This window comes from Candidatus Neomarinimicrobiota bacterium (genome assembly GCA_016784545.1).
Lineage (GTDB): Bacteria > Fidelibacterota > UBA8477 > UBA8477 > JABMPR01 > JABMPR01.
Window position 1 is genome coordinate 1 of record JADHUM010000015.1, and the last position, 57,671, is coordinate 57,671.

Sequence of the window (57,671 nt, forward strand, 5' to 3'; positions counted from 1 at the left end):
TTGGACCAAGGGATTTGGCAACCGTAATGGTTATGATTGGCCCAAACAGATTGATCGTTGGAAAACTAAAAAATGGAATAAGAAGCATAACGCATAAACAACTCTAACCATCACCAACAGTTCCTTCCTATAGCCCTCACTCGTTGAGGGCTTTTTTATGACATAAGCCTACCCTAGCTCTACCCTCCAACCACCCGTTTCCAAGCTTTTCTAACACCCTTCCAGGGCGTGCATACGTGCCATTCTGCTACTGGGCGAAACTGCTTATACATTATCATAGTTTCGTATAATAAATATCATGAATATCACCTTATAGTATTGTATATATTATATTTATAATAGTCATATATATATTCGTCTCTAATTACACACAAATAATAGTCTGCTATACATGACACTCAAATAATGTATATTCATATTATGTCGTTATATTATTACTTTATATCAATATGAATATATATATGACTATGTTAAGTTACTATTAATACTGGAATTATATTTCTCATTAGCTTTTGGCACAGCATTTGAACATATATAAGGCATGTTAGTAGCCGTCCTCATGTTATTCGTAGTCTTTTCCTTCACAGGTGTTGCCGTGCTGAACGTTGCCTATGTCTCCACAGCCAGCTCTCACGAGACTGTTAACAACATCAAAGTGCAATATGCCCTGGAGTCCTCATTGAATGAAAGCTTATGGCGCCTGAACAGCGGAGCCGACACTTTGGTTAACACCAGTGTTGATGGCATCACTACTATCTTTAATCTTGAATTGAATATTTTAAGCGTTGATGTTGATAAGTTCCAGATGGAAACTGAGATCCTTATAGACCTCTCTGATGATACGCATTTTGATCGTGGTATTGCAGCTGAAGCAGAGGTTTCCTTAGACGGGTATGATCCAGGTTTATCAGATGATAATCAAGTACGTGGTGGATTCAATTTCTTACCTGAAGCTGACCTTCAATATTTTCTCGATAATGCCACACAAATCCATACGTCCTCATATAAGCATTGGACCAACAATACTTTTCCTGATGGAATCCATGTTTTTACTGGAAATTTCATATCCCTACAAGATGTTAGAATCACCTCTGGCACTCTCATCTTCACCGGTCACCATATTAATTTTTGGGGCGACAACGAGATCACAGCACCTGCCGGTGATACTACCAGCACTTCAGCCGCCCTGATATTCACAAACCCAAGCCAGGATTTTGAAATGTTCAGCCTTGGCGGAAATGAATCAATCATCGGAGCCATCTACTGCAAGGGTGATATAGAACTTCATAATGGATATGTTTCAGGTCCCGTCATTGGTCGCAATGTGAGCCTCGGAAGCAACATCGATGTTATGGATGAAGAGCACAGTGATCGTTATCGTTGGACCAAAGGTTTTGGCAACAGAGACAATTATGATTGGCCCAAACAGATTGGTCGCTGGAAAACCAAGAAATGGAATAAGAAACACAACGCCTAAACAGAACTGCAAAACAACCCACATATAGCCCCCTAGAGCCCTCCTAACACGAGGGCTTTTTTATTGCTGCAAAGGACTGCATATCATTTATGTTATTGTTTATAATGTGATTATCTGAGTCATATATATATTCATTATTATTTTATTGTCTTTAAGAGTCTTATTATTACTACACTCCCGTTTGTTACTATTGCTTATTGTCGTACATTTAATACCATTATAAAATGTGAATAAATTTAGGACATATCTAAACAACTGTTAAATAAGTACTTATAGAGCATTAATAATTTTGGCATGCGATTTGAATGTATATATGGCAGTATGCGAAACACAACACAACATAATAGTTCTAATCATCACCAGACCATGGCAGTGGTTGCCATAATCGGAGTCTCATCATGTTAGTAGCCGTCCTTATGCTCTTCCTCGTTTTTAGTTTTACTGGTGTGGCCGTACTTAATGTAGCATACGTTTCAACTGCCAGCTCAGCTGAGACCGTTAATAATATCAAACTACAGTATGCCATGGAATCTTCAGTGAACGAATCCTTATGGCTCTTAAACAACGGTCCTGACAGTCTTATTAATGTTTCAGCTGATGGCATCACCACAATCTTTGATCCAGTCTTGAATACCCTGAGTGTTAATGTTGACAGATTTCAGATGGAAACAGAAATCCTCCTGGACCTTTCTGACGATACTCATTTCGATAGAGGTATTGCTGCTGAAGGATCTGTCAGTCTAGATGGCTATGATCCTGGTTTGGAAGATGAAAATCAGGCACGTGGTGGCTTTAACTTTCTTCCTGAAGCAGATCTTCAATATTTTCTTGATAATGCTACTTCAGTACACACTAACTCCTGGAAGGTCTGGTCCAACAACACCTTTCCTAATGGTATCCACGTATTTACTGGTAACTACATTGCCCTTGATGATATTAGAATTACTTCCGGAACATTAGTTTTCACTGGACACCATGTAAGTTTTTGGGGCGACAATGAAATTACTGCTCCCGCAGGCGATACTACCGGTACCTATCCAGCAGTAATCTTCACCAACCCCAATCAAGATTTTGATATCTATAGCATAAATGGATCTGAAACTATAGTCGGAGCGATCTACTGCAAGGGCAATATCAACATACAAAATGGCAACATTTCAGGACCCGTCATCGGACGCAATGTCTCACTGAATAACCACTTCAATCTGTTGGATGCTGAGCATAGTGACCGTTATCGCTGGACAAAAGGTTTTGGAAACCGAAGTGACTACGATTGGCCAAAGCAGATCGGTCGCTGGAAAACCAAGTCATGGAAGAAAAAACATCATCAGGCATAACCCATGTCACCCGGTTTAACTATCACCAAACACACCCTGCATAAGGAGAATAGAAAATGACAACAACAACCGAACGGATTTTCAGCGGTATGCCAAAACCAAATAGTTCAAGAATGGTACGTGGGTTTTCTATGGTGGAACTGGCCATTGTCATTGGCATGATAGCACTTTTGACTGCCATTGCCATTCCCATCTATGCATCTAATGTTAATAAGGCTAAATTGAGTGAGGCTGATGCCAACCTGGGTAGCATCCGGACTCAGCTTCGCATTTATTACGGCCAGAATAGTGAATATCCCAAGGCTCCCACCGGGGCTATGGTGGTTGGTGCTCACTGGAATGACATTAACACCGGTGGACTAACGGGTAAGTACTTTGAAGATTCTGCATATAGATATGTAAGTGCAGAAGGAATTCAGTTCACAATAACCTGCCAAGCAGAATCTCAACTCAATTCAGATCGAACCATTGACGAATCCGGAAATCTAGCTGGCGGAAATTAGGAAGTCTCATGAACGCTATCATGGTACAGCAATCAAAACATGTTGAGCTAGATCCCATTGGCAGCTATTCTAAAATCGAATCCCTGCCCGCTCAGGATTCAAATCCGCAACAAATAGCTCTATCATTCCCCTTAGTATGTATTGAAAACTACCATCAGTATGCTGAATCAGATCAGACCGCGTTCATCGATATTAAACATCTTAAAGCTTGTCCTCGACTAGCAGGTTCCCAAGATCAGGCTGATCCTGACCTTGTGATGAAGGGTGGTCGTTGAAAACCAATTGATGGGATTATTTGTTTTCCCGCAGAACACCTCCAGCCCACCAATCAACCCAAAAAGTCCTCCGTAATCTGGGGGATTTTTTTATTATCGAAATACCTGGTTTGTAGCCTTTTTGAATAGAATCTAGAGCAGGCATTTCTATATTCATTAGATGTGTGTGACCTGAAATGAATTACGAATTGCTTATAAAATAAAACCAAGCATTTAGGGATCGTGGCTAGAGCAAAAAAAATAAGAATCGGTATAGATATTGGGACCAATGCTATCAAGGTGGCCGCATACTATACTAAAAAAAGTAGCCGTAAACATGCCAAGCTATTAAAGTACGACTATCTTGAAGAGGATGTTGTTAAAGATGTGCGTGAGATAAATGAAACTCACGTCATGAATGGTGTCAAAACCCTCTTGTCTGAATTGCCCTATAAACGAGCCGATATCAACGTGGGTCTCAGTGCAAAATATCAGAACCTGTTTTTCCTGCAACTTCCCCAGATCGCTACACACGAATTGAAGCAGGCTCTTTTTTGGGAATTGTCTCCCCTACTGGCTGATCCTGCCGATAACTATGACTATGACTTTACCGTCCTGCCACAATCGCAGAAGAAAAAACTGAATGTCTTACTCGCTGTTATAAAGAAGAATCGAATTGAGTGGCTAACCAAAGTTTTCAAGTCGCTTTCTACCAATATTAGAGTGTTGGAAACCAGTACCTTGCCCACCGTTCAACTATTTCATAAAATGAATCCTAAAATCACTGAAGCGGTTGGTATTTTGCAATTGGGTGGTACAAATTCACACTATACGATTATTGATTCTGCCCAGCATCCTGAATTTCTCTATCTTCCTTTTGGTGGCAACAATCTCAACTCCATTATTGCCAAGTCTGCAGATATTTCATTTATCGAAGTGGAATACTTGCGCAGGGGAGTCCTTGAGGTCAGCTCAAATGACCAGCCGATTACAGCATTGTACATGGAAAACAAAATCGTCGGGCAGAAGCTCAAAGAATTATCCCTGACCATTCGCAAATTAAACTTCAGACACTTTTATAATACCGGCCAGAAGGTTGAGAAACTTTATGTTACAGGTGGCTTGCTAAATGATTCATTCATCAAATCCTTTTTTACCTTATCTGAAGAGATTATGGAAATCCCTGCTGAGATATGGGATCCTATGTCGGAATTCTTTCCAGATATAGAAGTTACCACCGGTAATCAATATCAATTTTCCACGGCAATTGGGTTGGCTCTGAGATAGTAATGGAATATCAACTAAATTTTCTAAGCTCCACTGCCGATGAACGCGTAAGGCGACATCTCAAGCGATTTAGTTTTCTATTGTATGTCATCATATTTGGTGCAACCATCTTTATTCTGGTGAGGACTCATGAAAGTCAAGCCTACATGGCTCAGGTATTTGAAGGTTTGAACTCTGATATTGAAGGGAAAATCTCAAGCGTTGAACCACGTATGTTATTTCTTGAACGCAAAATCGGGGTTCGTAATCGATTAAGAAAAGAATCTGATGTCTTCCTGCAGCCCAGTGCCCGGCCGTCCGTCTGGCGCAAAATATTGATCGATATTACCAAAGCCTTACCACCGGATCTGGTGATTACAAAAATTTTCTCCAAGGCCGAAGTAAAGACCAACAAAAAAAAGGATACTGGCCCTGATTTAACCATTGAAGGCTATACCTACATCGAGGGTGGGAACCGGGATATTCTTTCTGTGGATAATTTCCGCGGGAATCTTCTCTTTAGCTTACCGCTATCTACACTCTACTCTGATATCAAGGTAGAAAACAACCGAATTTACAAAGAAGAAGACCGACTTAAGTTGGTATTCTCACTGGGATTGTACCGATGAAAAAACAATTCCAATTCTGGTTAGAAGCAGTACAGATGAAATGGTTGGTAACAGCCATTGTAATCTATTTCGCTATTACAGGTTCTTCCCTGCAAGTTCTGATCCTGCCTGAGAGTCAACGCTACGATGAGGCCGTGCTAAGACAGAACCAACTCGCAGAGACCTATATCGACCTGGTGAGCCTTGATATAGAGATGGCTATTGAAAACCTTAATACTCAGTTGGCCGTCCTGGACTCTTTGGAAGCAATCTTCAAGTCGCGCCTGTTGGGGAGTACTCGAGTTAATGCTATTTTCCCGGTTCTCGATAGGTTCTGTACCAATGCTTTGCTAAAAGTTGTCACCCTGGAGCCCATGAATAAATTTAATAATATTGGCAAAAACTATCAGGCTCATCTAATTAGATTGAGTATGATTGGGAGATTTCAGGACTTTCTGAAGTTCCTGGATATGATCGAGAAGCATAGTGAATGGATTCTTATTGATGAAATGGGCATAAAGCCTCTTGAACGAAATGACTATGCCCGATATGATTTAACACTCTCAGTTTTAGTCTCAAAAGGGGGAAAAAGTGAAGAATAAAAACACCACCCTCCTGATTTTTCTGCTGGCTTTCATTGTTCTACTTTCTGGTGGTCTGTATTTCACAGGAACCTTTGATAAAATATTTTCTGCCGAAGTGGCTGGGACAGTTGGCAACACACTTGCGTTGGATCTGGAGACGCTTCAGACCACGATAAGAACCGTATCTTCTAAAAGCATTGAGAATCTTGCATTCGTCGAAGCCATAGATACTCTCAGTTCAAATGCTGACCTGACGAAAATGCGTAATCCCTTTGTAAGAGTCTATGTGGCACCACCTCCCAAGCCAAAAGAGGATAAACCAGAACCTAAAGCCACCAAGAAGACCACTAAGAAGCCGGTCACGCGCAAAAAACGTATTGTACGACCCAAAATTACCATCAATGGTATTATCTGGGATAGATCAGCTCCATACGCTATTTTAAACAATGATATTTATGGCGAAGGTGACCAGATACAAGGGTACACTGTCCAAACCATACAGGACACAATGATCGTATTAGGAAATAGTGATGATATTTTTTCCATTGTTATCGAGAGAGAGTGATATGAGATCAAGCAATAATTTCAATCAGTTAGTCCGCACTACTATAATTCTGTTAATTGCGCTGATGCCACTGTTTGCACTTGCTCAAGCCAGTGGAGATAAAATCTCCATTTCTGTGAAAGAAGTCAAATTAGAGAACGTTCTTCGTATTCTCAGTGAGAAAAGTGGAATGATTTTCATCTCTGATCCCGAAATCCGTACCAAAAAAATTACTCTGGATTTGAAAGAGATTGCACCATTGGAAGCACTTTCTATAATGACCGAGCTATATGATTTGGGATTTCAACAGCTCGGTACTTCAGGTAAATACCTAGTCACCAACAAGGACGATATAGCCATCCCAACTCGGATAGAATCATATGAATGCCAGTTTGCTGTGTCAACCGACCTTGCCGGTGCCCTTTCTCCTTTTGTAACAGCTGAGATTGGAAGGGTTTTTGGTGATGTCAGGACCAATACCTTGATTATTCAAGACACGCCGGGTCAGGTTGCTGAGCTTCTAAAACTTATGGCGACTCTGGATGTCCATACAGACCAGGTACACATCAAAAGTGCCATTGTGGAAGTATCTCTCACCAATGATCATGACAGAGGGGTCCAGTGGTTTACCAAGCAAGATGCTGGCAATGGCGACGTTCGCAGTGTCTTTCAAACAAACTTTGGATTACGTGATCTGTTTACTGAGCCCCTTACAGATCCAACACCTGCTGCAATATCAGGTGGTTTTAGTTTGGGTATTATTGCTGCAGATATTGATGTCGTTCTGGGTATGCTGTCTACCACAAATGATTTAAATCTCCTCTCCACCCCTCATCTTATGGTACTAGATAATAAGCAGGCCGAGATAGAGGTTGGAGATCAAATTCCATATCCCAAGCTGAATGAATTTGGAATGACCTCATATGAATTTAAAAATGCAACGGTTAAGCTCTCTATTTTTGTTCATGTCAATAATGATTCGACCGTCACCATTCGACTATCACCCCAGGCTAATTTCCAACAGGGTGCAACTCCTGATGGTATCCCAATCATCTCTACCAGACGTGCCGTTACAGAAGTTATTGTAAAAAATGGCCAGACGGTGGTACTGGGAGGACTTATGCAAGAATCTGACGTGACCTCAATTTCGAAGATACCCATTCTTGGGTCCATCCCTATCATTGGTGAGCTTTTTAAATCTACTCAAACCAACAAGAAAAAAACTGAACTTTTGGTTATGATTACTCCTGAGATTGTCGACATTTATAAGAACGGGATTAAAAGGAAAGATCTTGAAAAAATTCCCCGTGAGTTTATTCGATCGATCAAATAAATCAGGGATTGCTTACCCCTAAAGACATAGTTGCTCTCGCTTTTCGATCAATAAATTTCAGTCTATAAAGGTCTCGGAACCTGTGGCTGTATTTCCAGTGAGTAAATTCACACTTCTCGTTAATCGTAATATCTCCTTTCTGTGGGTGGGGCAACTCGTTTCCCAAGCCGGTGACAGTATTACACATATGGCTGTTATCTGGTTGATGCTGGACATCACGGGATCGCCTTCCATGACAGGTTTTATTGCCTTCGCTGCCACTGCTCCCGCGCTAATTTTTGGATTGTTTTCAGGTGTACTGGCTGATCATTATCGGCGTAGAACGCTCATGCTCATTAGCGATATCGCTCGATTTTTTCTCATCCTGCTCATCCCCCTATTCTACTCTTTGGATATGCTAAGCCCCCTGCTTCTGGCTACAATTGTTTTTGCTGCTGCATCCTTTGGAACCCTTTTTAATCCTGCCAGGGACGCCATCATCCCTGAGTTGGTTCATAAATCTCAGCTGCTGAAGATCAATGCTCTAATCCAGTCGACTGGCTACCTTGCCTATTTTGTCGGTTTATTTGGTGCTGGTATGCTTCTCTCCGCCCTGGGTATAGTGAATCTCTTTTTTCTAGATTCAGGAACCTTTTTAATATCATTTCTCATGATTATGCTGATTTCATATAAACGTGGTGAGAAACGAGCAACTACTTATGAAAACCGGCATCTTTCCGAGCTCAAAAAGGGCTTAAGATATGTCATTTATGAAGACCGCCGACTTTTCTGGATCATTCTAATAACAGCATTGAATAATCTTTTTATCATGGGTCCTGCCGTGGTGGGTACGCCATTGCTAATCAAAGAGGTCTGGGATGGAAGTGGTAGAGATTTTGCCTTCATTGAGTCCAGTTACGGAGTAGGCATGCTCATTGCCACAATCTTTGTATATCGTTATGCCAGCAGATACAAAAAGGGGACCTGGCTCATGCTGGGATTGATTTATGATGGACTAACCTTCATCCCTCTCTATTGGGTGGGACGTCTTGGTTTTGATCCGTTTTGGTTGACCCTATCAATCATATTTATCCATTCTCTGGGTATCCCGTTTATACAGGTTACCAGAACCACTCTGATCCACTCCCTGGTTCCTGGACATATGCAGGGACGTGTTTTTTCTATGGTTAATCTTGCCGTCATTGGTGTGATGTCAATTTCAGTCGCCTTGACGGGTGTTCTGGCGGAATGGATTTCACCTCGCACCATTTTCCTTTTAATTGGAGTGGGCGCGGCCATGAGCGGTTTGATGGGATTATCAATGAAAACAATACGAGATGCGGATTAATGGATCATTTTATCCCTAATCTGAGCAAACTCCTAAAACAGCCCCTACCTGGCTGGACGGCTCAAAAGCACCTCATGCCAGAGGGACGTGAATTAGAAATCCTTGGTCATAATCTACATCCTGCAGCCGTGCTGATCTCCCTTTACCATCAAGATGGAGAGTGGCTTTTTCCGTTGATTCGACGAACGGTGGATGGTTTTGCTCACAGCGGGCAAATTGCTCTCCCAGGCGGCCGACGGGATGGTGCTGAGAGCGATATCCAAACTGCTTTGCGGGAAGCCCATGAAGAGGTAAATATTTTACCCGAAAATGTTGAGGTGATTGGAAAGACCAGTGTGCTGCCCATCCCTGTGAGTAATCATATCGTTCAACCTGTGGTGGGATATACTCAGCATAAACCAGACTTCATCCCAGAGCCCAAAGAGGTTGCAGAGATATTTAGTGTTTCGATTACGTCACTCTGTGAAAGGGAAATTCAATACGAATTGCGACACTTTAAAAAGCAAGACTGGGAAATCCCATTTTTTGAAATAAATGGACACAAAGTTTGGGGAGCCACAGCCATGATCTTAAGTGAGTTTCGGACCCTGGTGACTAAAGTGGTCTAATTGGAGTCTGCCTTTAAACTTTTCTTTCACAACGAAACAAACGAAATCCACAAAAATATTTAATACTATTTCGTAATATCCGTCAAATTCGCCTGCCTTGCCGTAGCTGTATAGCGCAGGCAGGTTGTAAAAAACTGTAGTAGCGTCTGTTTAGAACTAACATTATAGACAGACACTAATTATTCTAGCGCTGTACCGGCCAGACCCACTTCCTGGGCAACACCTGTCAAAGCATCAATCACAAATTGGAAATGTTCATTCTCATCAAGCTCAAGTTCCAGAATTCCCTGGACGATATCATCTCTATTGACGCTGGCAGCGAAGGACTTTTGTTTCAACTTTTTCCTGATTGATCTTGACACCACATCACGAACGGCTTTACTTGGCCGAACATAGGTCACTGCAAAAACAAATCCCACCAACTCATCGACGGCAAACAAAGATTTGGCCATCACTGTTTTTCTTTCCACACCTGTATATTCAGCATGTCCCATAATAGCATCTAGGATTTCCTGGGGATATCCCAGTCCTTTGAGAATTTCGACGCCCTTATAGGGATGCTCTTCAGCAGTTGGATATTTTTCATAATCAAAATCGTGAAGCAAGCCTGTGATACCCCAGACCTCAGGGTCACCCCCATATTTGCCTGCCATGGCGCGCATGGTGGCTTCTACCCCAAGGGCATGTTTTCTCAAAGAATCACTCACTGTGTATTCACACAGCAAATCCCAGGCTGATTGGCGATCGAGCACCATGATTGACCTCCCTAATTGTTAAATGTACCGAATATATTAGGAGACAGGGTTAACCTGTCTATCCATTAGAACAAGTCAAACTCTCCAATATTGAGGCCCACTCCCACTCTGTGCGTTTGACCGGCAACAGTGGTTAGTTCTGAAAATCCAGTGCCATAATGAAGATCTATATATTTTGTCCGGATGCGTGCTCCAACCTGAAACTGATCTAAAGCATTGCGACCCAATTGAATAAATAGTTGATTCTGAAACCCGATTTCCAGACCCGTGGCATATCCCCAGGTTTCCTTATTCAGCTCAGCTTGTTTCCCGGTAAGCGAGACCTCAGCCTGGACAATGGGATGGATGATGAAGGGGATATTTTCAAAGTTTATATAATAGTCAGCGCCCAGAAATAGTTGAGGTGCATATACTTCAGTGAGACCAGAGCTCCAGAACAGGGTTGTACTCAGAACATCTGTCACTTCAATACCCAGACGCATTTTCTCAATGGGCTGGTATAACAAACCGCCATGAAATCCCACTCCAAAACCGCTTTCAGAATACAAATCGTGATACAGCAGGCGTGCGGTTCCGTGTACAGCAAGCTTTGGGTTAAGCAGATGAGAATAACCTAATTCGGCTAAAAATTGCTGTGTGCTAAAATAACTGATGGAGTTTATGTTCAGGCGTTCCCCTGGATCCAGCTCACCATTATCCTCGGTTCCATCTGAATCGTTGGTACCTGAAACCCCATCCGTCCCGTAATCCAGTAAGGACTTGCGAGTATCTGCAATACCACTTACGCCACCGCGAAATATTAGCAGCGACCAATTATCTTTGATACCGCTGAGGACATCTGTCTGGTAGACACCTCCAAAACCTTCTGTATGTTGAAAACCAAGTTTTTGATCCCGTCCAGAGAGATAGGCCACATTGGATCCAGGACTTGGGTTGGCCATGGGCAGGGCCTTGATATTTCCAAGCGCATAGGCATCGATAGACATACCCAGGACGAATGGATCTTCTCCATAGGAAACAGATTCAGCCAGTAAAACGGCAGGAAGGAAGATAAGAAGTGATAAATATTTCATAGAAAGCTTACGCCTTTGAGGTATCCATGGTTCCTGACTAGTTATCTTCGCCGATGCTCTTGGCCATCTCATCTAAAAGCACCATTGCTTCAAGAGGTGTCATCTGGTCCAGCTTTAACCCCTTAAGCTTGTCACGGAGCACCCGCTCCTGCTTATCAAAAAGGGACATCTGGTGGGTATCAAAGGTTGGAGTGGACTCACTAATTTCATCGGAGCGTACACTAATTTCGCCAGAATCAAGATCAGACAGGATTTCATTGGCACGCTGGATCACCGGCAGGGGCACTCCTGCCATCTGAGCTACATGGATACCATAAGACTTGCTGGCACCACCAGGAACTATCTTCCTCAGGAAGATGACCTTCTCATCGTATTCACGGACAGCCACATTGTAATTCTTCAAACGGGGCAGAATGCCTTCCAGCTTGGTTAATTCATGATAATGTGTGGCAAAAAGAGTGCGGGCGGCCTGTTCGGTTTTTCCATGGAGATATTCAATAAGGGCCCAGGCAATGGCCAGGCCATCGTAGGTGGAAGTTCCACGGCCGATCTCATCCAGGAGGATCAGGCTGCGTTGAGTGGCATTGTTGAGAATGTTGGCAGTTTCATTCATTTCAACCAGAAAAGTTGATTCTCCACCAGCCAGGTTATCTGAGGCACCAACGCGAGTAAAGATTCTATCCACCATACCGATTTTAGCCTTATCGGCTGGAATAAAGCAACCAATCTGTGCCAGAAGCACCAACAGCCCTACCTGTCGCAGATAAGTGGACTTCCCTGCCATATTTGGACCGGTAATTAACAATATCTGATCTGCTGAAGCGTCGATAAGCAGATCATTGGGAATGAAGGCCTCATCTACAGGGAGCAACTGTTCTATAACAGGATGCCGCCCATTGCTGATCTCAATTTGGAGACTTTGGTTCAGTTCAGGACGACAGTAGTTTCGGTCATAGGATATTTTTGCAAAGGTACTTACCACATCCAGCCTGGCGATAAAATCAGCAATCGCCTGGATATTGACAGCTTCTGTCAGCACCTGGATTCTGAGATCATCAAATATTTCGTACTCCCGGGCTGTATAGCGCTCTTCAGCATGAAGAACCTTTTCTTCATATTCTTTGAGCTCTTCAGTAATAAAGCGCTCAGAATTCACCAGGGTCTGTTTGCGGATATAATCTTCAGGAACCAGATCTTTGTGGGTGTTGGTAATATCTATATAGTAGCCAAATACGCGGTTGTAGCCAATTTTCAGGGATGAAATTCCCAGACGCTGTCTTTCAGTAGCTTGAAATTCCACCAGCCAGGCCTTGGCATTGCGGGCAATACCGCGAATCTCATCCAACTCAGGGTCAATGCCATCACGGATTAACCCCCCATTCTTTACGGAAACGGGTGGTTCATCTACAATAAGACGTTCCAGCTCGGCAAGGAGTGGACTGACATCAGGTAAGGCTTCGACGTGGAGACCAATTTTATGAATATGCTTGTCGTCAAGAAGCTTCGCAAGTTCGGGTAATAGCTGGATGGAACTTCTAAGACCTGCCAAATCACGGCCTGAGCCACGGGTTGAACTCAATTTTGAAAGCAATCGTTCCAGATCGGCGATTTGCTTTAATATTTCGCGCAGCTTCTGACGTAATTCTGAATGTTCAAAAAAGACCTGCACCTGATCCAGGCGATTCTCGATGCGCTCTTTGTCTAAAAGGGGCTTGTGGAGCCAATCACGGAGAAGTCGACCACCACCAGAGGTTACAGATTCATCCAGGGCAGAAATCAGGGTCCCCTCATCACCACCCCTGAGGGATCGGAACAATTCAAGGTTTCGGAGTGAATCATCATCAATGGTCATCCAGTCATCGGCACTGAGACTCTGAATTCCGGTCACGTGTTTCAAATCCCGACCCTGGTAACTCTGCAAATAATACAATATGGCACCGGCTGCCGAAGTCCCGGCTTTCATCCCGCTCATCCCAAAACCCTTGAGTCCCTGGGTTTTGAATTGTTTGGTAAGCTCACTCTGTGCAAAATCTATATTGAAAACCCAGCTCTCTACTCTGGTTATTAACCATTTTCCATGGCCAAGATAGGATTCCGATTCAGAATCATCCTCAGACAACAATATTTCACGGGGGGACAAACCAGCGAGAAACGCCCTCAATTGATTAGGGAGAAGCTCCAAAACACTGAATTTCCCAGTTGATACATCCAGGAAGGATAAGCCAATTCGTTTATTCCCGGCAAAAACACAAACCAGATAATTGGACTCCTTGGCAGTCAGGAAATGTTCGCTCATGGCGGAGCCTGGGGTGGCAACTTCCACGACCTGTCTTTTTACAATACCCTTGGCTTGTTTGGGATCCTCCACCTGTTCGCAAATGGCCACACGCAGACCCGCCTGCATATATTTATAAAGGTATGCATCCAGGGCATGATAGGGAAATCCCGCCAGAGGAACCTTGGCAGCCTTGCCGTTGGAACGACTTGTAAGGGTTATACCCAGGACTTTTGAAGTAACTTTGGCATCATCGCCAAAGGTTTCATAGAAATCGCCCATACGATATAAAAGCAATACATCGGGATACTTGGCCTTGATCTCCAGATATTGTTTCATGAGTGGCGTCGTGCCATCATCGGTCTTTTTTTGCTTTGCTGACATCTAATTAATATAGACTATAATTACATATTACGAATTAGGAATGTGGACTAGAGTTCCTCACCGACCCAGCGTCTGACATCTCCATCGCGAAGGAGTAAGCCTTTGCGCTCGGCATAGTTCAGCATGGGTAGGATGTACTTCCTGGTGGTAGGGATGAACTCTCGCAACTGTGCCACAGTCAATTCAGGATTACTTCTGAACCATTTTTTCAGAGCCTCTATGAAGTAATCAACCTGAACGTTGAGCAAGTGGAAATCCTTATCGATGCGCACCAGCTCCTTATGCTGAATCATCCACTGGAGGACTGAATACTCCTGAGCATTCAAAGATCCTTTCAACTCATCCATGGAGGGTGATGAAAAATTGGAATGATTGAAAATATCCACGATTTTTTGTTTTGCCTGTTCATCTCCTTTGTCCAGAGTGCCCTGATGCCCGGATAGCTGCCAGAGATCACCTTGATTCTTAAGGATGCCCTCTCCCAGAGCAGAGGCCAGGACAAATTCACGATTGGCTTGGCCCAGATCGGTCAGTTTCTCTCTGGGTAAACCCTTGCCAAGCGGTTCTTTCTCATGGTAATTCTCTAGAACCTGTTGGATTTGAGCAAGGCTCCTGGCATATAGTGAGCGTTTGATGAACTTATCCTGGTGACTTTTAAAATCCTCTGATTTCTGGAGCAAGGTGTGAACCTTGGACTCTGCCACACTGAGATAGCGGGCAATTTCTCGTCTATTTAAGGGCCGATTAAAGAAATCCATTGTGGCGTTTATCAAAACAGATAGATCATCTGTTATTAGGGATTTAAGAATCGGAAGATGCTTATCCTGCTTCTTCAATCGATGGTCCATGGCCCAGAGTAATTCGGCGCCACCAAGAGTCTCCTCAGGGGATAGATATCGGATGACCATTTTTTCCTTAAAGCCTGCTGAAATCGATTCTTCAAAGAAGAATTGTGCCATCATGGTTTGACCTGGATCGCATTGGTTGGCTTCCAGGAGATGGACTCGGGCCTCACGTTTTCCTGTTCCAACATGGACATGGATACGATCTGCTTCTTTGACCGGCTTTTTCCAGTGCGGCAAGACACTCAACTCTGCTACCCAGGTGGTCCCCGTCTGAAACATGCCAGGACTGCCCAGAAAGGCACCCCTACCCAGTTCTTCGACGCTGGCACCACCGAGATTGATAGCTCCCCGATCACCAAATTTGATTTTATCCACTTCAAGATGATGGGACTGGAGTCCACGCACGGGAAAGGTACTTTCCTGTGGAAAAAGCTCCACACTTTGACCTTTTCTCAACTCATGGGAGAGCACGGTTCCAGTTACAACTGTACCGAAACCTTTGACTGAGAAAACCCGATCAATGGGAAGACGAAAGACACCCTGCCTATCCTGACTTTTTATTTCAGAAATGGTTTGATCGAGAGCTCCTCGCAAATCTTCAATTCCCTGCCCCGTTGTGGCTGACACAGGGATAATTTTGGTGTCAGGATAGCCCCTGTCAGTGAGATAGGTGGCCACTTCTTCAGCAACCAATTCAAGCCAGTCAGGATCAACGAGATCTGATTTGTTCAGAGCCACCAGAATTTTTCTAATGCCAAGAATGTGCAAAATATCCAGGTGTTCACGGGTCTGGGGCATAACCCCATCATCAGCAGCAATCACCAGCATGGCGGCATCCACAGTGCTGACTCCAGTGACCATGTTCTTAATGAACTTTTCGTGGCCGGGGACATCGATAAAGGTGACATCTTCACTATAAAAGGCGATACCAATATCTATGGTCACACCCCGTCGTTTTTCTTCCTCGAGACGATCTGTATCCACACCGGTGAGTGCTTTGACCAGAGCTGTTTTTCCGTGGTCAATATGACCGGCTAATCCGATTACTTTTTGCATACTGACCTGGAAATTTGAAACTTGAAACTTGGAGGGGTAGGTCTCCATTTAATTCCATCATCATTAGCAAAGTAATTCATTGTATCAAGTTTATCCCAATTTCTAGTTTCAAATTTCAATTCAGAATGAAGTGCCAGATTAGAAAGAAGAGTGCAAAGCCAGCCAGGAAAGCCATGCTAACCCAGTTAAATAGCAAAAGTTTTGGACCAGGTCTTCCCTCCTCTGGCATCCATGGGCCAGTCACTGCCCGATAATTGATATAGGCCAGGATGGGGGCTGTCAGAAATGCCAGGGTTGTGGCCAGATCGACAAGTAGGGTCATGCCGCTCATAAAGAGACCAATAATAACCAGGCTTCCTCCCAGCACGATCACCATCCAGATCCAGTAGAGTGACCTATTATCTTTTCCATCATATCTGTGGGGAAATACTATTTCTGTGGACCGTTTTAATACTCTGGGAAAGGCATCTGTCACAGTAAGGGTCGTACTAAACATGGTGGTAAGCGCCGCAACGGCCACTACTGGATAACTCCAGCTTCCCAGGGTTGAGGTATACAGGGTTATGAATTGACCAGCAAACTTGCTCCCCGAGGGTGAGAATGATTCACCGGTGCCATACATGATAAGACCGCCTAAACTCAGAAAACCAAGGGCTAGAATAGCTGTCCCAAAATATCCCAACCTGAAATCAAACAGTGAATCTGCCAGGCTTGGCGCTGACCCAGTTTCTTTGCGTCTTTCAATAGTCCAGAGTGAATGCCATACAGAAATATCAATGGCAGAAGGCATCCAGCCAATGAGGGCTACCATAAAGGAGACCCCTGCAACATTCCAAAGTTGTGGTCGAATAAAATCCACTTTTGCTGATGAACCATGCCCGAGGGCCGTCAAAACAGCCACAATGGTTGAAATGCTCAAAATCACGATGATCAGCTTAATCAACTTGTCAAGAACCCGATATTTCCCAATGGTTAATACTCCTGCGCAAACGGCAAGAATCACAGCGCTCCAGGCCAGGGGGCTCATACTGGTACCAAAAATTTTTGATGCCAATCCTGCAGTTACAATGGTAACCGCTGCCTGAAGGACAAACATGGTCCCAAAGGTTGGAATCAGGAAGGCTACCAGCGCCCATTTACCCACCCGTTGATAGCCATCGAGGAGACTTTCACCCATGGCGGCTGCATACCGGGGACCGAATTCAAAGGCAGTATATTTGAAAATATTTGCTACTACCACAACCCAGAGTAAGGCAAAACCATAATTCGCACCAGCCCGGGTACTCTGGACCAGATGGGAAACACCGACTGCAGCTCCAGCCCATAATAGACCAGGACCTAAGGCTTTGAGACGTGATTGCCACTTGATAGAGCTATTCATATGCCTAGTTCCTTTACTAGTCTTCGCGAGTCCGTCTGGACGCGGCGATCTCGGTCCGATCATTAACCAAGAGGTCGGAGATTGCCACGCTCATTTCATTCGCTCGCAATGACTTAAAACGAAAATTTTAATGATCAAATAATACTTTATAATAATCTCAAAGCAGCAACGATTATTGAATCTTCACTTTCACGCACAGCTTTCAGGTCAATTATAAAAAGATCATCGGTGATGCGACCCATGATGGCAGGATCATGGGCTCGCAAGCAACTTGAAATACGAGCTGCTTTCATTTTTGAATGCTTGATTCCAATTCCTATTGAGGGCATTTTCTCTGAAGGGGAAGCTCCTGATCCTACCTGGGATTCTGTCTCAAGAATTGATAAACTTATGTTAGCATTCTCTATTTCCTGGAGGAGCATCTCTGCTCTCTTTTTGAGGGTCGCCACAGGTATGAGCAGGTCACGATAAACAGGAATGCGAATGAGCCCTTCTTGTCCATTAGAAAAGGCTTTCAAAGCCTGTAAGGTGAGTAGAATCTGCGTCTTATCAGGCCGTAATGCCCTCAAGAGGTTATTCTTTTCTATCTTTTGCATGAGGACCTGCCTACCAGCAATAATGCCCCCCTGTGGTCCACCAAGTAGTTTGTCAGCTGAGAAGGTTACAATGTCAACGCCAGTCCCGATGACCTCTGAAACCAGGGGCTCTCTCTGGAGGCCAAATTCATCAATAGGTACCAGGGCTCCACTTCCCAGATCGGCCATGACTGGAATAGAATGTTTCTTTCCCACAGCCACCAGATCCTGCAGAGAGACTTCCTTTGTGAATCCTGAAATCTTATAGTTTGATGTATGCACCCAGAGCAAAAGTTTGGTTCGAGGAGTAATCGCTTCCTCATAATCCTTGAGATGTGTCCGATTGGTGGTGCCCACTTCCACCAGTTTTGAGCCTGCCTTCCGAAGAATTTCGGGAATTCTAAACGATCCACCGATTTCAACGAGTTGACCTCTGCTAATGATGACTTCCTTGCGATCAGCCAGTGTATTAAGAGTTAGGAGCACTGCAGCAGCATTATTATTGACCAGGATACCATCTTCAGCGGAGCTGATGGACTGGATCCAGGGTCTCAGGTGATCATGACGATTCCCCCGGCGACCATGATCAAGATCAAGCTCCAGGTTGACGTATCCATCCTGGAGTGCTTCCAGGGCAGTGAGCATCTGAGCGCTCAGCGGAGACCGTCCCAGATTGGTATGGATGACGACTCCGGTACCATTAATAACCTTACGTAGGGAATTGGCTATTTTGAGTAGTTTTTTCCGATAATTGGATTCCAGATCGCCTGAAGGAGCCGCTTTTCCTTTTGAGGCAAGCTCCCTGATATCATCCAGAAGTGTACGTGCTTCATTTTTCTTGAGATTATGAGGCAGCTCTATATCTGCAACCGATTGAAGCAGGGCATCCACACTGGGTAATTCTGAGAGGTTGATTGATTTGGTTCGGGGTTTTTTCATTCAATTTTCCTGGAAATATTTTTGGATCAAATTTACTGTATTGGATTTTAATCCCAATTGAATTTCACATAACCATCAGTTCATCTCACCGAGCGGAGTCGAGGTGCGTAAAATGATATATCATATATCCCGAGCCAAATAGACATCTTTCGACTCCGCTCGAGATGACGGCTCTTTGCGGTAGAAACGCTTTACATATCTATCAATAGTTTAATTGCAAAACCGATGACAGCAACGGTTACCACATGCTTTATAAATTTATGACCTTTTTTAATGGCAACATGTGTCCCCAACCAGGCACCAACCATATTCCCCACACCTAACATGGCACCCATGGCCCAATTTACCTGACCATTCCAGGCAAAAATGATGAGGGCAATCGCCGTAAAGAAAAATATAATAGTCAGTTTAACAGCATTGCCATGGACCAGATTGATGTTCTGCCATAGCAAGACGGATAATACCAGAAAACCCACTCCTGCCTGGATATAACCACCATAAATACCTACAAAAAAGTAGCCTATTCCAGGACCCAGCCATTTGCCAATATACTCATCTGGATCAATGGGATCCCCCTTCTGCTTATTCGAGGCAAACAGCGTAAACAGGGACATGACAATCATCACCATAGCCAGACTGAATTTAAACTGGGCATTACTGACCAGGGTGGCCAGCCAGGCACCGATAATTCCTCCGGGAACTGTAAAAAGGGCGGCTTTCAGAGCGAATTGACCTGGAATTACCTTTTTCTTCATGAAACTACCCACAGCAAAGGTGTTCTGCATGAGGATGGCCAGACGATTGGTACCGTTGGCAATATTGGGGGGTAGTCCCAGAAAAATGAGGAGGGGCAGGGTCAAAAATGAACCACCACCAGCCAGCACATTGATGAAGCCAGCACTGGCTCCTATCAATAGCACAGCTGCAAGATTTAGTGGGGTTAAATTTTCAAGCATGGGAGCACCTTAATTGATACGAGGGTCAAATGCCATTACAAATTAAGTATCTGAAAGCTTGATTTCGAGATAGTGAGGAATAACCTGGCGTCGCCCTCCGGGCTATGTCGTGGTTCGGGAACGAGTGAAGCTTAGAAATCGCGTGCTTCCTTGATTCTGGCTTTTTTCCCGCGCAGTTTGCGAAGATAGTATAGTTTGGCGCGACGTACTTTACCGCGACGCAATACCTTCACACCTGCAACAGTGGGAGCATGGAGAGGAAATATTCTCTCAACACCAACACCATTTGAAATTTTTCTAACTGTAAATGTAGCAGTGATACCTTTACCAGTGCGGGCAATCACATTACCCTCATAGACCTGAATTCTTTCTTTTTGGCCTTCGATAACTTTTACATCAACTGCAACAGTATCACCTGGCTTGAAATCAGGCAAATCAGTTTTTAGCTGCCCGGCAACCAGGTTATCTACTTTGTTCATTACTTTCCTCCAGTCCTCTCATATATCTATGGAACAAGTCTGGGCGTTTAACTTTTGTTCGCTCAAGACGTTGCTGTTCTCTCCAATTTTCAATCTGCGCGTGGTGCCCAGAGAGCAGCACGTCGGGTACTTTTATTCCCCGGTACTCAGCGGGGCGGGTATAATACGGTGCGTCCAATAATCCAACAGGAAAAGTGTCCGATTTTGTAGATTCATCATCACTGACAGCACCTGGCAACAATCGAACCATGGCATCAATAACTGCAAAGGCTGCGATCTCACCACCTGAGAGTACAAAATCTCCCAGACTGATTTCCTCATCAATGAGTTCATCTCTCACTCTTTGGTCAATACCCTTGTATCTGCCACAGAGCAGTACCACATGGGGAGTCTCAACCAATCTTTCAGCATCATCCTGCTGAAAAGGTTTCCCTTGGGGGGTGAGAAAGATGCGATGGCCTGTATTTTTGCGGTATTCTGCAACGGCTTCAAAAGCTCTGAACAAGGGATCCGGTTTAATAATCATCCCGGCTCCTCCCCCATAAGGCACATCATCGATGTGTTTGTAGGTATCATCAGAAAAATCTCTAATATCCCAGCATTTCATTTCAGCCAGGCCATTGTCAAAGGCTCTTCCTACAATTCCCATTTCGCGAAATGCATCCAGAGTCTCAGGAAAAGTAGTGATGACATCTATTATCATACTATCTCCTCAGGACTGTTTATCTGGATTCTGCGACCTACTAAATCGACGCTAACGACCCATTCATCAACCAGTGGAACCAGGGTTTCAGAGTCACCCTGCTGAATGAGCAGGACATCATGAGCACCCGGACTTAGAATCTCAATAACCTTGCCCAGGTTTTTATTGTTCTCGTCAACCACGTCACAATCAATGAGATCATCGATGAAAAATTCATCGTCACTCAATTCCGGCATGTCATCGCGGAGAGCAAATATTTCTCTGTCGCGATACGCTTCGGCCTCGGTTCGATCTGGAATTTCATTGAAGCTAAGAATGGCAAAGTCATCATAACCCTGACAATTTCCTAGCGTGAGTTGCTTCCATTCATTACCCGTATTTACAAAAAGCTGCTCCATGGTCTGGAGCGTGTCAAGGTCGATACTGTACAGGGTCACCTTGAGGCCCCCTTTTATACCATGAGGTTTACGAACCATGCCAATGGCGGTTCTATTCACCTCTGCTGAATGCATTACCTATTCGATGATCTCGAGCATGGCGCGGTTGGTACCGGCCTTTGCTGAAATCGCAGCTAGCAGCGTGCGGAAGGCTTTGGCTGTGCGGCCTTGACGACCAATTACTTTGCCAATGTCCTCCTTGGCTACCCTTAGTTCGAAGATGGTCACCCGTTCGCTGTCAACTTGATTGACTTCAACATCATCTGGATTATCAACCAGACTCTTCGCTACAAACTCTACGAACTCTTTCATGCTCATACCTCCGTCAGTTGTCGAATCCACCTGATCAACGGTAAGGAATTTCTTCAGCTTTTTAAGAATCTTGCTTCTCCGTACCTTCAGCAGGTGCTTCGACAGGTTCTTCTGCGGCTACTTCAGCAACTTCTTCAACTACCTCAGCAGCTTCTTCAGTCTCTTCGACCTGTTCAGCGGCTTCCTCAGCTTCTGCGGCCTGCTTAGTGGCCTCTTCTGCTTCTTCAGCTTTTTGTGCGGCCTCTTCTTCAGCCTGCTTTGCAGTCTCAGCGGCGGCCAGCTTGGCTGACTCTACTGCGGCTACTTTTTTGCCCCGTTCATCGCGGGCTAGTTCCCATTTATGCATCTCTTTGCTAATGGTAGCTTCATCTGCATTGCGGCTAACCAACTCATACTTGAGTGTAAGTCCGCGTCCACGCAGCAAGCTAAATACTGTATCACTGGGCTTTGCACCCTGATCCATCCAATGAAAAAGTCGTTCTTCATCAATCACAAGTTCTGCTGGATCTGGAATCGGGTTATAATGTCCAATTTTTTCGATTGATCTTCCGTCGCGAGGGGCACGTGAATCTGCAACAACTATTCTGTAGAAAGGTTGTTTCTTCTTGCCCATCCGCTTCAGTCTGATTTTAACAGCCAAAAGGTGTTCTCCTTAAAATCCCATAGGCAGATTTTTCATTAACTGCCTTTTATTCATTTTTCCAAATTTCTTCATCATCTTCCGCATGGACTGGAACTGCTTAATCAACTGGTTCACATCTTGAACCTTTGTCCCAGACCCTCTTGCTATTCTTTTTCGACGACTTCCATCAAGTATCTGCGGACGACGCCTTTCCACAAGGGTCATAGAGTTAATGATTCCTTCAATCCTAGTCAACCTTTTTTCATCAATATCAACATCTTTTATTCCTTTTACACCGGGGATCATAGACATTAAATCACCTATTGGCCCCATGGATTTCAGCTGTTTTAACTGTTGCTTAAAGTCCTCCAGATCGAAGGTGTTTTTGAGCATTTTTTCTTCAAGTTTTGCAGCTTCATCGACATCAATATCTTGCTGAGCTTTTTCCACAAGGGAAACAATATCTCCCATCCCTAAAATGCGACCAGCCATTCGGTCCGGATGGAATGTCTCCAGCTTGTCCAGGTGCTCACCAACACCAATATATTTGATGGGTTTTCCAGTGACTTCACGTACAGACAAAGCTGCACCACCACGGGCGTCACCATCAAGTTTGGTAAGGATAATACCTGTAAGATCCACTGATTCTGCAAAGGTACCGGCTGCGTTTACAGCATCCTGTCCTGTCATGGCATCCGCCACAAACAGAGTCTCTGCAGGTTTCAGGGCTTGTTGCAGTCGTTTTACTTCATCCATCATGTCTGCATCAACATGTAATCGACCAGCAGTATCGATAATTACCACATTGGCAGGGTAACGCACAGATTCCCTGATGGCAGCCTGTGCAATCTGAACAACGTCAAGATTACCTTCGTCTGCGTAAACAGGAATATCCAATTGTTTCCCAAGTACCTGAAGCTGGGTTATGGCTGCAGGACGGTAAACGTCACAAGCCACAAGGAGTGGTTGTCGACCGCTTTTCCGTAAATTTCTTGCCAGTTTTGCTGATGTGGTTGTTTTTCCTGAACCCTGGAGACCCACCAAGAGGATGATGGCTGGATTTCCTGACAGTTCAAGAGTTGCTGTTTTTTCTCCCAGGAGGATGATCAATTCTTCATGGATGATCTTCACGATTTGTTGACCTGGCGTGATAGAACGCAGGACTTCAGAACCGAGAGCTTTTTCCTTTATGGAGTTGATGAAAGTTCGAACGACTTTGTAGTTGACATCAGCTTCAAGCAGAGCACGACGAACTTCCCGCATGGCGTCTGAAATATTGGCTTCAGATAACTTCCCTTGACCGCGAAGTTTCTTAAATATGCCTTCCAGATTTTGTGACAGTTGTTCTAGCATGACTCCATTTTCCTACTTTGTCTACTACGGGCTCTATGCAATCTATGTAATACAATATATATACAGCAAATAGCATTGACATAAAGCCGCCGAAGATAGACGACCGACCAGGGGTGGTCAATGAGTTTCATGGATATTTGAATGTCGTGGAATTTTTGGACTTGGAATTAATTTTTTGTTCAATTCATTGAGGTATGCAGATGGTTTTAATCTTGGGGCGAACAAAGTTTTGGGCAGGAATTGTATGGAAACTATTCTTGACCTATTGATAATTTAAACACCGACCCCAAAATAAATATCTCTCTCAATATGGGTATCTTGGCCAGCCGGGATTCTCTCAATTTCCACCCATAGCGCAACTCATGCGAGGGTCGAATCAGATAATATTTCTCATTGGCAATGGAGTAGTTTAGTTCTTTCACTAATTTCTTAAATCTTCTGATGGTCATACGACATTCACGAATCTCTTTTACATCGGCTCGAGCTTTATCGGATTCCCCCAACAGCTTGAGTAGAATGTCGAGGAATGAGCCTGGAATCCAGCCCAGATAAGGCAGTTTTTTTAACAGAGATTTCAGAAACGTTTGTTGATGTAGACCAAAGGGAGAATAGAAGGGTGGAAAGCTCATTAAAATGATGCCCTTTGATGAGGTGAATTTCCGTAAAGCATTCATAAACTCGTGCTTACGCTCCAGGGATATGTGCTCGATGACATCCCGGAGAATGATAATATCATAATCATCTCCCAGAATTGACTGGGCATCATCTGCAAGGATATCCTGTTGGATAAACCGCAAATTGGCATGGGTTTTCTCCCATCCAAAATCCCTGATCTCCACCCCAGTACTGATTGCCCCTGCTTCAGCGAGAGCAGCTGTAAACCCACCATCTCCGCACCCTACATCCAACACTTTCTTACCTGTCATGGGAACCCCCCACGCTTCAAAAAGGGGGAGGTAGTGGAGTTCAGCTAATTTATTCTGATAGGTCCAGTAATATTCTTTCCAGGTTGGGTAGGATTCTGGTTTGAGATGTGTGATTGCCATTGTTCAATATAGTCGCCCTGAAAACAGAAGAAATGAGTAATTAGCTCAGCACTATTTTGCCAACTATTTTGTTACAATTCTTAGGCATAATTGTCACTTAGCAGTCATTCTGAAATATATTGAATTCTTATGGCATATATTTTGTTAATATATATAAGCCTAAATGAACATCTTGACAAGTGCGCTATGAAAATGTACATAAAACCGTTCGAAAATGGGTTCACTTCAGAGAGCTTGTATTCAGATAACAAGCCACCATCAAAGTGAATAAAACCAATACGGAGACACATTCTAATGGGAGTGTTTAAACTTAAAAAGGGCTATGACATAGCGCTGCAAGGCAGTGCCGAGCGACGTATAGAAAAAGCCCCAAAAACCACAGCGGTTGCAGTCCAACCCATCGATTTTCGAGGGCTCCGGCCTGCCATGAAAGTCGAAGCGGGAGATACAGTCAGCCGAGGATCAATACTTTTTGTTGATAAGCAGAAGCCTGAGATTCTTTTTAGATCACCAGCTGCTGGAACGGTTCGCGAAGTGGTCCGTGGAGAGCGACGAGTGATTCAACGCGTCATCATTGATGTAGCTGGAGATTCTGTTGAAAAATTCGATAGTTATACTGCAGACCAGGTCAAAGCCCTCTCAACCAGCCAGGTCAAAGGAATTTTACTCAACAGCGGACTCTGGCCTACAATTCGGCAACGGCCTTTTAGCAGAATTGCTACTTCGGATGCTTCACCCAAATCCATTTTCATTTCGGCTGTGGACACGGCTCCTCTCCAGGCAGAATCTGATATGCTCCTGGAAGGCCAGGAAAAGAACTTTCAGCTGGGAATTCAATTGCTTTCAAAGCTGACAGATGGGAAAATCCATCTCTCTGTCTCAGCTCGTACCAAAGCATTTTTCTCCAACATAACAGGTGTAGAGCTGCACGAGTTTTCAGGTCCCCATCCAGCAGGAAATGTTGGTGTTCAAATCCATCATGTCGATCGTATTCAAGCTGGTGAAAAAGTATGGTACTTGTCTCCCCGTCACGTTTCTCAGATCGGTAGGTTTTTAAGTACCGGGGAATATCCAGGATCCAAAACATACGCATTAACCGGATCAGAGCTTGAGAAACGACACTATGTCACTGGTACTGAAGGTGCTCTGGTAAGTGATCTTGTCGATGTTGCTCTGAACAATAGCACCCAGCGTGTTATTTCTGGGAATGTCCTCACTGGCGCTAAAAGCTCATCTCGAGGATTTGTAGGTTTTTACGATGATATGATCACGGTTGTGCCTGAGCTTGAGGGTCGGCGATTTTTTGGATGGTTAAGACTGGGAATAAACGCCAACAGTTTCTGGCCCATGTTTCTGTCAAAACTTACCCCCAAAAAGAAACTCTCTCCCACTACTGATATGAATGGTGAAGAACGAGCTTTCGTTTCCACTGGTGAATACGAGAAAGTTGTACCCATGGATGTGTTACCGGTCCATCTCTGCAAAGCCATTCTGGTCGAGGATATTGAACTCATGGAACAATTAGGCATCTATGAAGTTGCCCCGGAGGATCTTGCTTTGTGTAGTTACATCTGTCCCTCGAAGATTGAGTTTGGAAATATCATTCTAAAGGGTATTGAAACCATGGAAAAGGAGGGTTGATCGAAATGAAAGCTCTCCAAAAATTCTTAGCCACACTGGATCTAAAGATTAAGGAAGGTCCTTTCAAGATTGTACATCCCATGTTTGGTGCCTTCAACACCATGTTATTTACACCAGGTCATGGTACGACAACTGGACCTCATATCAGAGACTCTATTGATATGAAGCGCTTTATGGGCATTGTTATCTTCGCCCTGGTGCCTAGTATTCTGGTTGGCGCTTACAATGTGGGTGCTCAGGCCGGTGTAGAGGGATTATTTGCTGCCTTTATGTTTGGCTTTCTAAAATTGCTCCCCATTATTGTGGTGACCTATGCCGTAGGTCTGGGATGGGAAATGATCTTTGGTCATATCAATGGCCATGACATTCATGAAGGATTCCTGGTCACGGGTATCTTACTGCCCCTGACCCTGCCCCCCACCATTCCACTCTGGCAAGTTGCTGTTGCTGTTTCATTTGGAACGGTCATCGGCAAGGAAGTCTTTGGTGGTACGGGTATGAATTTGTTGAACCCGGCATTAACCGCTCGCGCTTTTCTCTTTTTCACATATCCTGGAAATATTTCTGGGGATAGTGTCTGGAAAGCAGTGGATGGATTTTCCGGAGCAACACCCCTGGCTGCAGCTGCAGCCTCAACGGGACCGGCAGTAGAAGCACTGAACAGCGCAGGTTTTTCATTGAGTAATATGTTTTTCGGATTTGTCCCGGGTAGTATTGGTGAAACATCAACCATCGCCATCCTGATTGGAGCTGCCATTTTGCTTATTACTGGTGTTGGAAGCTGGCGTATCATGCTGGCTACAACTCTGGGAGCCTATGGTATGGCACTAATAGTCCAGTTCTTTGGTGGTGATGTTGCTGGAGGTATGCGAAGCTTGCCTGCACATTATCATTTAGTCATGGGTGGTTTCATGTTTGGTATGGTATTCATGGCTACCGACCCCGTATCTGCTGCTGGAACCAATGCAGGTAAATGGGCTTATGGAATTTTAATCGGTGTCATGGCCATCCTGATCCGAGTTTTCAACCCGGCATATCCAGAAGGCATGATGTTGGCCATTTTATTTGGAAATGTATTCTCGCCCATGATTGACCACTTCGTGGTTCAGGCAAACATTAAAAGGAGGCTGAATTATGGCAAGTAAGCCTCGTATTACCAAAGCATACACACTTGGTTTTGCAGCAGCAGTAACCATGGTGTGCAGCATATTGCTGGCTTCTGCAGCGACCCTGCTCAAGGAGCGTCAAGATCAAAATATCCAGCTGGATATAAAGTACAATATTTTGAGTGTCCTTGGTCTGGTTGAGAGCCACGATGTAGAGCCAGCCAAACTACTTTCACTCTATGATGAGAATGTAACCACTTTCGTTGTAGATCTAAAAGGTCAGCTGGTTGAAGGTCGGAAGGCTGAGAATATTGATCCCAGAAAAAATCCAGGTCTGTTGCCTGTATATACCCGCAGGGAAAATGGTGAAATTGTGGCCTATTGTCTACCCACCCAGGGCAAGGCACTTTGGTCCACGGTTAAAGGTTATATCGCGCTTGAAAATGATCTCAACACGGTAAAAGGTATCACCTTTTACAGCCATGCGGAGACGCCTGGTCTGGGTGGCGAAATTGACAAGGAGTGGTTTACCTCAAACTTTAAGGGCAAAACCATTCGAAATAGTGCTGGTGAGATTGTCTCAATCGAAGTGGTTAAGGGAAAAATTCGAGATGGCGATAAAGGTATCGAGCATAAGGTAGACGGTATCAGTGGCGCTACTCTAACAGGTAACGGATTGAATGAATTTATCAAAACAACTCTGGAAAAATATGAGCCCTACTTCACCATTATACGGGGAGGTTCGTCATGAGTCTATTAAGTAAAAAGAACATGGTATTTCTCAAAGATCCACTCATGGACAACAACCCCATTGCAACACAAGTTTTGGGAATTTGCTCTGCTCTCGCCGTAACGGTGCAGATGCAAACAGCTATTGTGATGTCCATCGCTGTGATTGTTGTGATCTCATTTTCGAATGTGTTGATCTCATTAATCAGGAATAAAGTTCCTTCAAATATCAGAATTATTGTTGAGCTGGCCATTGTGGCCACACTTGTGATTCTGGTAGATCAGGTATTGAAAGCTTTCTTGTATGATATCAGTAAACAGTTGAGTGTATTTGTCGGACTGATTATTACCAACTGTATTGTACTTGGAAGAGCAGAAGCCTTTGCACTCCAAAACAAACCCTGGCCAAGTTTTTTGGATGGACTTGGGAATGGTCTTGGTTACAGCATGTTTCTGATTGCAGTGGCTTTTGGCCGCGAAATATTGGGATCTGGATCCCTGCTTGGAGTCCAGCTAATTCCTGATGCTGCCTATGCAGCAGGCTATCAAAATATGGGCTTAATGGTGTTAGCCCCAGGAGCCTTTATTTTACTCGGACTACTTATCTGGGTGCAACGCACAATAACCGGCACGGTTGCGGACTAGGAGGAGTATGATGGAAAATCTAATTAGTTTATTCGTTGAATCAGTCTTCGTCAATAATATCCTCCTGGCATACTTCCTGGGAATGTGTTCCTTCCTGGCGGTTTCAAAGCGAGTTGATACGGCTATTGGGCTTGGTGCAGCTGTAATCTTTGTAGAGGTCATCACGGTTCCAACGAACTGGGCATTGCATCATTATCTTTTGGCTCCTGGAGCACTTGCCTGGGCCGGTCTTCCAAATGTCGATCTAAGCTTTTTGGGCTTCATATCCTATATCGCTGTGATTGCAGCCCTGGTTCAACTGGTGGAAATGATCATAGACAAGTACAGCCCCAGTCTTTATAGTGCACTTGGTATCTTCCTGCCCCTCATAGCCGTAAACTGTGCCATTCTAGGTGCTTCCCTTTTTATGGTAGAAAGAGAATATACCTTTGTTGAATCAGCCGTATTTGGGCTTGGTTCAGGAACAGGTTTTGCCCTGGCCATTGCTGCCATGGCAGCCATTCGAGAGAAACTTCGCTATTCGCATATACCTGATGGCTTACGCGGATTAGGTATCACCATGTTAATCACTGGACTCATGGCTATGGCTTTCATGAGTTTTTCCGGCATAAGTCTGTAAAGGAGGAAATATGAGCATGCTTGGTTTAATTCTGCTTAGTACCTTCGTTTTTACAGGTATAATATTGGTGCTGGTAGTTATTTTAAATTATGCCACATCCAAGTTGGTTGCTACTGGTGATGTGAAGATTCTTATCAATGGTGATGATGAAAAATCAATTACTACCCCTGCTGGAGCAACCCTGCTTCAAACCCTGGCTGCTGAAAAGATTTTTCTTCCGTCTGCCTGTGGTGGAGGTGGAACTTGTGGTATGTGCACCTGCGTAGTTGAGTCTGGTGGTGGTGAAGTGTTACCAACCGAAAAACCCCATCTAACCCGCACTGAAATAAAAGAGAGCGTTCGTCTGACCTGTCAGATCAAAGTTAAATCTGATATGGATATTCGTATCCCAGAGGAGATTTTCAATATTCAGAAATGGGAGTGCGAGGTTGTTTCCAATAATAATGTGGCAACTTTCATCAAAGAATTTGTAGTCAGGCTACCTGAAGGCGAAAATCTTGATTTTCGTGCTGGCGGATATATTCAAATTGATATTCCTCCTCATAAATTGGATTATTCAGAGTTCGATATCGAGGATGAATATCGAGGTGATTGGGATAAGTTCAATATGTGGCGCTATCACTCCGAATTGGATGAAACCATCTTTAGAGCTTACTCAATGGCCAACCATCCAGCAGAGGGGAATATTGTGATGCTCAATGTGCGTATCGCCAGTCCTCCCCCAGGAATGGATGTTCCTCCTGGACTAGCCTCCTCCTATATTTTTAACCTAAAACCAGGTGACAAGGTCATGGTTAGTGGTCCTTATGGAGAATTTTTTGCCAAAGAAACCGACCGTGAAATGTTGTATGTTGGTGGTGGAGCGGGGATGGCACCCATGCGTAGCCATATCTTTGATCTCCTCAAGACCCAACGGACAAAGCGGAAAATTTCTTTCTGGTACGGTGCCCGGTCAAAACGTGAGATGTTTTACGATGATGAGTTCAAAGCACTGGAAAAAGAATTTCCGAATTTCAGCTATCATGTCGCCTTGTCAGACCCCTTGAAGGAAGATGCCTGGGATGGCCCAGTTGGATTCATTCATCAAGTGGTCCAGGATAAATATCTCTGTGATCATGAAGCACCCGAGGATATCGAATATTACATGTGTGGACCACCCATGATGGTGGATGCTGTAGACAATATGCTGTACAATATGGGTGTTGAAAAAGAGATGATCGACTACGATAGTTTCTAATTCGGGACCGCTTTAAAAAATAATAACATAAAAGGTTCGGGTTATCCGGACCTTTTTGTTAGATTTTAAGACAATTAGGAGGCTTTCCCATGAAAACAAAAATTCATCTCATTTCGAAATCCATTTTTGTCGCATTGTTGGCTTGTCTCTCCTTCTCCCTGAACAATTGCGGTGATAATGGTGTCAACTTCTCAGAGTTTGCCTTTAATGGATCAACCATGGGAACCACATATCACATCATTATCGTTGGGGACCCCATTGATGCCATGGGTCGCAGTGCAATTGCAACCAGTGTAGATAGCGTACTCCTGGATTTTAATCGAATTCTGTCCACTTATGAAGACCAGAGTGAAATTTCTCGTTTTAATCGAAATCAGAGTATCTACCCCATTCCAGTATCCCATAAATTGCTTCAGGTCGTAAAAGCTGGCCAAGACTTTTGCGAATCTTCAAATGGAGCTTTTGATATTACCGTCATGCCCATAGTAAATTTCTTTGGATTTGGATTTGAACCTGGAGAAAATCGCTTTCCTACTGTTGAGGAAATCGATTCCTGGCTGCAACTAACGGGTTGTGATAAATTGAAAGTTGGGGATTCCACACTGACAAAATCTGATCCAAGAATTACCATCGACCTGAGCGCCATCGCCAAGGGGGATGGATCTGACTATATCGCTAATTTACTCAGGGAGAGGGGTCATGAAAACATTTTTGTAGAAATTGGGGGCGAAATCGTGACACAGGGTTTTAATAAGGAGGGAGAACCCTGGAAAATAGGTATAGATCGACCGACACTTGGTGGCGCAACGGGGGCTGATCTTCAACATGTGATCCAATTGACTGGTAAAGCTATCGCCTCCAGTGGAGATTATCGCAATTATCGTGAAGTTGAGGGCAAACGCATTTCCCACACCATCGATGCCCGCACTGGATCTCCTATCGCTCACAATCTGGCCTCAGTATCCGTTATCGCAAATACCTGTCTCCTAGCTGATGGTATGTCCACTTCAGTCATGGTGATGGGTCAGGAAGAAGGGTTAATTTGGCTGGAAAATTTGACCGATGTGGAAGGCTTACTCATCACGCGTGAAACAGATGGATCGTTCAAGGAGTTCATGACCAGCGGTTTTGAAAAGTATATTTTTGACTAATCTATAGCTGGTGTTGTTGTATCCAGTTTAGCACAAAATTCTGAATATCATCCCTATTGCTCATGGGAATACCATGGTGATTCAAATAGGACCCCAGGGCACGCTTGAGGAGAAACAGCTCCATATCCACCGGGTCATAATCAGTCCGACTCTCGTTTAATACCCTTGAATCCAAGGCTTCAATAACTGAAACCAGATACTGGCTAATCCTGGCCATTTTCTCATAGTTTAAATGCTCTGGTACATCACTCTGCTGATGATAATGTTCCCAACGCCCGCACGTAAAAAACAGATAGGGTTCACCATGTTCCCGAAGGACGTGATGATCACTCAGATCTCCCACATAGCGATTCAAGGTGGCAATATTTTTTAGCCCATCTGGTAATTCGGCAGTCGTTAAGATATCAGCTATTTCAGGGTGACTCTCTGCACCAAAAATAAAGAGCAGTTCTTCCAATCCTTCCAGAGGGATATCGTGACCTACGAGATCCAGAACCAGCCCGGCATGGATGGGGTGCTTCAGCTGTTTTTCGTAGAAATTTGTGGAGCCCATGTGTTCGGATAAAAAGCGTGGGGGTTCTTCAGCATCTGGGAAAAGAAATATAATGTCTCTTTGCAAATTGACTCTCGTCAACGCCTCCAAAACGTCAAACCAGATGGCGATGGCGGCAGCATTGTCATCGGCTCCAGGTTGGTCACCACATGTATCATAGTGGGCCACAAGCAGCATTGGCTTTAAGTATCTATCTAATCCTACCCTCACTCCTGCAAGATTTTTGTATTGAGTTGATTCAACCTGATATGCCAACTCATAGGAATTCTCAAGATATGGTTCAAGACCAGCACTTTGCATACGTTCCTTCAAATACACTGCTGCCTGATCATGTCCAGAGCTTCCCACCTTGCGTGAGCCTGGCGAGGCTAATCTTTCAACATCAACTTGTAACTGTGATTGCATTCGGTTCCCCATTTATGATAGTGACACTTCAGCTTAATTCTCCATGTCACAATGGCAATGGAAAAACCTGAGATTTATAGAAATTGAAGCAATTTTTCGATGGTTATAGGCGCCGAGCCTTCATAATGGTTATTCACATTCAAATAGACATCCATGCCAGATTGATCCACCATTTTTCTTACGAGACGGGCAATCCCTGGAATTTCTGAATCCCTGGGCGCAACAATCTTATCCCATTTTTTTCCGGTTGTCTTCTCAATACCCTGTCGATCAGGACCAAGGAGCCTAACAATTGAGGTTCCATGGAGGAGGTGTGCATGATTGGTGTATACTTCTTGTATACCAGGCATGTAGTATCCCTGACAAAAGGTGTTGCCTATGTTATGTTCAGCCAAAATCTTGAAATATCCGTCATTCAGAAAGTTTGGATTTCTTAATTCAATGCACAGGGGTATGGATGTGTCAATTGATTTTAAGAAATTAACGAGTTGTTCGAAAAATAATTGAGGAGATGGCATTTTGAGTTTATTGAGATACTCGAACTGGAGATTTATAGCTCCAATCTGAGGATGAATAGCCCCCAGCGTACCAAGAAAGGCCTTATAAAGCTCTGGAGATAAAAAATGGGGGTTTGCTACCAGTTCACCAGCTGAATGACTTTTGTACAAGTGTGTGAGACTCAGACTATTAGGGGCCTTTATGACAAATCGAAAATCCTCGGGTACTGAACTCGCATATTCCTGGACCACTTCAGCTTTAGGTAGCACAACTTTATCAATTCCAAAAAGTGACCAGAACCATTGATCGATCTCCACTGACTTATACTTTTGTGCATATTCCTGCAGAAAGTTCTCGGGCTTGTTTGAAGTATACACCAGGCCTTCCCAGGAAGGGTATTTCCAACTGCAGGTACCAATGTGTAAGTGTCCGGCCATGAGAGAAGATAGATAAATTTCTGCAAAATCGAATAGAAGACCAATAGAATGACTTTGAACAAACCACCCATTTACCTGCTTTATTTTTCGCTTACAGTTGTATTAAACTGAGGAAATTAACGCCAGTTAAAAATATCCTCAGAGAATTTGGCGTGAAGTGCAAAATACAGGTTGTGGTACTGGTAGTCCAGGAAGCTAAAATCAGCATCTGAATAGTTCTTTAAAATATACCCCACACCGAGTTGAATGTTTTTATAAACAAGATAATCGACCTCTGCAGCGAGACCGAATGCGCCTTCACTGGTTGGCGACATATAGATATAGCGTGCATCGAAAATACCACTCCATTCATTGGTGTATGCATACTCGGCCCTTGACTGGAAGAAATAGGTCTGGGTGCTGATACTTTCATCAAAAACAGCATCATCATCCAATACATAGCGGGTAGCAAATCTCGATGCTAATCCAATTTTCCTATCAATTTGCCAGTAGGAATGAACTGAGAATATGTAGCGATCCTGACGTATTGGAATGGCAATCTGACTGTTCCGATCTGAGACGTAAGCGATCTTGGCCAGGGCATTAATTTGATCAGAATCCTGCGGTCTATATGCCACACCAGCCTGATAGTTTTCACGGGTCTGAGAGCCCATATTGCCAACTTTGTATCTATTTTCCCAGTGATCTAATTTTGCGATGGCACCGAACCCAGCAAAAATGCGCATATCCCCACCCAGTGTAATTACACGTTGGAGACTATTGGCGTCGTCTCTAACCTCATACTTACCAATGGCTTTCCAGGGCATCTCAGGGAGATACTCGAACGATAAAGCCATGGCCTGGTGACTTGTTGTTGGAATTTCAAATGAATCTACAGTAGCTGTATTTTCCAGGGAGACATTCACAACCAGGTCCTCACGCAAGTACCATTTGTTTTTCAAACCCAACGTGGCCCTATTACGCTGATCTCCAGTAATTCCACCGATTTCATATTTACCTTCAATATCAGTGTTTTCACCCACACTGGATCTAAAACCCAGGACGCTCTGACGATTCACTCCAGTACCCTGGATAAAGCGGTATTTCCAATAAACCTCGAGTTGCTCCGTTATGGGATAAACCAGTCCAACACTTGAATTGGTAGGTTTGGTTCTATTGGTAAGCGTCAAATTTTGTTCATGCTCAAATACAGCCTTGATATGGTCCAGGAGCAGTACATCATATTGGGCCTTGAGAAGATTGGAATAGTCTTTAGTCAATAGACTGTCTGATGCATCATACTTTTCCCGGAGTGCATTTTCATAGCCCAATTTAAGCGTTGAATTTTCCCTCACTTGACGTGCGACATGCATGTTAAACACACGACTATCTATGGTATTGGCGGTACCCAGGGATCCGGTTTGATCATAATACTCTGATGTGATTTTACCGTATTTTTTGGAGTCATATTTTGCATTTAAACCATATTTGAATGATCCGCGCTCAGTTCCAGCCCCTACCTGTGAGGCATTCACAAAATCATCACCCACATTGCGGATGTAGCCTTTTACATTTAATCCCGGGTAGGCATTGTGCACCTGTATTTCTGTCTTGATTGCGGTCCCCACAGAGATGCTATCGACAAAATCATTGGGATTACGGGATTGACCTAATTCAGCAGAAACGGTAATCATATCGTTTACAGGTACCGTGGCATCCACACCATAAAGCATATAGTTTGCAGTGGCACGCTCTTCGGTGAGAAAGGTGGTACCCACATTGATTTTTCCGTCTGGGCCTAGTTTGCTCTTATGACGGAATCCACCGATCCAGGATCGGGTATTTGAACCTTGATATTCATAGGAAACCACAATAAAAATTGGATTCCCTGCTCCGTCAAGAGATGCGACGGGTTGTTTAAACATCAATGTTCCATCGACGTAGTTGATTTCATAATCAAAAAAGCGGGTGAGGTTTTTGGTTTCCAGTACAGTCTCTGGATGATATCTATCTTTGGTGACAATACGTATTTTTTCGGAGAAACGCGTCATGCTACCATGGTTAAGATAGTAGAAACCACTAATACCCTCACCCCTTATTTCTTCCTGCTCCATAGATCTATCAGTCGCAGTTGCAAAAACTTGAATCTCATGATTTTCATAGAGATAGGAACCCAGCAAACCATTGAAGGTTCGGTTATAGGCAGTAAATTCGTTATCTGTCATGCTGGTATTAAAATCACCGAGCAAGACAAAGGATTCATTCTGTTCAAGTTTAGCAAAAAGTTTTGACCTGGATTGTGCGTCGAATGTGATGGTACTTGCATCACCAAATAAGGGATATTGTTCCTGGGGATCAACATCTACAAAGAGTTGATCGAGATACCCTCTATCTGTATCCAGAGAGGCTGTCAGTCGGAGACCAGGTTTGATACTCCCTTTGCCATAAAAGGCGGTTCGTCCGCCTACCAGCACATTATCACCCAGTTGGGTGTTATTCCTGTTAATGATGCCAAAATGGGGCAAAGCGTTTGGATCCTGCCCTGCACCCAGGGTAGATATACTACCACTGACGGCACCAACCAGGAGAAAAGGTTCTTCTGGAATGGTATAGCTGACATTGAATTGCTGGCTATAGCCTCCGGCCTGAAAATCTAGGGTCGAACGTTCAGTGGGTTCGTCTCCAGCCTGGATGCTAAGCGAAACATAGCCTGCAACCGCTTGCACCTGGTGTCCCGTGCTATGCTCATCAAAATCTTTATCAATCAAGGTTCCTGATGAAAGTCTCAAGGTTACCACCTTCACATCGTGGAGCTGATAGCCCCATTCATCGGATAATTCAAATTTATAGTTACCAATGCTTCTTCCATCGGCAGGCAGGATGATATCTCCAGAAACATTTTTAATCTGTCCCAGAGGTCCCAGGACGTGAATCTTTTTCTCAACTGTGAAGGTTCGCTCTGAGGCACCTAATGCTTCCACGCGGAGTGTAACTGGTCCAGCAGGCACTCGAACACTTAGAAAATCCAACAAACCATCAATTCTTATAATCTCACTGGCCACTTCAACATCGTTTATAAATAATGTTGCAGGTGATCCTGCTTTTCCAGCCACAGTGACTGATATATTATTCAGTTTGCTCACGGCATTGTCTTTTGGCTCCAGCATGAGTATCTGAGCAAAAAGTGTGGTGGATAGGAGTAGACCAGCCAGTATTGAAAACAGTCTATTCATTGCCGGATTCCGATTCTTGTAAATTTACTCTCAATACTTTCTCAATATTGCTGGACAGTGGTTGTCCTCCTTTGAACAGCTGAACATTCATGAAGAGTTCTCTTAGGCCTACAACACCTTCAGGAGCATGTAGTTTGACCGGTGAGACCACTTCCAGGCCACCAGATTCAAGTGTCTGACCCCAAGTTTTAAAGGTACCTGCAACATCAACATACTCTAAATCAGCAGGAAGCGCTAGTGTAATAGAGATAGAATCGGCTGTAGCATAGGCTGGATAGCTCATGTTCAGCAGAAGGGTTGATGACTGGTTAGCTGGAATGCCTAAGGCAGAATCAGGTGACATACTTTCAAAGGCGTCCACAGGAATAACAATTTTTTGTTTCAATGATTCTTTTATCACATCAAGTTCCAGTAAGGCAGCTTCACCCACTTCAGCATTCACCAGTACTTCGACTCGACGGTTGGTTGCGCGACCAACCCAGGTTTCATTGTCGCCAACAGGATAGTGAGGACCCAAGCCGTGAGTATGAATATTCTCAGGATTCAGGTTGTAATTTTCAAGGAGGAAATTCTTGACACTGATGGCTCTCCAATCAGACAGCAGCATGTTGAATTCCATGCTACCACGATTGTCTGTAAAACCTTCAATGACGATTTCGATATCTGGTTGCCATGAGAGGAAGTCACCCAGTTTGCGAAGGCTTGGCTCGGCCGAAGGTTTAAGATCTGCAGATCCAACATCAAACTGTGTCCCCTCAAGGATCATGTTAAAGGACAGGGTTTCAACCAGGGTTGAGATGCGAGTTTCCAATGTATCGGTCTGAATCAGGTTTCCGTCTTCATCCATGAGTTCAAGGTGAGCGGCAACTATACCAGTATTCTGAACTAATTCATAATCATCTGGTTTCATAGCTGCATCAAATTTTGTGTGTTTCTCAGCATCCCAGTCACCAAAGCTCCAGATATCTCGTGATTCACCACTGACAATGGGTTCCAGCTTGGTTGAATCAAGGATGGCGGTACCAGGCTTATAGATAAAACCTGGAGGTAATTCTTGGTGAAAACGTACGCTGCGAACAGGTATTTCGCCTGTGTAATTAATGTCATACATGAACTCGAGTTGGTTGAATTCAGAATCGTCTTCAGCTGCATTGTAGAACACCATTTCTACACGACGGTTGAGTGATCGCCCTTCTGGAGTACCACCGTCAGCGATTGGCTCTGAGGCGCCCATACCAACGGCAGAAATGCGAGATTCGCTGATGCCCATTGTTTGTATCAGATAGGTTCTGATGGCCATTGCTCTGGATTCAGAAAGTTCTTGATTATCTCTAAAACCACTTCCAGGCGCTACTGGGAGATGATCTGTATGACCCTTGATATCGAGATTGATCTGGGTCTGCCATTTCATCAAATCGCCAACATTTCTCAGTTCATTAAAAATTTCACTCTGCAGAGTTGCGGAACCAGAAACAAAACCGATTCTGATCAGGAGGCTCCAAGGTTTGTATACGAGGAGTCTAAATTCTTCAGTGAGCATCTCTGTTTTCATTTCCAGAGTTGACTCTTTGCTGAGGACACTGAAAAGTTCAAGTTTTTCTAGTGGAATGTTGATGTTTATGCTATCGCCTGAGTACAGCGTCACGTTCCACAAATTTGCCGGTAGTCCCAGAGAATCAACGGTAGAATCAACTGAGAAGAGTCTCCCATAAGAAGGCAAGCTGCTCTCGTCAATGCGCAGGGTCAGGTCACCCAGACTTGCTTTATTGAAAGTAAATCTACCAAGACTATCGGTCATGGTGGCTTTTTCATCATTCAAGACCATAACCAGGTCAGATTGAACTTCTTCATCTGGATCCATAATACCATTACGGTTCATGTCGTAGAAGGCAGTACCGGTTATTTTGCCAGGTACTGAAACTTGGCGTAGAGCAAAATTCGATTTGGCAATACTTGCTGCAGCGACTCTTACCATCTTGCTCTGAGTATCACCTAAATAATCTGGAGAATCGAGAATGATCTCGCTCAAGTCTGGGAGAGTACGTTCGTTAACCCGGATAACATGCATACCAGCTTCCACATCAGGAACACTGTATTTTCCATATTCATCTGTGAGGATCCTGGCACCATTTTCCATAATGAGCTCAATATCTTTCACAGTCTCTTCGTTCTCATCATGGATTCCGTTGGCATTGCTGTCATAGTAGACCTTACCGATGATGAGACCACGGTCACTAAACAGACCTGGCTTCACGACTACATCGGCAGTGGCGAGATTGGAAATCACAGGAAAACCTAAGAGGGTGTGTGCTCTGGCCATGACTTCATTGGTGTTGGTTCCCTCGCGGCTATTCATACCAGCAATAATGCGGTACTTCATCGTGAAGGATTCACCTGGTTGTAGGGTATCACCGATTGTCCAGGTCATTGCCAGACGTTTACCGACTGCTTCCTGAACATTTGGATCGGCTATTTTTGAGCCATCCAAATATGAGGTATTCTTACGGAATTTAAAGCCATATGGCAGCACATCTTCAACCACAAAATCATGGACAATGTCATCAGTACTGGTGTTGGAAATATTCACAGTATAAGTAACGACATCGCCAATTTCTATGACTCGACGATTGCTCTGCTTGGTAACCTTGAGGAAGGGGAAGATGATCTTGGTTTTCGCTTGCGAATTTGTATTTCTATTGCTCCATGTGCTATCGATGGTACTTGCAATCAGTGCCCTATTCTCAATCCATCCGAGACCAGCATCTATAGTGATCTTAGCCTCGAAATCAATATGGAGTGAGTCACCAAGTTGAATTCCACTTCTTGTGAAGTTCATTTCATTGGTGATGGGGTCCAGACCGATGTAATTCGTGTTCGCATCAGTAACAACTGTATTCGCGATTAGCTCCAGCCCATTGGGGAGGTAATCGGTTATAAATACTGAATCAATAAACGTAATATCCTGTGTACCAAAATTCAGGCTATAGTGGAGGGTGTCTCCAACTGCGGCCTCAATCTGGTCTACCTTTTTCACCATGTAGAAGGGTGAACTTCTCAGGGTGACATTTGCATTCACAACATATAGTCCTGGAGTGGTTAAATTAACATCCAGCCCACCATCGCTATATGAACTGATTCCATTGTAGACAACTTCCAAGCTGTAGGTACCAGGTAGCAGGTTAGTAAAGAAGTATCTTCCAGTGGTATCAGTATAAGTTGAATCCGTCATATGATGATCTGAAGCTTTGCCCAGTGTACCAGTAGTATCAATCACTTCACCATTCACGATAATCAGAATACTGTCTTCAGGGATGGGTTCTCCAGTAAGCTCATCATAAATCCAACCGGAAACAGAATTGAGATTGGTGACCAATGAACCTTCACTTGGTGTATTAATCTCTATTTCCTGTACAGTCTCATAAGGAATACCATTATCGCCAATCAAAGTGTAGATAATCTGATACAGATCGTCTCTATAGATTGGGATGAGATAGTAGCCGTTGGCGTCCGTACTATCGTGCCCAGCATGGGCCCCGGTAGCAACGGTTCTCAATTCGACTCTTACATTTTCTTGGGGAATACCTTGATAATTGAAGATAATCCCATCAAAGGCACCGATAATAAAGGTGACTTGGGTTGTGTCATCAGCCCATTCGGTTGGTGCAAAAACGGCTCTGGCATAAGGAGTTGCTACAACAGATTCGAAGGTAACTGTATCAGCAACCAATGTACTATAAGCCACACCATCGATGGTTGATGTGATCTGAGCTGAGTCGGGAATAGTTCCAAAGTCAGTATAGAAGTTCACATTTACACCATCTGGAACAGGATTGCCCAGGAAGGAATAAACATGAGCTGACAGAGTTGATGTAGCAGCACCATTTCCAAGAATAGTTTTGGGCTGTGCATCTACAACGATACTGAGCGGAAGAATGTTGGTTGTAAGTGCTTCAGCTGGAATGGCATCTGTTTCATTTGAAACCAACCAGGCGCGATTTCCAACTTGTTCACCGTGACCCAACAGGTCTGATACAGTAGTTGTAATGTTAAAGTGTTCAGCTTGCTCAACGTTCAGCGGTCCGATATACCAGGAAAGTGAATGCGAGGCTTCATCATAGATGTAGGTCCCAGTTGCGCTCAGGAAGGTAACTCGAGAATCGAGTGTATCCAGAATGCTGACTCCACTAGCATGGTCGGTCCCCCAGTTGGCCACAGCAATTTGATAATTGACAGTATCGCCGGGGAAGACTTCCAGATCTGCAGTTTTTGTAAATACAAATTCAGGAGCAGCCACTACGATGGCTAACCAGGTAGCTGTAGCTTGTAAAACCCCATCTGCATAGATGTAGGCAGTGTTTGGTAATTCCATACCATTGGGTAGTGGGTAGACAACCCTTACATCAATGGTAAACTCGTTTGCAGGTTCACTTCTTCTTGAAAGACGACTTGATTCACTTGAAGAGGCACCGCTGAATTTTCCAGCTGTGCGTTCCCCTTGAACCGGTTCGAGATCACCAACATTCCAGGTCACGGAGTGACTGGTAGAATCATAGACACCACCATTGGAGGCACCCATGAATTCAACATCTGCTGGCAGTGAGTCTACAACGACAACGTTAACTGCAGTGGTATCACCCTGATTCTCAAAAGAGAGGTCATATTGGATAAATTCACCTGCTTCTATGAAAGAAGTATCACCTATGAGTACGATGTTCATAATAGGAGCACGTACAATAACCATGTGTATATCTATACTTTGCTCACCTTGATCACAGCTTAGCAAACCAGAAACAGGAATGACAGCTTTTCCAACGAAATCATCTGGAACCTTAGCTGTAATGTCTATGACACCATTATCACCAGGAGTCAGATCTTCTAGATTCCAGGTAATAATTCCAGTTTCAGGATCGTAAGTATGTTCTCGTGACGCATTGAGATATTCCAGATCAGTTCCCAGTGTATCCGTAAGAACAACACCGGTGGCTGTTTCGGTTCCCAAATTGCGATAATCAAGGGCGAGTCGGATAGTGTCACCTGCCAGTACTGTTCTCGTTCCGCTAATATCCAGGAATAATCCTGGAGCTGAAAAGATTTCAGTAATGGATGTAGAATGGGACACACTTCCTTCAACACAAGATAGGTGTGCAGTATTTTCTAGCATGGTACCATCGACTACTGGATAGTCAACATAAGTGACCAGTTTCAGAGAATCAGTGGCACTTGAGGCAATCTCATTCACATTCCAGAGAATGCTGTGAGAAGCTTCATCGTAGGTAAAATCACCAGAGGTTGAACCAAAGGAAACATGTGCGGGAAGGGTATCAATCAAGGCTACATCATGAGCCATTGAGTTTCCAGTATTACTCATTATAAATGTGTAAACCAGTGAATCCCCTGCCTGGACAGTTGCAGATGATCGTTTCTCTAATGTCAATTCTGGGAAAGCAGCCAGTGACACAATATGGTCACCCCAGCTGGTTCCAGCATTGGCTGTAGAGATCCAAGCTCTGTTTGTGATTTCAGGTCTGGCTTCCAGAAGGGAGCCGACAGTTGTAACGACATTCAGGGTTATAACATTCCCAGCAATCAAAGTACCAAAAGACGGCCAGACAACTACGCCGTTTTCAATTGAGCCACCATGAGATGCAGATACAAATTCCAGAGGTTCTGGAAGTGTATCATGCACTGAGATGGCGTGCACAGGATCCGGTGAAGTATTATCGATAGTAATCGTAAACTCAACGGTATCACCAAAAGCATATTCCTCATCAGCAGCCCATTTACTAATGGTCTGAATCCAGGGATTTGCAAATGAATGAACTGAAGCTTCTTTTGAAACTCCCTGTGCATTCTCAACTGATGCAGTGTTGGTTAAGCCTGCATTGGCTGGCATGCTTGCATCAACAATAACATCGAGGGAGACATTAATGGTGTCTCCCGGCATCATTTCGCCAACATTCCAGGACACGGTACCATCCACAAATGCTCCCGCGTGGGATGCAGTTACAAATGAAATGTGTTCTGGCAATTCGTCATTAATGATTGTTTCAGTTGATGGGATATTGCCAGTATTGTATACACTAATACTATAATGAACTGTATCTCCAATAGCAGATACATCTTCACTTACTATTTTTGTAATCAATAGATCTGAATGTGCACCAATGTTTACATCAGCTGATTCACTAGCTAGAAGAAAACCATCAGGAACGGCCAACCAGGCTGTATTCGATACGACCTCATCGGCGGGCAGGTTTTCGTCAATCAGAACTTCAAGTTCAAATACCAGTGTCTGGCCTCCAGCGATGCTGGCGACGTTCCAAACTGCTATTTGATTTGATACACTGACCTCAGGTGTGCTTGAAATGATATCAAGACCGGAGCTCAGGGTGTCCGTGATAGTAAACGGTGCAGGGGAAGTATTTCCCGTATTTGTAACAGTGATTGTATAGGTCAAACTCTCGCCTGGTGCAATTACAGATGCACTAGCGGTTTTGGAGATTGCCAGTTGATACCCTTCAGATACGATCGTTACGATCTCATTTGAAGAGCCCACAAATGTTGTTCCGCTACCATCCTGATGGGATGACTGGGCAACATTTATGATCTCGGTACCAACTGGAACCTGACCAAAAACCACGGCCCCCATGAGGGAGACTAAGGCGAGGAATCGTCTCATCTACCGCTCACGGGATTCGTGTGGAGGGTTTTGAACCTAAAAATCACTTACTGACCTTCGATAACCTTAGTCTACGGTGACCTTGAAAGTCAGGATGCGCTGATCTGTATCATCTCCGCCTGTGACAGCAGCAATCGAGTCAAAGTCGAAGATTACAGAACTTGCAGCCTTGAAGGCTTCGTCACCTGCTCCATTAAGAGCATCATCATCACCAGTTCCATCGATGGTCATACTTTCAGCGACATAAGTCGTGTTGGTAGGAATGGCATCAGTCACAACTACTGTAGTTGCTACACCAGTACCACTATTGGCAACCAGGATGGTATATATCAGAGTGTCACCAGGTGCGGCTTCATTGGCATCACCATTAAAGTAAGTGAATCCACCGTGGGTCACTGATTTTACCAGAGTCAGAAGTGGAGCAGTACAGGTTGTACTGTTTGTATCAGTTCCAGAAACTGTTCCCGGCGCACCCTGTGAGATGGCAGTGATGATACTTGTATCGGTTGCTTCATCAGCTGTTCCAACGGGGATGGTACCAATTGCTATATAGTAGACAACCAAACCGGAAGTCATATTTCCAGTTTCAGTAACTGGCCCTGCAGTTTTTTCACCGGCAGAGAGGACACCATCTTCATCGGTATCTGCGTAGAATACCCAAGTTACATAATCTGTTGTATCGTCGAATGTGAAATTGTCAGTACCATTACCATCATTGGTAACTGTAAAGTCAAAGATCAGCGTATCTCCGGGATCGCCAGTATATGTATAAGGAGCATTCACACCGCCGTTGTCCAGAGAGACAGCATAGGTCTGATCAACTACAACTCCACCTGGAGGGAAAGTAACAGGATCAGTAGTTGGCACTGTACCTGGATACTCGTCCCCACCTTCATTCTCATAGGTGAGTTTTGGATTGTCAGCTGGGAATCCAATGGGTTCGCCTGCAGCCAGTGGAGCATCAACTATGGCAGCAAACTGAACACAGACCTCATCATCGACACCAGTTGTAAAACCAAGATCTGCTAATTGCAGTGTCAGGGTTCTCGTTGGGACGTCGTAGAAGTATGGTGGTGTTCCATCAGTTTCGATGGTTACAGCACTGCCACCATTGATCTTTACAGATGTCAAATCCAGAGTGGTATTTGTTGGCATGATAGTAACAAACACAGGATTATAAGCAATCTCAGAACCACCATTCGTGAAACATGACTCGTACACAATTGGCTCACCTGGAGCAGGTGTATTGTCACCAATGATTGTAGTTTCACCCGTTACTGTTGCAGCTTGCACGGTTGAGGTAAGTGTAATTGTGGCTGTTGAATCTACGGTAAAAGCAGATGTTGCTGTCAATGTGACAACGTGCTCCTCACCAGGATTCCCACCACCAGAAGTTACGTCTACAACCTTAATCAACAGGTCATAGCTACCCTCGAATGCAACGGCACCTGAGCTGGTTACTTCCGTGTCACCAGTATTTATGGTTCCACTGGCATCAGCATCGTGGTACACATAAAAATCATAAGTACCACCATCATTTGCTGCGCCTGTAGCTCCAATGGTGTAGGTGTCGCTACCATTACCAGTATTCGATAATGTGACGGCATACAGGGTTGAGTCCATCGCTGAGACTGGACTGGTAAGGTTGCTACCAAGACTCACACCAGCAACCTGGCTCACAGTGGTTGTCACCACAAGTGACTGGACCTGAGCCATGTCATTACCATTGGCATCTTTGTAATTACCAAAGGCCTGGTTTGAGATAACAGTGCCCTCTTCTGTGACGGCACTGGCTGTTGCAACTAATCCCATCAGGACAAGAGCAACGATTAAGAAGCGTGTAGGTTTCATTTTAAACCCTCCTTTTGTTAGCTTCTGTTGTTGTTTCATATTTTTTGATCCCATAGTGGAATCGTTTTTAAATATTGTTGAATGGGTCATTGGTTCACCACCACTAGAAATTCCATGGTTGATGTTTCACCAGGGGTGAGATCTTTTGAAATACTCCACTTGATATGACTGATCATTTCTGGTGTTGCTTCACGCTTAACCAGGATTCCCTTTGAATTCCTCACAGTGTAGTAAGGAGGCCAGGCCATGTAGGTACTGCCCTGATTCATCGAGAAGGTGATCTCAGTATCGTCACCTGTTGCACTCTTCGCGACATATGTCACACCTGCTGGAATTGGATCCACAATCTCAGGATTTTTCATCAAGCCATCACCAGTATTTGAGGCAGTTAGCAAATATCGCAACGTGTCTCCAGGGAAGTAGCTAATCAGAGTAGCATCTTTCTTTTCGGCTTCTGATAGGTTGATTTTTTGATCCAAGATATGGATGTCCAGCTTTGGAGTTCCTTGCCCCAATGCCAGCGAAAGAGTCATAATGGCACATATTGCGTATTTTGATATATTGCCTAACACATCTTTCATTTTTCTCTCCCTCAGCTCTATTTGTCCAACACCCTGATATATCTTTGCACTCTGTTTTTCTGATGCGTTCAGAGCCGAATTTTTAACCGATTCTGGTGTGAGAATTGTCACATCAGAATTGGATATAATCATCTGACCAGTTGGATTTTGAACCGATGTTTTTCTAGTTTTCTGAGGACCAGTTAGACTGCTGGTTTTAGCATTCGCTCCAGCATAATCGTTCTCAGAGGATTTCAGCCAATTCACTTTTTTAGAAACAGAATTTCTCTCTCTCATGATTTGGCTACTGTATGTTTCGTTTCTCGTTCTCATATTCTCTTCCTTATATAAGTCAAAGTATGTGCCACCAGTAAAAGCATCACTTTATATACTGTTATTATTGTATTTATGGGTATTTTTTTAAATGGTTTTATAGAAGGTCGATTTGACGTGTCACAATTTCTTGACAGGATGTGGCATCATTAGCATATTTATATTACATCGCCATAAATGATGCCAAATATTGTCACATCAGATTTATGCCATCTGAGGCCATTGCTGAGTAAGGATTTTAAGAATTTTTAAATATCAATCTGATTCACTTTTGTGAATTTCTCATCAATTTTGCGTTGTGCATATCCAGAGAGATATTTCGAGAATAAGCATATTTTTGTCTCTTATTTTTAACCCATTTTTGGGGATTCAAACACTCAGTTGTGATGTATTTAATTTGTGGAATTGTGCTAAAATGAGGATAATATTCCTCAAATTGCCACTGTCTAATCTGGTCAATTTAGAGTTGACATTAAGCTGATTTTTTATGCTGTTATTGCATGCTATATTTATTAGTTGCCATTAGCATTTTAATGATAAATTTTTTGCACTCGAATTTGGTGCCTAATATTTATGAGAAATTCTGTCATTATTTTCAATCCCGGGAGGAAAAACACCTGTATGGGAGGACCACTAGGTAGTATTCTATTTGCCATGTTTAGAGATATCAATCTTCTATGGCTGAATTTAATGTATATAGGCCTTTCCATGCAGATTTGGGATTATTTTACTATCCTTCATGATCCACAATCCTGCCACTTCGGCACTTCTCACGCACCCTCCTATCACTTTAAATCACCCAGAATCAAATAAAAATAATTTCAATAATTTTTATAATATCTAAAATATACTCAATTTATTAACCTTCTTTAAACTGTTTTATTTATTTGCACTTCGTAATAATTGCTTTTACGTAAGTAACGTTAGTATTATTACCATACTTACCAAATCTTTTTTGCACTCGCTTCACAATCTCTCAATACCACAATTTGTAGCCGCGACTTGGAACTTTTGTTTTTATGATGTTGATATACCAGTCCCCATCTATTTTTCCTTCACCATTGTTATCATTTATTTTAAGCTGTTATTTAGCCCCGTTCTCCCAGCATGTAATCCTTCATCCAATGTTCTACGTTCCTCTAGACGTGCTTGTTTTACCCCATACCCTCTTGACCGCAGACGATCCTATTTTGGTTGAAATCCGTATTTCTGAGATATTTAAGTCTGTATATCATTATGATATTCTATTATATCGAAACCTGCTCCATTTTCAACTCCATTCGGAGAGCACTATCTTTTATATATACATATAATACAATAAGTTAGGACATCCTCGAACCCATTGGCATGGCTATTGAGACTCTAGTTACCTTATTGACGCATCAAAACGTTGAGGAGAGCGAATGACAAGAGAGGGTAAAAAAGTTCGATCCAGGCATGAATATTCCGCCCGCATCAAGTCTTTTTTAACTCTGGATTTCAGCCCTCCCCCTCTGTTTTGAGTCAGCTTCCTATATACTTAGTCAGATTTTATCGCATCGGATAATCTCCACTGACTAGCCCCCTTGTTGATTCCCTGTCATCAAGGGGGTTTTCTTTTCTGAAACCAAGTTTATTGTTCAACTATTTGGCATGTTATATATATTGGACTAGTGTTTATTATTATCAATTACAGAGGATACTTCTGATGCCTTTTTCATCCAACCTTGAAAGTTATACAGATAAATTATATACCCATAAAGCCTTGAATTTCTTTTTAGACCTAAATGAAGCTGATTTGTCAGATGCTTCAATAAGAGATTTAGAGGCTGCTCTTAAAATAGCCCTCCATGATATGCAGGATCTAGAGAATGGTGCTATTGCTAATCCTGACGAAAATCGACCGGTGGGTCATTATTGGTTAAGGAACCACTCGCTGGCACCAACTGCTGAAATTACTAAGCAAATTGAAGAGACAATAAACAGTATAAAATCATTCGCAACTGCAGTTCACCATGGTCGACTACTCACCCCTCACGTAACTGTTTTCTCGCATATCCTATTAATAGGTATAGGGGGGTCTGCCCTCGGTCCTCAATTTATTGCTGATGCCCTGGACCCCAAAACGAGTATGACTATCCACTTTCTAGACAATACAGACCCCGATGGAATAGATCGGGTCCTTTCAGATCTCTCAGAGAAACTATCAGAGACCCTCGTTATCGTAATTTCCAAATCCGGTGGAACTGCTGAAACCCGAAATGGTATGCTGGAAACCCAGGAGGTGTTTACAAACCGAGGATTGGATTTCAGTAGGCAAGCAGTTGCAATTACTGGTCAAGATAGCCAACTATATAAGCTGGCTTCTGAGGACAACTGGCTATCCATTTTCCCAATGTGGGATTGGGTGGGTGGTCGAACTTCAGTGATGTCCGCAGTGGGACTCCTCCCTGCTGCATTGCTGGGTATAGATATTGATGCTCTTCTTGCAGGAGCTTCTACAATGGATGAGATCACCCGTTCCGGCGATATCTCTGATAATCCAGCTGCACTCCTGGCCCAAGCCTGGTTCATCCTCGGTGAGGGCAAGGGAAGTAAAGACATGGTTGTCTTGCCTTATAAAGACAGATTGCTCCTCTTCAGTAGATACTTACAGCAATTGATCATGGAATCCCTGGGGAAACGCCTGGATACCCAAGGCAACCTTGTACATCAGGGTATCGCAGTGTATGGAAACAAAGGTTCAACAGATCAGCATGCCTATGTGCAGCAATTGCGCGATGGGCTGAACAACTTCTTTGTCACCTTTATTGAGGTTCTTTCAGATCGTGAAGGTTCCTCCATCCTCGTGGATGGTCAAAATAGTAGTGGAGATTACCTATTCGGGTTTTACAAGGGTACTCAGACTGCGCTGAGCGCCAGTGATCGTAAATCTATCACCATCACCATCCCCGATGTATCACCGCGTAGCATAGGTGCCCTCATTGCTCTCTATGAACGCGCAGTCGGCCTCTATGCCACGCTGATCAACATCAATGCCTATCATCAACCTGGAGTGGAAGCTGGAAAAAAGGCTGCGGGTAATGTTCTGGAAGTCAAAAATGCCATACTTAAGCTCTTAAGTAGTAGTGATGATTTTATATCCATAGGCGAGATCAGTGAAAAGTTGTCTCTGGCAGGACAAGAAATTCTTATCTATCATATTCTCCGCCATCATGCTGCGAACCATCATCTGGACATCCAGGGCTCGCTGATGGATCCAGCACATGTGAAAGTTAAACAGGGCTAGTTCAAAACCCATTCACTGCATCTCAGTTGCTTGTATTTAACCAAAGGATAGCATAGCCCATGTCAGGCTGGCTCATTATATCATCAAAACAGAATCTGGAAATCACATCAAGTCTCAATTTTTCCCAACAGGGTTTAAAGAAACGGCACCGAAAAAAAGCCTTGGAGATTGAACCAGGCGATTACTTTTTCTACTACATAACAGGTGAACAGAAATTGGCCGCTGTTGTCAAAATTGATTCCTTTGTCACCGAAGCTTCAGATAAAATCTGGGTCAACCTGGGCAAAGATCCAGAGGAGTGTTATCCGTGGAGATTTCAAATTTCTCCCCATACGATTCTAGGTGAACAACGCTGGTTGAATATGTCTGACTTCTCAGATAAACTCCTTCATTTTAAGAAATGGCCTGCAAAAAACTGGCGATTGGGGTTGCAGGGTCAAATTCATGCGCTGCGTGATGAAGACACACTATTATTACTCAAAGTCATATCTGGCAGTTAATATTTTTTGAACCGGCTTCCTGACAAAGTTCGGTTCAATATTTGCAACAAGTCAGGCACATAAATTGACCATATTTTTACCCAAATTTTAAGGGTAGGCTTTCATTTGATAAATAACAATGGTCCGACTAGATTAGCTCTAAATAGCAAAAGGGATCTATCATGACTTTCAACTTAGATGCAAAAAAACATACATTGCGTTTGTTCCATCACAACGTAGCTATTGTTTCCTCCGGGAAGGCTGAAAACGCAGTAGGTGCAACGGTAACCTGGTTTACTCAGAGCAGTTTTGAGCCACCCCTGGTGACTATGGCTGTCAAGGCAGACAGCCGATTATATGAAGCAGTCAAAACCAATAAAAATTTAGTTATCAGTCTTGTGAGCAAAGATGATAAGGGATTGGCAGGCGCCTTTTTTAAGCCTGGTTCATGGGATGGGGATACCTTTGGTGGTTTCCCTGCAAAGACTCACGAATTGGGTGGAGCCATCCTGGAATCCAGTCCTGCCTGGCTTGCTTGTGAAGTTAAAACTATCGTTGAGGAGGGGGATCATCATATCATCATCTCCCAGGTTGTAGACTCAGGTATTCATAGAGAAGAAGAGAAAGCCATGTGTCTCTCTGAGACAGGCTGGCAATACGGAGGATAATTCTCATGCTAACAGGTTGGGAAAAAGCAGTCTTTTTATTAGTCCTACTAGGATCACTGGGAGCCACACGCACAACTTTCGGTAATATGTTCAAGATTATTGGGAGAGGCGCCATACCCATAGATTGGACCACCACATTCAAGCGCATACTGCCAGGTATACTGGCTCTTCTAGGAAAGCCACTGTTTAAAACCCGACCCGTAGCGACCATCATTCATACGGGCGTTTCCTGGGGATTCATCCTTTATATGTTGGTGAACCTTATAGATATCATATATGGGCTGTTTAGTGGGTTTCACTTCCTCCCCGATTCCATAGCAGGCAATATCTACCGCCTTTTCGTGGACATTTTCAGTATAGTCGTTCTCCTGGGAGTTCTATATTTCCTTTTCAGACGATTTATCCAGAACGACCCCGCCCTGCATATCAATGAAACAGTTATGTTGAATGAGAAAGCACGCAAGGGTGTCTTCACTGATTCTGCCCTGGTGGCATTCTTCATATTTTTTCATGTTGGCTTCAGACTCCTCGGCGCATCTTTTGAAATAGCCCTGGCTGAAGTTGATGTCTTTCAACCTGCTGCATCAGCTCTGGCTTCTCTTTGGAGTGATATGAGCACTGGAACGCTGGTTTTCAGCGAACACGCAGCCTGGTGGCTGGCCATAGGCTTGATTCTGGCCTTTATACCCTACTTCCCCACCACCAAGCATGCCCATCTGTTTATGGGTCCCCTCAATCACATGATCACTTCAAATGATCATACTGCAGCCTCATTTGAAACCATTGATTTTGAAGATGAATCTCTTGAGCAATACGGTGCTGCCCTTCTGGAGCATCTTCCTCAGAAAAATATTCTGGATGCCTATGCCTGTATCATGTGTAACCGCTGTCAGGACGCCTGCCCAGCTTACATCACCGGGAAACCTCTTTCACCCTCAGCCATTGAGGTTAACAAGCGTTATTACATTCGCGATCATGTGTCTGATCTGGCAAAGGGTAAAGAATCTGGAGATCGCCTGGCTGACTGGATGCTTTCCGAAGATGCCATATGGGCCTGCACCAGTTGTGGATATTGCGTGGAAGTTTGCCCCGTTGCAAATGAACCCATGGTAGACATACTACGTGCCCGCCAAGATCTCGTGATGATGGAGAGTAAATTCCCCAAAGAGGCCGTCGCCACCTTCAAAAATCTGGAAGTCAATGGCAACCCCTGGGGACAATCTGCTCAAGACCGTGAGAATTGGATTGGTGATCTTAAAGTTCCCATGATGCGAGAGAAAGGCAAAGCTGAATATCTCTATTGGGTTGGCTGCGCCGGTGCTTACGATTCTCGGGGACAGGAAGTCTCTCAGGCCATGGTCAAATTGATGAATCATGCAAATGTTGATTATGCTGTTCTTGGAACCGAAGAAACCTGTACCGGTGATTCGGCCCGTCGTCTGGGAAATGAATATCTGTTCCAGATGTTGGCCCAACAAAATATCGACACCTTCGATAACTACGGTGTGACAAAGATAATCACCCAGTGCCCCCACTGCCTGAACGCACTGAAAAATGACTACAAAGCTCTGGGGAAAAATTACGAAGTGATTCATCATGCTGAATTTCTAGCTGAACTCGTAGATCAGGGAAAACTTAGCCCCTCCAAGGCCAGCAATGCCAATATTGCCTACCATGATTCATGCTACCTGGGCCGACACAATGACATCTATGAAGCTCCCCGGGATGTGATCAAAGCAATTCCTGGAGTAAAGCTTGAGGAATTTCCGCGGAACAAGAATGAAGGCATGTGTTGCGGCGCAGGTGGTGGTCGCATGTGGCTCGAGGAAACCCTGGGCGATAAAACCATCAACCTTGAGCGTATAGAGGACGTAAAGGCCGTCAATCCAGATGAAGTTGCCACAGCCTGTCCTTTCTGTGCCACCATGATAAATGATGGCATCATGGCAGAAGCGCTGGATACAAAAACATCAAGTAAGGATATCGCTCAATATCTCCTTGAGTCGATCACAGAGTAACTGCACAGCTTGATCATTAAAGAAGGTGCTTTGATTCCGGTCAGAGCACCTTTTTCTTTTTAGCCGAAAAAGCATTTTCATTCAATCCCTCAGGGATTAGACTCGCTCATGATTTCTCATCCTAAAAACCCGCGTTGGAAGGACTGGACCTGGCAGCATGCACAAAGTTGCCAAGATCTTTCAACACTCACTGAATGGCTGGAAGACGCTGGCAGCAACCTCAAGATGCCCAAGGACCAATTCCATGAGATAACCTCCACCTATCGCATGGGAATCACACCCTATTATTTCAGGTTGATAAACCAATATGATGACACAGATCCCATATACAGACAGATAGTTCCAGCTTCTGAAGAGTTGAATATTTTAGCTGAAGAACTGGTTGATCCCATAGGCGATGAAAACCCCGCTCGCGGATCTCGGCCGTTGAAGGCCCTTGTCCACCGCTATCGCAATCGCGTCCTGCTCATGCCAACGGCCCTGTGCGCCGTATATTGTAGATTTTGTTTCCGGAAGCGTCTTGTTGGAGATACGGCGCACAATGCCCGTGAGAAGGATCTTCAAGCTGCGTACGATTACATCAGATCCCACCCGGAAATAGAGGAAGTCATCCTCACGGGCGGCGATCCCCTTACTCTGGGTGACCAGGCACTCCACGCCATTTTTAAGGAGCTGGATAGTATTCAACATCTGCGCGTGATCCGAATACATACACGCCTACCGGTGGTCAACCCATTCCGGCTCACACCTGAATTGGGTGCGATTATCAATTCACTTCAGAAACCGGTCTGGGTGTCAGCTCATTTCAATCACCCCGCCGAGATTACTGCAACAGCCCGACAGCATATCCTGAACTGGGTATCCATGGGAATCCCATTCTTGAATCAGAGCGTCCTTCTCAAGGGAGTCAATGATTCGGCTGAGGTTTTGAAAGAATTGTTTCTATCCCTGATTGAAATGAAGGTTAAACCCTATTACCTCCACCAGGCTGATATGGTCCAGGGTACAGGTCATCTCCGCGTGTCACAACAGCATGGATTGGATATACTGCAGGAACTTCAGGGCGAAGTACCTGGCTATGCTCTCCCCCACTATGTCCAGGATAGATCTGATGGGTCAGGTAAAATTCCATTGCAAAATCAATGGATCTGACCATCCCTCAACTAAGCTCACTATTACATAGACGTAGATCACATCCATCTGAGCACAAGCATCCCTCGAGATAATGCCCTTGACTCTCACGGGATAATATTAAATTAGCAGACATTAATAATCGGAGGATAATATGATTAAACGTTACCTGACTATAATTTTAGCAATCAGCCTGGCACTTTTCATGTGGTCATGCAGCGATCCTGAAGAAGATGATACTACTGCACCAGGTGCCCCGACAAGTCTTGCCTTTGATGCCAATCAATCTGGTGATGGCCAAATCTATTTACGCTGGGAGGCACCTGACGATGACGATGTTGCCACCTATAACATTTACCGTGATTCCGGAAATGGCACTTTCTCGCTTCTCATTTCCGTAGTTGAAACCTTTTATCTCGATAGTCAGTTGGATTACAGCATCGAGTATGGCTACAAAGTGACTGCTGTGGATGATAGTGACAACGAGAGTCCCTTCTCCAATGAAGTGAATCTTATGCCCTTAAATCTATTATCACCAGCAACCCCCACTGGATTGGCTATCAAGGCTCACAATATTCCCAATGATTTTGAAGTGAATGTTGAACTCACATGGAATGCGAATACTGAAACCGATTTTGCTTACTATAAAGTTTTCAGATCCGCAACCACACCACTCTTTTCGCCAGATGAGATTTCATATCTGGATTCAGTAACTGGTATTTTCTATATCGATGAAGATGTGACACCAGGAAATACCTACCACTATAAAATCATAGCTTACGACATCGGTCATAAAGACAGTGACCCAACCATTGTTGTCTCTGATACCCCTCTGGAGGTTCCCATTCTGATGCGTCCCATTGGAGATGTAGAAAATACCTCTCTGACTCCCACCTTTGAATGGTCAAATGTCAATGAAGCCGTAAAATACAAAATCATTGTTCGTACCTCTTCTGCAACAGGAGATATCTGGGATTTTGAGCTGGATGCGACGACTGCAAACACCATGAGCGTGACCTACCCCACCAACGCAACCACGCCCCTCAACGGTAATACTCGTTATTGGTGGTTTATAGCAGGTTATTCTCAGGCGGATGGCGAGATCAATGTCTATTCCGAGGATGATACCTTCCGAACCATGTAATCTGATAACACTACGAAATAAAAAAAGAGGCTGTCTCAGAACCTGAGGCGGCCTCTTTTAGTCTATAGGGATGTTTGGTTCAGATCTCCCTAAGAGGGATTGGATACAGCTCGAGCAAAAAGCTAAACTCTCATTTTTTTTAACGAACTAAACGAGTAAAACGAATTGTCTTTATTACCTTTCGTAAACTTCGTCAGACTTGTCTATCGAAACCCATAGGGTGTAGATAGATTCGTTGTGCGAAAAACATACTTTACCCTATGGTCTTGTCCGCATGCTCAATGGCTAAATCTTTGAAGCCAACTATAGAGGACGTTAACCACTATATCCCTTAGACCTCAAAAAAAGAGACCGCCCTTTTGGGACAGCCTCTTTTTTACTAGTGCTTAGTTGACCCGACTATATCTGAATATCTGCTCCACCAGATTTTGCCAGCATCACCATCACAGCCTTTTGGGCGTGCATACGGTTTTCGGCTTCGTCAAATACAACTGAATTGGGTCCATCTAGTACATCCTCAGTGATTTCTTCACCATAGTGAGCGGGAAGGCAATGCATGACCAGAGCATCTGACTTGGCATGACTCAATAGCTCAGCGTTAATCTGGAAACCGTCAAAATCATCCAGACGTTTTTGACGCTCAGCTTCCTGACCCATGGAGGTCCACACATCAGTATAAAGGACATCAGCGTCCCTGGCGGCTTCAATGGGATCACGAACAACTTCAATCTTGCTGAGACCAGCTGCCTGTGCCTTTGCTAATGTCTCGAGATCTGGATCATAACCTTCAGGGGCTGCCAGAACAAAATGGTAAGGAATGACGCTGGCAAAATTCAGGAATGAATTGCAGACATTATTACCATCACCAATAAAGACAACCTTCTGACCTTCAACCTTGCCGTGATGTTCATAAATGGTCAACATATCCGCCATGATCTGACAGGGGTGATTATAATCTGTCAAACCGTTGATTACAGGAACTGAGGCATATTTGGCCATCTCTAGCATATGCTCATGTTTGAAAAGCCGGGCCATAATCCAATTGTTATAGCGAGAAATTACCCGGGCGATATCCTTAACAGACTCGCGTTTGCCAATACTAATATCATTTGGTCCGAGGTATAACGCATGACCACCAAATTGAACCATACCTGTTTCAAAGCTCACCCGTGTTCTTAAAGAGGGTTTTGCGAAAACCATGGACATGGTTTCATTGGCAAAATAATGATGTTCTTTTCCTGCCTTTACATCTGCTTTTAACTGCTTTGCAATACGAAAAGTCTCATAGATCTCTTCCTTGCTAAAATCTGTTACGGCTAAAAAATCTCGCTTCATTCGGCCTCCTTTGCATCGATTGTAAAAAAAACTCCGCCTGTAGACGGAGTCTTTAATGATTGTATTTTCATTTGATATTGAGTCTTCAATTAGCTTTCTCTAGAGTATGTATTTACTCAAGTCCTGATCTGCCATCGTATCCTTAAATGTATTGGTAACCATGGATTTGGTGACTTTTATACTTTTTGTATTTTCATTTGGTAAGTCAAACAAAGTCTCCTCAAGGAGTTTACTCATGATGGTATGCAGCCGCCTTGCACCAATATTTTCCACACTCTCATTGACCTCGAATGCCACCCTGGCGATCTCTGCGATGGCGTCCTTGTTAAATGTAATTTTGACATCCTCAGCACCCACCAGTGCTGTATACTGTTTTAACAATGCAGATTTTGGTTGAGTGAGAATTTTAATAAAATCATCTTCTGTCAGATTCTCAAGCTCTACTCGGATAGGAAATCTTCCCTGGAGCTCTGGGATGAGATCAGAAGGCTTGGACATGTGAAAAGCCCCAGCTGCTATGAAGAGAATATGATCTGTTGTCAGAGTCCCATATTTGGTTTTAACGGTGCTCCCCTCAATTATAGGCAAAATATCTCGCTGGACGCCTTCCCGCGATACATCAGGACCACTGCCACCTCTTTCAACTGCAATCTTATCGATCTCGTCAACGAATACGATACCATCCTGCTCAGCTCGGCGAATGGCCTCATGTTGGACCTTTTCCTCGTCAATGAGCTTATCAGATTCCTCGGCAGTAATGAGCACCCTTGCCTCAGTCACACTCAGACGACGCATCTTCTTCTTTTTGGGCATGGCATTGCCCAGCATATCCTGGATATTCATACCCAGATCATCCATCCCCATGGGACTGAAGATTTGCATCATGGCACTGCTGCTGCTATCCTCTTGAACCTTGAACTCCACCTGACGATCTTCAAAA

General features: G+C 44.0%; 46 protein-coding genes (1 of these 46 running past the window's edge). 24 read left to right on the plus strand and 22 right to left on the minus strand.

Features of this window, described 5'->3' with window-relative positions; genetic code table 11:
* Positions 1–541 precede the first annotated feature (541 nt).
* From ISR87_04980 to ISR87_05030, 11 genes are all read left to right on the plus strand, one after another.
* Positions 542–1,477 (plus strand): hypothetical protein, encoded by a 936-nt coding sequence (locus ISR87_04980; GenBank protein MBL7024790.1) that lies wholly within the window; start codon positions 542–544, stop codon positions 1,475–1,477.
* A 398-nt stretch (positions 1,478–1,875) separates the two neighbouring features.
* The gene (locus tag ISR87_04985; GenBank protein ID MBL7024791.1) at positions 1,876–2,814 is read left to right on the plus strand and encodes a hypothetical protein; all 939 of its coding nucleotides are present in this window, start codon (positions 1,876–1,878) and stop codon (positions 2,812–2,814) included.
* Positions 2,815–2,870: 56 nt separating this feature from the next.
* The gene (locus ISR87_04990; GenBank protein ID MBL7024792.1) at positions 2,871–3,317 is read left to right on the plus strand and encodes a hypothetical protein; all 447 of its coding nucleotides are present in this window, start codon (positions 2,871–2,873) and stop codon (positions 3,315–3,317) included.
* An 8-nt stretch (positions 3,318–3,325) separates the two neighbouring features.
* Complete coding sequence (locus tag ISR87_04995) at positions 3,326–3,592, plus strand: hypothetical protein (protein MBL7024793.1); 267 nt, start codon at positions 3,326–3,328, stop codon at positions 3,590–3,592.
* A gap of 222 nt (positions 3,593–3,814) precedes the next feature.
* Complete coding sequence (gene pilM, locus ISR87_05000; GenBank protein MBL7024794.1) at positions 3,815–4,858, plus strand: pilus assembly protein PilM; 1,044 nt, start codon at positions 3,815–3,817, stop codon at positions 4,856–4,858.
* A 2-nt stretch (positions 4,859–4,860) separates the two neighbouring features.
* A complete protein-coding gene (locus tag ISR87_05005; GenBank protein ID MBL7024795.1) occupies positions 4,861–5,466 on the plus strand; it encodes a hypothetical protein in 606 nt (201 codons plus the stop codon).
* Positions 5,463–6,047 carry a hypothetical protein gene (locus tag ISR87_05010; protein MBL7024796.1) on the plus strand — a complete coding sequence of 195 codons (585 nt, stop codon included), beginning with the start codon at positions 5,463–5,465 and terminating at the stop codon, positions 6,045–6,047. Before ISR87_05005 ends, ISR87_05010 begins: the two co-directional genes overlap by 4 nt.
* Positions 6,037–6,594 (plus strand): hypothetical protein, encoded by a 558-nt coding sequence (locus ISR87_05015; GenBank protein MBL7024797.1) that lies wholly within the window; start codon positions 6,037–6,039, stop codon positions 6,592–6,594. The genes ISR87_05010 and ISR87_05015 overlap by 11 nt, the downstream gene beginning before the upstream one ends.
* Position 6,595: 1 nt before the next feature.
* The gene (locus ISR87_05020) at positions 6,596–7,906 is read left to right on the plus strand and encodes a hypothetical protein (protein MBL7024798.1); all 1,311 of its coding nucleotides are present in this window, start codon (positions 6,596–6,598) and stop codon (positions 7,904–7,906) included.
* A gap of 82 nt (positions 7,907–7,988) precedes the next feature.
* Positions 7,989–9,233, plus strand: a complete 1,245-nt coding sequence (locus ISR87_05025; protein ID MBL7024799.1) for an MFS transporter — start codon at positions 7,989–7,991, stop codon at positions 9,231–9,233.
* The gene (locus tag ISR87_05030) at positions 9,233–9,841 is read left to right on the plus strand and encodes a CoA pyrophosphatase (GenBank protein ID MBL7024800.1); all 609 of its coding nucleotides are present in this window, start codon (positions 9,233–9,235) and stop codon (positions 9,839–9,841) included. Before ISR87_05025 ends, ISR87_05030 begins: the two co-directional genes overlap by 1 nt.
* Before the next feature lie 179 nt (positions 9,842–10,020).
* Here ISR87_05030 and ISR87_05035 read toward each other — a convergent pair whose 3' ends face one another.
* The 14 genes from ISR87_05035 to ISR87_05100 all read right to left on the minus strand — a co-directional run bounded on the left by ISR87_05035 (position 10,021) and on the right by ISR87_05100 (position 25,032).
* Entirely contained in the window at positions 10,021–10,596 is a 576-nt protein-coding gene (locus ISR87_05035; GenBank protein MBL7024801.1) for an HDIG domain-containing protein, read from the minus strand.
* 65 nt (positions 10,597–10,661) lie between these two features.
* The gene (locus tag ISR87_05040) at positions 10,662–11,669 is read right to left on the minus strand and encodes a hypothetical protein (protein ID MBL7024802.1); all 1,008 of its coding nucleotides are present in this window, start codon (positions 11,667–11,669) and stop codon (positions 10,662–10,664) included.
* 37 nt (positions 11,670–11,706) lie between these two features.
* On the minus strand, positions 11,707–14,328 hold the full coding sequence (mutS, locus tag ISR87_05045) for a DNA mismatch repair protein MutS (GenBank protein MBL7024803.1): 2,622 nt from the start codon (positions 14,326–14,328) through the stop codon (positions 11,707–11,709).
* 47 nt (positions 14,329–14,375) lie between these two features.
* Entirely contained in the window at positions 14,376–16,229 is a 1,854-nt protein-coding gene (gene selB, locus ISR87_05050) for a selenocysteine-specific translation elongation factor (protein MBL7024804.1), read from the minus strand.
* A 115-nt stretch (positions 16,230–16,344) separates the two neighbouring features.
* Positions 16,345–17,610, minus strand: a complete 1,266-nt coding sequence (locus tag ISR87_05055) for an Nramp family divalent metal transporter (protein MBL7024805.1) — start codon at positions 17,608–17,610, stop codon at positions 16,345–16,347.
* Between the two features lie 146 nt (positions 17,611–17,756).
* Positions 17,757–19,124 carry an L-seryl-tRNA(Sec) selenium transferase gene (locus tag ISR87_05060; protein ID MBL7024806.1) on the minus strand — a complete coding sequence of 456 codons (1,368 nt, stop codon included), beginning with the start codon at positions 19,122–19,124 and terminating at the stop codon, positions 17,757–17,759.
* A gap of 191 nt (positions 19,125–19,315) precedes the next feature.
* Positions 19,316–20,080, minus strand: a complete 765-nt coding sequence (locus tag ISR87_05065) for a sulfite exporter TauE/SafE family protein (GenBank protein ID MBL7024807.1) — start codon at positions 20,078–20,080, stop codon at positions 19,316–19,318.
* Between the two features lie 131 nt (positions 20,081–20,211).
* A complete protein-coding gene (gene rplS, locus ISR87_05070; protein ID MBL7024808.1) occupies positions 20,212–20,559 on the minus strand; it encodes a 50S ribosomal protein L19 in 348 nt (115 codons plus the stop codon).
* A complete protein-coding gene (trmD, locus tag ISR87_05075) occupies positions 20,543–21,262 on the minus strand; it encodes a tRNA (guanosine(37)-N1)-methyltransferase TrmD (protein MBL7024809.1) in 720 nt (239 codons plus the stop codon). The genes rplS and trmD overlap by 17 nt, the downstream gene beginning before the upstream one ends.
* Positions 21,259–21,774, minus strand: a complete 516-nt coding sequence (gene rimM, locus ISR87_05080; protein ID MBL7024810.1) for a 16S rRNA processing protein RimM — start codon at positions 21,772–21,774, stop codon at positions 21,259–21,261. Before rimM ends, trmD begins: the two co-directional genes overlap by 4 nt.
* A 3-nt stretch (positions 21,775–21,777) precedes the next feature.
* Positions 21,778–22,011, minus strand: coding sequence for a KH domain-containing protein (locus ISR87_05085; GenBank protein ID MBL7024811.1), 234 nt, complete (start codon positions 22,009–22,011; stop codon positions 21,778–21,780).
* A gap of 61 nt (positions 22,012–22,072) precedes the next feature.
* Positions 22,073–22,651 (minus strand): 30S ribosomal protein S16, encoded by a 579-nt coding sequence (gene rpsP / locus ISR87_05090; protein ID MBL7024812.1) that lies wholly within the window; start codon positions 22,649–22,651, stop codon positions 22,073–22,075.
* Between the two features lie 12 nt (positions 22,652–22,663).
* Complete coding sequence (gene ffh, locus ISR87_05095; protein ID MBL7024813.1) at positions 22,664–23,986, minus strand: signal recognition particle protein; 1,323 nt, start codon at positions 23,984–23,986, stop codon at positions 22,664–22,666.
* Positions 23,987–24,237: 251 nt separating this feature from the next.
* On the minus strand, positions 24,238–25,032 hold the full coding sequence (locus ISR87_05100; protein MBL7024814.1) for a class I SAM-dependent methyltransferase: 795 nt from the start codon (positions 25,030–25,032) through the stop codon (positions 24,238–24,240).
* A 294-nt stretch (positions 25,033–25,326) separates the two neighbouring features.
* On the opposite strand from ISR87_05100, the gene ISR87_05105 reads away from it, so the two are divergent.
* The 7 genes from ISR87_05105 (at position 25,327) to ISR87_05135 (ending at position 32,160) form a co-directional block, all read left to right on the plus strand.
* Complete coding sequence (locus ISR87_05105) at positions 25,327–26,673, plus strand: Na(+)-translocating NADH-quinone reductase subunit A (protein ID MBL7024815.1); 1,347 nt, start codon at positions 25,327–25,329, stop codon at positions 26,671–26,673.
* Between the two features lie 5 nt (positions 26,674–26,678).
* The gene (locus ISR87_05110) at positions 26,679–27,818 is read left to right on the plus strand and encodes an NADH:ubiquinone reductase (Na(+)-transporting) subunit B (GenBank protein ID MBL7024816.1); all 1,140 of its coding nucleotides are present in this window, start codon (positions 26,679–26,681) and stop codon (positions 27,816–27,818) included.
* Positions 27,808–28,530 (plus strand): NADH:ubiquinone reductase (Na(+)-transporting) subunit C, encoded by a 723-nt coding sequence (gene nqrC / locus ISR87_05115; GenBank protein ID MBL7024817.1) that lies wholly within the window; start codon positions 27,808–27,810, stop codon positions 28,528–28,530. The genes ISR87_05110 and nqrC overlap by 11 nt, the downstream gene beginning before the upstream one ends.
* Entirely contained in the window at positions 28,527–29,153 is a 627-nt protein-coding gene (locus tag ISR87_05120; GenBank protein MBL7024818.1) for an NADH:ubiquinone reductase (Na(+)-transporting) subunit D, read from the plus strand. The genes nqrC and ISR87_05120 overlap by 4 nt, the downstream gene beginning before the upstream one ends.
* A 10-nt stretch (positions 29,154–29,163) precedes the next feature.
* Complete coding sequence (gene nqrE / locus ISR87_05125; protein MBL7024819.1) at positions 29,164–29,772, plus strand: NADH:ubiquinone reductase (Na(+)-transporting) subunit E; 609 nt, start codon at positions 29,164–29,166, stop codon at positions 29,770–29,772.
* Positions 29,773–29,788: 16 nt separating this feature from the next.
* On the plus strand, positions 29,789–31,009 hold the full coding sequence (locus ISR87_05130) for an NADH:ubiquinone reductase (Na(+)-transporting) subunit F (GenBank protein MBL7024820.1): 1,221 nt from the start codon (positions 29,789–29,791) through the stop codon (positions 31,007–31,009).
* An 89-nt stretch (positions 31,010–31,098) separates the two neighbouring features.
* Positions 31,099–32,160: an FAD:protein FMN transferase gene (locus ISR87_05135; protein ID MBL7024821.1), complete on the plus strand. Its 1,062-nt coding sequence runs from the start codon at positions 31,099–31,101 to the stop codon at positions 32,158–32,160.
* 1 nt (position 32,161) lies between these two features.
* Here ISR87_05135 and ISR87_05140 read toward each other — a convergent pair whose 3' ends face one another.
* The 6 genes from ISR87_05140 to ISR87_05165 all read right to left on the minus strand — a co-directional run bounded on the left by ISR87_05140 (position 32,162) and on the right by ISR87_05165 (position 46,688).
* Positions 32,162–33,118: a M28 family peptidase gene (locus ISR87_05140; GenBank protein MBL7024822.1), complete on the minus strand. Its 957-nt coding sequence runs from the start codon at positions 33,116–33,118 to the stop codon at positions 32,162–32,164.
* A 74-nt stretch (positions 33,119–33,192) separates the two neighbouring features.
* Complete coding sequence (locus tag ISR87_05145) at positions 33,193–34,053, minus strand: DUF72 domain-containing protein (GenBank protein MBL7024823.1); 861 nt, start codon at positions 34,051–34,053, stop codon at positions 33,193–33,195.
* A gap of 116 nt (positions 34,054–34,169) precedes the next feature.
* The gene (locus ISR87_05150; GenBank protein MBL7024824.1) at positions 34,170–37,265 is read right to left on the minus strand and encodes a hypothetical protein; all 3,096 of its coding nucleotides are present in this window, start codon (positions 37,263–37,265) and stop codon (positions 34,170–34,172) included.
* Positions 37,258–43,944: a DUF11 domain-containing protein gene (locus tag ISR87_05155; protein MBL7024825.1), complete on the minus strand. Its 6,687-nt coding sequence runs from the start codon at positions 43,942–43,944 to the stop codon at positions 37,258–37,260. The genes ISR87_05150 and ISR87_05155 overlap by 8 nt, the downstream gene beginning before the upstream one ends.
* A gap of 66 nt (positions 43,945–44,010) precedes the next feature.
* Positions 44,011–45,795 carry a DUF11 domain-containing protein gene (locus tag ISR87_05160; GenBank protein MBL7024826.1) on the minus strand — a complete coding sequence of 595 codons (1,785 nt, stop codon included), beginning with the start codon at positions 45,793–45,795 and terminating at the stop codon, positions 44,011–44,013.
* Positions 45,796–45,881: 86 nt separating this feature from the next.
* On the minus strand, positions 45,882–46,688 hold the full coding sequence (locus ISR87_05165) for a DUF11 domain-containing protein (protein MBL7024827.1): 807 nt from the start codon (positions 46,686–46,688) through the stop codon (positions 45,882–45,884).
* Between the two features lie 1,687 nt (positions 46,689–48,375).
* Here ISR87_05165 and ISR87_05170 point away from each other — a divergent pair.
* The 6 genes from ISR87_05170 to ISR87_05195 all read left to right on the plus strand — a co-directional run bounded on the left by ISR87_05170 (position 48,376) and on the right by ISR87_05195 (position 55,396).
* Complete coding sequence (locus ISR87_05170; GenBank protein ID MBL7024828.1) at positions 48,376–49,956, plus strand: glucose-6-phosphate isomerase; 1,581 nt, start codon at positions 48,376–48,378, stop codon at positions 49,954–49,956.
* Between the two features lie 59 nt (positions 49,957–50,015).
* Positions 50,016–50,456 carry an EVE domain-containing protein gene (locus tag ISR87_05175; protein MBL7024829.1) on the plus strand — a complete coding sequence of 147 codons (441 nt, stop codon included), beginning with the start codon at positions 50,016–50,018 and terminating at the stop codon, positions 50,454–50,456.
* A gap of 161 nt (positions 50,457–50,617) precedes the next feature.
* Positions 50,618–51,103: a flavin reductase gene (locus tag ISR87_05180; protein MBL7024830.1), complete on the plus strand. Its 486-nt coding sequence runs from the start codon at positions 50,618–50,620 to the stop codon at positions 51,101–51,103.
* A 5-nt stretch (positions 51,104–51,108) separates the two neighbouring features.
* Positions 51,109–53,121, plus strand: a complete 2,013-nt coding sequence (locus tag ISR87_05185; GenBank protein MBL7024831.1) for a 4Fe-4S dicluster domain-containing protein — start codon at positions 51,109–51,111, stop codon at positions 53,119–53,121.
* A gap of 108 nt (positions 53,122–53,229) precedes the next feature.
* The gene (locus ISR87_05190; GenBank protein ID MBL7024832.1) at positions 53,230–54,273 is read left to right on the plus strand and encodes a KamA family radical SAM protein; all 1,044 of its coding nucleotides are present in this window, start codon (positions 53,230–53,232) and stop codon (positions 54,271–54,273) included.
* A gap of 133 nt (positions 54,274–54,406) precedes the next feature.
* Complete coding sequence (locus ISR87_05195) at positions 54,407–55,396, plus strand: hypothetical protein (protein MBL7024833.1); 990 nt, start codon at positions 54,407–54,409, stop codon at positions 55,394–55,396.
* Between the two features lie 399 nt (positions 55,397–55,795).
* Here the strand turns inward: ISR87_05195 and argF are convergent, their stop codons facing one another.
* Both argF and hslU read right to left on the minus strand, forming a co-directional pair.
* Positions 55,796–56,731, minus strand: a complete 936-nt coding sequence (gene argF / locus ISR87_05200; GenBank protein ID MBL7024834.1) for an ornithine carbamoyltransferase — start codon at positions 56,729–56,731, stop codon at positions 55,796–55,798.
* Positions 56,732–56,830: 99 nt separating this feature from the next.
* Positions 56,831–57,671, minus strand: partial view of an ATP-dependent protease ATPase subunit HslU gene (hslU, locus tag ISR87_05205; GenBank protein ID MBL7024835.1) — the 3' portion only. 506 nt of this gene lie beyond the right edge of the window; the window shows 841 of its 1,347 coding nt (coding positions 507–1,347); its start codon lies off the right edge, out of view; it ends in the stop codon at positions 56,831–56,833.

Coding starts and splice junctions, on each gene's coding strand:
- rplS (MBL7024808.1), bottom strand. CDS start 20,559: ATGAACAAAGTAGATAACCTGGTTGCCGGGCAGCTAAAAACTGATTTG.
- ISR87_05150 (MBL7024824.1), bottom strand. CDS start 37,265: ATGAATAGACTGTTTTCAATACTGGCTGGTCTACTCCTATCCACCACA.
- ISR87_05110 (MBL7024816.1), top strand. CDS start 26,679: ATGAAAGCTCTCCAAAAATTCTTAGCCACACTGGATCTAAAGATTAAG.
- ISR87_05030 (MBL7024800.1), top strand. CDS start 9,233: ATGGATCATTTTATCCCTAATCTGAGCAAACTCCTAAAACAGCCCCTA.
- ISR87_05020 (MBL7024798.1), top strand. CDS start 6,596: ATGAGATCAAGCAATAATTTCAATCAGTTAGTCCGCACTACTATAATT.
- ISR87_04980 (MBL7024790.1), top strand. CDS start 542: ATGTTAGTAGCCGTCCTCATGTTATTCGTAGTCTTTTCCTTCACAGGT.
- ISR87_05105 (MBL7024815.1), top strand. CDS start 25,327: ATGGGAGTGTTTAAACTTAAAAAGGGCTATGACATAGCGCTGCAAGGC.
- mutS (MBL7024803.1), bottom strand. CDS start 14,328: ATGTCAGCAAAGCAAAAAAAGACCGATGATGGCACGACGCCACTCATG.
- ISR87_05085 (MBL7024811.1), bottom strand. CDS start 22,011: ATGAAAGAGTTCGTAGAGTTTGTAGCGAAGAGTCTGGTTGATAATCCA.
- ISR87_05155 (MBL7024825.1), bottom strand. CDS start 43,944: ATGAGACGATTCCTCGCCTTAGTCTCCCTCATGGGGGCCGTGGTTTTT.
- ISR87_05195 (MBL7024833.1), top strand. CDS start 54,407: ATGATTAAACGTTACCTGACTATAATTTTAGCAATCAGCCTGGCACTT.
- ISR87_04985 (MBL7024791.1), top strand. CDS start 1,876: ATGTTAGTAGCCGTCCTTATGCTCTTCCTCGTTTTTAGTTTTACTGGT.
- ISR87_05035 (MBL7024801.1), bottom strand. CDS start 10,596: ATGGTGCTCGATCGCCAATCAGCCTGGGATTTGCTGTGTGAATACACA.
- nqrE (MBL7024819.1), top strand. CDS start 29,164: ATGGAAAATCTAATTAGTTTATTCGTTGAATCAGTCTTCGTCAATAAT.
- trmD (MBL7024809.1), bottom strand. CDS start 21,262: ATGATAATAGATGTCATCACTACTTTTCCTGAGACTCTGGATGCATTT.
- ISR87_05120 (MBL7024818.1), top strand. CDS start 28,527: ATGAGTCTATTAAGTAAAAAGAACATGGTATTTCTCAAAGATCCACTC.
- rimM (MBL7024810.1), bottom strand. CDS start 21,774: ATGCATTCAGCAGAGGTGAATAGAACCGCCATTGGCATGGTTCGTAAA.
- ISR87_05175 (MBL7024829.1), top strand. CDS start 50,016: ATGTCAGGCTGGCTCATTATATCATCAAAACAGAATCTGGAAATCACA.
- ISR87_05135 (MBL7024821.1), top strand. CDS start 31,099: ATGAAAACAAAAATTCATCTCATTTCGAAATCCATTTTTGTCGCATTG.
- ISR87_05165 (MBL7024827.1), bottom strand. CDS start 46,688: ATGAGAACGAGAAACGAAACATACAGTAGCCAAATCATGAGAGAGAGA.
- ISR87_05130 (MBL7024820.1), top strand. CDS start 29,789: ATGCTTGGTTTAATTCTGCTTAGTACCTTCGTTTTTACAGGTATAATA.
- ISR87_04995 (MBL7024793.1), top strand. CDS start 3,326: ATGAACGCTATCATGGTACAGCAATCAAAACATGTTGAGCTAGATCCC.
- ISR87_05170 (MBL7024828.1), top strand. CDS start 48,376: ATGCCTTTTTCATCCAACCTTGAAAGTTATACAGATAAATTATATACC.
- ISR87_05180 (MBL7024830.1), top strand. CDS start 50,618: ATGACTTTCAACTTAGATGCAAAAAAACATACATTGCGTTTGTTCCAT.
- selB (MBL7024804.1), bottom strand. CDS start 16,229: ATGCAAAAAGTAATCGGATTAGCCGGTCATATTGACCACGGAAAAACA.
- ISR87_05185 (MBL7024831.1), top strand. CDS start 51,109: ATGCTAACAGGTTGGGAAAAAGCAGTCTTTTTATTAGTCCTACTAGGA.
- ISR87_05055 (MBL7024805.1), bottom strand. CDS start 17,610: ATGAATAGCTCTATCAAGTGGCAATCACGTCTCAAAGCCTTAGGTCCT.
- ISR87_05010 (MBL7024796.1), top strand. CDS start 5,463: ATGAAAAAACAATTCCAATTCTGGTTAGAAGCAGTACAGATGAAATGG.
- argF (MBL7024834.1), bottom strand. CDS start 56,731: ATGAAGCGAGATTTTTTAGCCGTAACAGATTTTAGCAAGGAAGAGATC.
- ISR87_05100 (MBL7024814.1), bottom strand. CDS start 25,032: ATGGCAATCACACATCTCAAACCAGAATCCTACCCAACCTGGAAAGAA.
- ISR87_05190 (MBL7024832.1), top strand. CDS start 53,230: ATGATTTCTCATCCTAAAAACCCGCGTTGGAAGGACTGGACCTGGCAG.
- ffh (MBL7024813.1), bottom strand. CDS start 23,986: ATGCTAGAACAACTGTCACAAAATCTGGAAGGCATATTTAAGAAACTT.
- ISR87_05160 (MBL7024826.1), bottom strand. CDS start 45,795: ATGAAACCTACACGCTTCTTAATCGTTGCTCTTGTCCTGATGGGATTA.
- ISR87_05065 (MBL7024807.1), bottom strand. CDS start 20,080: ATGCTTGAAAATTTAACCCCACTAAATCTTGCAGCTGTGCTATTGATA.
- ISR87_05040 (MBL7024802.1), bottom strand. CDS start 11,669: ATGAAATATTTATCACTTCTTATCTTCCTTCCTGCCGTTTTACTGGCT.
- ISR87_04990 (MBL7024792.1), top strand. CDS start 2,871: ATGACAACAACAACCGAACGGATTTTCAGCGGTATGCCAAAACCAAAT.
- ISR87_05060 (MBL7024806.1), bottom strand. CDS start 19,124: ATGAAAAAACCCCGAACCAAATCAATCAACCTCTCAGAATTACCCAGT.
- nqrC (MBL7024817.1), top strand. CDS start 27,808: ATGGCAAGTAAGCCTCGTATTACCAAAGCATACACACTTGGTTTTGCA.
- ISR87_05140 (MBL7024822.1), bottom strand. CDS start 33,118: ATGCAATCACAGTTACAAGTTGATGTTGAAAGATTAGCCTCGCCAGGC.
- ISR87_05005 (MBL7024795.1), top strand. CDS start 4,861: ATGGAATATCAACTAAATTTTCTAAGCTCCACTGCCGATGAACGCGTA.
- ISR87_05145 (MBL7024823.1), bottom strand. CDS start 34,053: ATGGCCGGACACTTACACATTGGTACCTGCAGTTGGAAATACCCTTCC.